The sequence below is a fragment of the Psychromonas arctica genome, assembly GCF_036697365.1.
In the GTDB taxonomy this organism is placed as follows: domain Bacteria; phylum Pseudomonadota; class Gammaproteobacteria; order Enterobacterales; family Psychromonadaceae; genus Psychromonas; species Psychromonas arctica_A.
Map to the genome: position 1 here is coordinate 230,687 of NZ_JBAHZA010000004.1, position 57,671 is coordinate 288,357.

A 57,671-nucleotide genomic window follows, 5' to 3' on the forward strand; every position below is an offset into this window, starting at 1 on the left:
GGGCCACAAAGAGATGTGGGAAGTAATGAATGAGCGTAACCGTATCTACTCTTTACCAGAAATGAGTGAAGAAGATGGTATGAAAGTAGCTGATTTAGAAACTGAGTTTGCAGAAATGGATGGCTACACAGCTGATTCACGCGCTGGAGAAATTCTATTAAGCGTTGGTATTCCATTAGAGCAACATTACGGCCCAATGTCTGAAGTTGCACCAGGTTGGAAACTACGTGTGTTACTAGCACAGGTACTTTTCTCAAACCCAGATATCATGCTTCTTGATGAGCCAACCAATAACTTGGATATCGATACTATCCGTTGGTTAGAAACTGAATTAAATGCACGTCAATGTACTATGGTTATCATCTCGCATGACCGTCATTTCTTAAACTCAGTATGTACACACATGGCTGATATCGATTACGGCGAATTACGCTTATACCCAGGTAACTACGATGAGTACATGACAGCAGCGACACAAGCTCGTGAACGTCTATTATCTGAAAATGCGAAGAAGAAAGCACAACTATCTGAATTACAAGAATTCGTAAGTCGTTTCTCTGCAAATGCATCAAAAGCAAAACAAGCAACATCTCGTGCGAAGCAAATGGATAAAATCCAGTTAGATGAAGTTAAAGCATCTAGCCGTGTTAACCCTTACATTGTGTTTAAACAAGAGAAGAAACTATTCCGTAACGCATTAGAAACCGTTGCGATGACCAAGAGCTTCGACAATACTTTATTTAAAGACTTAAACCTAATGATCGAAGTAGGTGAACGTGTAGCTATCATTGGTCAAAATGGTGTGGGTAAAACAACACTATTACGTACTTTAATGGGCGAAATTGAGCTAACTTCAGGAGAGTATAAATGGTCTGAAAACGCACAATTAGGTTACTATGCACAGGATCATTCATCTGACTTTGAAAAAGACCAAAATCTAATGGACTGGATGGGCCAATGGATGCAAGAAGGTGACGATGAGCAAGTAGTGCGTGGCACATTAGGCCGTTTATTATTTGGTGCGAATGACATCACTAAATCAGTTAAAATCATCTCAGGTGGTGAGCAAGGTCGTATGCTGTTTGGTAAGTTAATGATGAACAAACCAAATATCTTATTAATGGATGAACCAACCAATCACTTGGATATGGAATCTATTGAATCATTAAACTTAGCGTTAGAAAACTACGAAGGTACTTTATTATTCGTCAGTCATGACCGTGAGTTTGTATCTTCATTAGCAACACGTATTATCGAAATCAAAGAAAATGAAGTTGTTGATTTCCACGGTACTTATGAAGAGTACTTAAAAAGCCAAGGTGTTGGTGAATAACTCGATATTCTAGATAATTCATTAACCAACCTAACAATCCGATGTTTGTAAAAGCATCGGATTTTTTTATATCTATAAATACCCTAACAGTAAACCTATCGTGGCGAATAGAAGCACTAAATATACTATCGGTAACTTAACGCTTTTGTGTAGATAGACACCTACCAGTATCGCAGCCATATCCAGCCCATTAAATACCGCACTAACGAATACAGGTTGGTATAAAGCACTTATTAGCAATCCAACTACAGCTGCATTAATCCCACTAATGGCTGCATTAAGGCAAGGTATTTTGGCAAGGCGTTGCCAATTTTTCAAGCAGGCAAGCAACAACAAGAACCCCGGTAAAAAAACACCTAGCGTAGCAATTAAAGCACCTAATAAAGGAGTGTCGGGAAGTAAAAAGTAACCAATATAAGTCGCAAAGGTAAACATTGGGCCAGGCACTGCTTGTGCTATGGCGTAACCCGTTAAGAATTGATCTGCCGTTAACTGCTCAGCCACAATGTTCTGTAATAAAGGCAGTACAACGTGCCCACCACCGAACACTAAACTCCCCGCTTGGAAGAAGTCAGCAAACACTGAAAATAGTGGAGTAAAGCTAGCGAGAAATGAAGTAATGCACAACAGGATAATAAATAAAATTAAAGGCCGAAATTGCAATGAACGCAATGGATTAAGAATTAAGCAGTGTGTTTTTTTATCGTTAAACTCCTGCTCTTTCATTTTAAACAAAACCACGCCGATTAAAGCAGAAAATAGTAATACCAGCAGCTGTGAACTAACACTTGGAATAACTAATAAAACACAAGCACTAAATAAACATAGCGCGATATGTGCTTTATCTTTGCAAAATTGCTTGAACATCATCAAGACAGCATCCAACACCACCACTACGGCGAGCATTTTCAAACTATGAATGACTGAATGGAAGACACTATTATCAGTCAAGTGCCCAGCACTAACCGCCAATACCCCGACTAATAGGACAGAGGGTAAGGTAAACCCTAAAAAGGCACATATTGCACCTTTCAGCCCAGCTCTGTGGTAGCCAATAGCAAACCCTACTTGGCTGGAGCCTGGACCAGGAAGAAACTGACTTAAGGCTACAAACTCAGCATATTGGCGCTCACTTAACCAAGCTAAACGCTGCACAAAATTTTCCCTAAAATAAGCAATATGTGCAGCTGGACCACCAAAGCTATAGCAACCTAAGAGTAAGAAAACTTTAAATATATTCCACATTATCGACACTTCCATTGTCTTATGTATTGAGAGTAATTACGCGATCTACCTAATTGGTATAAATCCAATTTAGTTAATAATCAATTTTTTACAGGAGAAAACTTGATCATTTGTGAGCTAAAAAATTGATTTTGATGCTGGTAACAACTATCCCATTTAAATAAATCGAAAATACAGGAGTTAGATGACAGAAAAATGACAGATGCAATATTTCATACATAAATTAAAAGAAGAGACTAAAAAATATAATTCATTTATTGTAAGTAATATTATTTATCGGAAATAGTAGGTGACGCTAAAACAAGATGTAAATACTGTAAGTCGTTATCCCAAAGTGTTAAAAACTGGCGGTTTTTCTGCTTATTATTAAGACATTTGGCAAATAGAATTATCTTCGCCCCTTTTAAGTCCTCTGCCTGAGTAATATCAAATCGTGATAACAACTCATCCTTAAAGTGACTGATAGGGATAGAAAGTTGTTTGTTATCAGCGACGTTTAGCCACAGTAATTGCTTATCGCTATAACTGATGGTGCCCCAATACATTCTAGGTGCTACTTTTTCTAGCTGCTCTGCATCACTAAAATGTACAAATAAGTTTTTAGCTCGCCAACGGTGCTTTTCACTGGTGTGTACCCAGACATCAGAAGTCGCTAAAGAACTTTTCTTAAATAGACTTTTTAATAAAGCGTTTAATGTTTGTGTGACGGGTTTATCTGCTTGCTCACTTTGTTTAAGCACAGCGAGTTCAAACTCATTATGGTCGGGCTTCTCTGTTTTTATGTTATTTATTTTTTTGCTATCGCTAGAAGGCTTACGTTTTACAATACGCTTCGCAGTGAAGTCGATGGTAAATCCCTGCTCTTCTGACTTCCGTTCCTCTGACTTTGGACCTTTGGATTTTAGGCTTTCTAGGGACAGCTCAAAATCAACAGAATTTTCTGTTTTCACATCAAGTAGTTGTTGATCCTTTGATTGCAACTGCGCTTTTACTGGTTGTAAGTCTGCCGCTTCATTTATTGTGTTTGTATCACGGCGATGAGTATTCAACTCTGAGCAGCCTTCAAGGTGATAGCGAGAACCAAAGCAAGCTTGTTTACCATCTTTAGAAGCACGCCTAAAGTAAGCAACTTGTAAACATTCAGGGCAAAACAGTGAGTGCCTATATTGCTCAATCTTATCATTTGGCAATAATTTAAATTCAAAGATAGAAAAAATTGTTTGTGCTTTAACTTCCCCTTCAACCACTTGATATTGCTTAGTCGGTTGATGATCTTTAGATAAAATACAAATAGCATCTAACATTCAATACTCACTTTAATGGCTACTAGTAAAACACTTCATCGAAATACATGCAGAAATACACTTATCTGTTAATGAATAGGATAACCTAAAATAGTGCCTAATAAATAGGTTAATGTATTGCATCCTCATGATTAATATCCATAATGAAGATTCCATTCTAATATAATGATAAACATGGTTTTTTATGTCCTTTATTAATGAAAATAGATATACATTTTATGGTGTTTTTGCAATTTTACTGTGGAGCTCCGTCGCTGCTTTTATCAGGGATTTATCTGAGTTATTCAGCCCAATTGCAGCCGCTGCGATGATGTATAGCATTAGCGCTATTTTTTTGATGTGCGTAATGGGTGTTCCTAAAATTAAAGATTTCCCTATGCGTTATTTATTAATTGGTGGCTTTTTATTTGTTACTTATGAAATTTGCTTGGCGTTATCTTTAGGAATGGCCAACGATCGACATCAAGCCATGGAAATGTCCATTATCAACTATCTGTGGCCAGCATTAACTATCTTATTGAGTGTGTTAATTAGCCCTAAAAAAGTAAACATCTTAGTATATCCAAGTATTCTGATTGCCTTCGCAGGCGTGGGATGGTGTATTGCTGGCGATCAAGATATTTCAATCACTACATTAACAGCCAATATATCAGATAACCCAATCACCTATTTAATGGCTTTTTCAGCGGCTTTTATTTGGGCTATTTACTGTGTGATCACTAAGAAGATCAGCAATGGAAAAAATGCCATCGTATTATTCTTTGCCGCGACAGCCATCACTTTGTGGATCAAATACTTTTTCAGCAATGAGCCAAGTATTGATTTTACCCTACCGTCCACTTTGATCTTAGTGATTGCCGGTATCAGTATCGGCACAGGCTATGCTTTGTGGAACCAAGCTGTAATAGGCGGCAACATTATTTTATTAGGTACGCTTTCTTACTTTACACCTGTGTTCTCTACACTATTCGCTTCTGTTTATTTATCATTATCTTTATCAGGATCGTTTTGGCAAGGTGTCGCACTGGTCACTTTAGGCTCTTTAATCTGCTTTTTAGTGACTAGGCCAAAACCTTCAGTAAAGGAAGCTTGTGCATAACAGTTCATGCAGCTGCGTTTAGGTTTATAAAATAATTTCTACATAAAACTATTTAAGCCATTCTAACTTTAACCTTTATTTACCTCTCAACTACGCAGTATTGAGAGGTAAAAAAACAAGCAGTATCAAAACGATAAAAAATCTAAACAAGCAGGCTAAAGCCAGCTCCCCTAAAAGATGCTATGTAACTTTCATAAATAAACTAAATTTAATCGCTCTAACTATTGAGTAATAGCCTAGTGCAAGAGAATAATCCCAAAACAAGCAGGCTAAATCCAGCGCCCCTAAAAGATGTTACGTAACTTTCATAAATAAACTAAATTTAATCGCTCTAGCTATTGAGTAGTAGCGTAATGTAAGAGAATAATCCCAAACAAGCAGGTTAAAGCCAGCACCCCAAAGTGAAACATATTTCGTAATATTCATAGAAATTGATTAAATCCGATACCTTTTAAGCAAGTTTAATTTTGAGAGAAGAGTTTCGCTACAAGCAATAAAAAGCGAACCATAAGGTTCGCTTTTTATTGCTTATTTAAATGATTAAATTAAATAAATGATAAGAATAAACAAATAGTTAACCGATAACACTACCCAGTTGGAAAATAGGTAAGTACATTGCTACAATCAAACCACCAACGACAACACCTAATACAACCATAATCATAGGTTCTAATAGGCTGGTTAAGCTATCTACAGCATCATCTACTTGTTGCTCATAAATATCTGCGACTTTTGCTAACATACCATCTAAATCACCAGACTCTTCACCGATCATCACCATTTGCGACACCATATCCGGGAAAGCATCAGTGGTTTTCATTGCTACATTAATTTGCATGCCCGCCATTACTTCGGTACGCATTGCATGTACTGCACTTCTATAAACATAGTTACCAGAAGCACCTGCTGCTGAAAGTAAAGCATCAACTAGCGGAATACCAGCAGCAGAAGTAGTCGATAGAGTACGAGCAAAACGCGCTACTGCCGCTTTATCTAAAATAGTACTAATAACTGGGATTTTTAAGACAAACTTATCGGTATTATTACGAACTTTCTCACTGCCTCGATGCGCTCTTTTAAATAAAAAAATCGCTAACATAACGCCACCAATCACCACATACCAATAGTTTTGCACAATATTTGAAATAGCTAAAACAAATAGAGTAAAGGCAGGTAATTCCGCACCAAAACCAGAGAAGATATCTTGAAACTGTGGAATAACAAACAACAATAATAAAAGCGTCACTAGAAAAGCAACTGCAACCACCGCAGCAGGATAAAACATTGCTTTTTTAATTTTAGATTTTAAGGCTTCAGATTTCTCTTTATAGGTCGCAATTCGGTCGTAAATGGTATCTAAGGCACCAGACTGTTCACCGGCTTCGACTAAATCACAATACAAATCATCAAACTGTCTTGGGTATGAACGTAAGGTTTGAGATAAGGGCGTACCCGTCGCTACTTCATTACCTATCGAGGTCATTAACTTACGCAAAGATGGTTTTTCATTACTTTTAGCAATTAATTCCAAGCTTTGCACTAAGGGTACACCAGCATTTAACATGGTAGCAATTTGACGAGAAACAATGGCAATATCCATGGGTGTCACTTTATCGCCAAAGGAGAAAAGAGGTTTAGGTCTCTTTTTAATGCGAGTAACACTCACACCTTGCTTACGTAATTCTGCTTTTACTTCATTTTGGCTTTCACCTTGTAATTCACCTGAAACCTTAGATCCTTTGCGGTTTATACCGTTCCAACTAAAAGTATTTAATTCAATGATATTTTTATTATTAGCCATGAAACTCTCTTAATAAAGTTATTTTAATATAGTGAAGATCTGCTTATGCTGTTTCTCATTTTTATGTTTTTTTACTATACTTTTTCTACTTGATTAGTGCTTTGTCATTGCTTTTGCTTATGAGAACAATGAGAGGTATTTTTAAGCATTTAAGTAATACGAGTGACCTCATTAAGGCTGGTAACGCCGTTTAAGGCTTGTTTAATTGCGGATTGCCTTAAGGTATACATGCCTTCTTTTTCTGCAATATCTGCAATTTGCATGGCATTACCATCATTTAAAATAATATGACCTAATTGTTCAGACATCTCCATGACCTCATAAATACCGACACGGCCTTTATAACCATCAGTACATTTTGAACAACCGACAGGCTGATAGAGGTTATGTTTTTCGGCTAATTGTTCTTGAGTAAAACCAATATGCAATAATTCTGAGTCTGAAATTTCTAGTGGCGCTTTACATTCATTACATAAACGGCGGCCCAATCGCTGCGCGATAATTAACGACACTGAAGAAGCAATATTAAAGGCAGGTACGCCCATGTTTAATAAACGGGTTAGCGTTTCTGCAGCAGAGTTTGTGTGTAACGTAGATAACACTAAGTGACCGGTTTGCGCGGCTTTAATACCAATTTCAGCTGTTTCTAAATCACGAATCTCCCCGACCATCACAATATCCGGATCTTGACGTAAGAAAGAACGTAACGCAGAGGCAAAGTTCAACCCTGCTTTATTATTAATCTGAACTTGATTAATACCCGTTAAGTTTATCTCCACAGGATCTTCTGCTGTAGAAATATTTCGCTCAACAGTATTAAGAATATTTAATCCTGTATACAAAGAAACGGTTTTACCACTCCCCGTTGGGCCGGTAATTAATATCATACCTTGCGGTTTAGCTAACGCATTTAAATACTTTGCTTTTTGTTCGTCTGTATAACCCAATTTATCGATATCAAGATTGGCAGCAGAAGAGTCTAAGATACGCATTACGATTTTTTCGCCCCACATAGTGGGTAGCGTGCTTACACGTAAATCTATATTACGTTTATTAGAAATTTTAAGCTTGATACGACCATCTTGCGGTAAGCGACGCTCTGCAATATCTAATTTAGACATAACCTTTAAACGCGCTGAAAAACGATTGGCTAGATTAACCGGTGGAGAGGCAAACTCATGTAAAATACCATCAACACGAAAACGAATGCGATATTTTTTCTCGTAGGGTTCAAAATGTAAATCGGATGCACCTTTACGAACAGCGTCCAATAACACGCCATTAATATATTTAACGATTGGCGCATCGTCATCAACGGCTTGCGCTTCATCTAAACGAGATTCTGACTCATCAACTTCAATATCATCGATGCTACCCATATCATCAAGGGAACTAGTACCATCATCTAAAATGGCATCAATTGCTTCGGAAAGTTTGGTTTCTTCGATCAATAAGGCTTCCGTATGCATACCAAAGCTAAAACCAAAGTCTTCTAATGCTGATACATTAGTCGGGTCAGCCATGGCGATGTACAAGGTTTTTTGCTGTACATACACAGGTAACGCATGATGCTTCTCTATTAGTTTAGGGTGAATAAACTTTTCAGGGATCTCTTCAAGATTCACCGAGTCACTATCCAATAGAGGAATACCATATTCTGCTTCACAGAATTCAGCTAATGCTAAACTATCAATAAAGTTATTTTCAACGAGGTAAGAAGTTAAGGGTTTCTGCTCAGAAACAGAGGAAGTGGTAATTTGTTGTAATTTATCTGGATTAAGTAAACCACGAGCGGCTAAGCTAGATGCTAAGCCGCTAATATCAGAAATTGCCATGAAAGATTGACTTAACAGATACTATTATCGAAACATGTACCAGTTTCAGCCCAAGTAACTTGTCCTGAAGAAGCTTTTGTGCCTGTTAAAATATAAGTCTCACCACTTAAACCTTCAGTATTTGTAGCAGTTGCTGTTATCTCTGTTGATGCAGCAGCACTGTCCGTTATTTGAAGAGTACTTACATAATCACCACCAGCAGAACCTTCTGCTGCTTCTACGGCTTCAGAACAACCTATAAATGTACTGTCTATTTGAGCACATACTTCCATAGCTTGCTTAACTGAACTAGTAGCAATAACCACTTCAGAGAATTTAGCCTTGGCAGTATAAGTCTGATAAGCAGGCAATGCCACTGCTGCAAGAATACCGATAATCGCGATAACGATTAACAATTCAATTAATGTAAAACCCTGTTGTATTTTTTTCATTTTATATCCTTAAAATTTGTTTAGTACTGTTTAAGTGTAATACCAAACAATAATTGATTTTTAACTTATACTTCTAATCGCTCAGTAATTATTAATGAAAATAGTTGATGAGTAATTAAAAATAATCCTGTTAATTTACTGTACTAAGTAACTAAAAAGTAACTATTAAAGCAACTTTGCAACATTCCTTTGCTACAATTTACATTGTTCACAAAGTGATAATTGTACCGTCATTTTATGGTGACTTCATTTAAAATAGTTTTAAATTTCAAAAAAACCAGTCTAAACATCACATAATATGAACTTATACAAAAAATTACGCATTACTATTCTAATTTTATTGTCAATAATTGTTATTAACGAGTTCATGTTAATAACAATTAAGCAAGTAGTACCCTTCCCCACTATTTGCCGATTATTTATACCAAATAATGAATGGTTAAGTAAAGTTTAATTACGGCAGATTAATGATAACAAACTAAATTATTTAGCTTTTATCTTAAATATTAGCCAAGCACTCATTATTTGACTTTACATTAAATAAACAGTCTATAAATAAAGTTAGAAAAAGTAATTTATAGCGGAAAGATGCTGCTTTATGAAAAAACTAAAATCAGCCAACCTCCTCTAAGTAGGTATAGCTGATTTTTTTATGTATTACCAGTTTTATTGTAAAGGTTTAATACCAATAGTTTTAAAAGTAATCAATGTCTTCATTTAGAAATAAACTGCATTAAACCAAAGGTGTACGAAGATACTTGCTATATAACCTAATGCAATAACTGGCGTCCATTTTAAATGTGCACCGAAAGTATAAATCCCGCGAGCTTGTCCCATTAGTGCAACCCCTGCTGCACTACCGATAGATAACATGCTACCACCTACACCTGCCGTTAAAGTAACTAGTAACCATTGCCCTTGACTCATTACAGGTTCCATACTTAACACTGCAAACATTACTGGAATATTATCGACTATCGCAGACAATATACCGACAGTAATATTGGCATACGTTGCATCCCAATTACTGTACATCGCTTCAGAGATCATACCTAAATAGCCAATAAAGCCTAAACCACCGACACACAACACAACCCCGTAGAAGAATAATAAAGTATCCCACTCTGCTCTTGCTACTTTATTGAAGATATCAAAAGGAGCACCATCACCTAAACCACGAAGGCGTTCGTGCTCTTTTTTATCAACCGTATGCGCCATCGCATATTGATAATGATGCTTTTGTGTTTTACGTAGAAAGAAAGCAAAGAATTGTAGAATACCTAAACCTGTCATCATGCCTAATACCGGAGGCATACCTAAGAATGAATGGCCAGCTACAGCAAAGAAAATAGTTAATAAAAATAAACCAACGATACGTTTAGCACCGCGCTTCATGACTACAACTTCCCCATCCCCTTTAGCTTGTTCTGTTGAGATAAAGAAGCTCATGATGATAGCGGGTACTAGGTAGTTAACCGCTGAAGGAACAAATAGCGCGAAGAAGGTCGTGAATTCGACCATACCTTTTTGCCATACCATCAAGGTGGTGATATCACCAAATGGGCTGAATGCACCGCCAGCATTTGCAGCGACTACGATATTGATACAGGCAATAGAGATGAATTTTTTATTACTCCCCCCAACTTTCATTACGATCGCACACATCAATAGTGCAGTGGTTAGGTTATCGGCAATTGGCGAAATGAAAAATGCTAACACACCGGTTAGCCAGAAAATCAAACGTAGTGTAAAGCCTTTGTTGACCATCCAAGCCCGCAATGCATCAAACAATTGACGCTCTTCCATAGCGTTAATATAAGTCATTGCCACTAACAGGAAGAAAAACAGCTCTGCATATTCTAATAGGTTATGACGAAACGCTGCTTCTGCATCATGGCTCATACCATGCTGAGAATAATAATAGCCGATCATGCCCCAAATAATTCCGGCAGCTACCAACACAGGTTTTGATTTACGAAGGTGTATAACATCCTCCAACATCACTAAACAGTAAGCAATGGCAAAAAACAAAATAGCCGCATAGCCGATGCCATGTGAGGTTAAATCAATTGTTTCTCCGGTACTAGCTATCAAACTAGAAGAGAAGAACACGGTAAAAAATGTCAATATGAGACCGAGTCGCGTGGGCAGCTTTAACATTACGTTTTCCTTAAAGTAAATAAATTGAAGCATTAAATTTCGCCAGATTCTAGCATAAGCAGGAACGTGCAATGTACGTTAACAAAGTGCTAAATATGAAAACTTTGAAGCTAGGTATGTAATACCAATCCCAATAAATAACTTATCTATGTTACTTGCTAAAATAGCTCACTTTTTCGTTGTAAATTTCGTAAAAGGAATAACTTCATACGTCAATTTACGCCTTTAATTCAACTATTTTTCCAGCACTAAATTTAGATAAGACATTCAATGTAATCGGTATAACACGACATCAAAGATTCAAAAATAATAAATTTAATCAAAGAGATAAGGCTTATTATTTCACTTTTTTCGAGCAATAATTTAAGCAGTTGCTAAAGATATTAGCGCTTAACAAATAAAGAAAAGATAGTGTAGATCAATAAACACACCGTTAATGTCATAAAATATGATTAATAGCCGTGCATTGCGATAATTGATTCTGTTGAGAGACAACACGCAATGTTGAGACGCTTAATTTATCAATTTTTAAAGTTAAAGCATGATCTAACGGGATTTTTAAGAAGTGACTAAGAATAGAGCGAATAACACCTGCATGGGTCATCAATACAATATTTTGAGTTTGCTTAGCTAAACAGAGAGTTTCATTGAGTTGAAGCCAGGCAGTGATTACCCGTTGATCAAACTGTCTTGCACTTTCACCATTAATAAATTGATAATCGAGCAGGTCAGCACTCCAATCTTCAATGGCTTGTTTACCGATAGACTGCCAGGTTTCGCCTTCCCAATCACCAAAATTAATTTCTTGAAAGGCATTCTCTGTTTTTAAGGGAATAAAGGCAGGTTGAAGATGCTGTTGTAACCCCTTTGCTAAGTCTAAGCAACGAATTAAAGGACTACTAATAATTTGCATATGCTCCGTTGCTGATGGCTTAGATTGAAAGTAATCAACTAATGATTGTATGTCTTGTGCGTAACTTTCTGTGAGTTCACAATCTAATTGCCCATAACAAATGTCAGAAGCTAAATTGACAGCACCATGGCGTACTAAATAGATATTGTGTGCGATTGGAAAATGATTGTTAGTTTCAGACATATTGACTCATTACTTAGCTAATGGCTGCGAGGCAAATTAGTGCGATTAATAGTTCATTTAATTGCTGTAGCAAACCTAAACAATCTCCAGTATAACCATCAATACTATTATTAAAGTAACGTTGCCAGAAAAGCGTATTGGCAATCAACATACCTAACACAATCACAGCAGTAGCGATCGGTAGTAATAACAACACTAATAGACTTAAAGCGATTGCACCCAAAAAGTAGTGATGAGGTAAAGATTGTGAGGATTGTGTGGACTTACTTGTTTGCTCTTGCCTTGCATATTGGCTGTACTGCATTAATAGCAAGGTACTTGTTCGGCTTAATACTGAGGCAACAATAAAGGTGGTCACTAGAAGCCAGCTACTTAGTTCAGCTAACTGCACGAAAGTAAGCAACTTCAATGCGACCAGCATTATTAGTGCAATCACCCCGTAAGCACCAATTTGGCTATCTTTCATAATCGCTAAACGTTGTTGCTTATCATATCCTCCACCAAATCCATCGGCGCTATCAGCTAATCCGTCTTCATGTAAAGCGCCAGTAAATAACAGCCCAACGATTAACATCAGCAATACACTAAGACTTTCGTTAAAAAATAGGTGAACAAATGAATAAGCTAAAAGACACACAAATGCATACAGCAAACCAACAAAAGGAAAATAGGCATTCCCTAGATGAAAAGGGTAAGCTTTAAAATTCGTTGATGCAGGGACAGGTACACGTGAGAAAAAGGACAATGCATAGCAGCATAACGTCCATTGTTTAGTGATTGCCTGCCTCATTTATATTTAAACCTTATTAATTGCTGCTATTAACTGTTAGTAAGTATTTACTGACTACTATCCGAAACACCTGCATCATTAAAAGATGCCATCTCATTTAAAAAAGCTAACGCAGACACTAATAAAGGATAGGCAACCGCAACACCAGAACCTTCACCCAAACGCATCCCTAAATTTAATAGTGGTGTTGCTTGCATATTAGTTAATAGTAATTTATGTGCTTGTTCATCAGATTGGTGACAGAACTGAGTGTATTGTAGAAAGTTTTCATTTATTTCACTGGCAACAAGTGCCGCACTTGAAGCGATAAAACCATCAACTAATACTAGCATTGATAATTCAGCAGCTTTTAACATCGCACCGACCATCATGGCTATTTCTAACCCACCAACCTTTTGTAAAACGGTTAATGCATTAGCATCATGTAATTGATATTTTTGTATTGCTTGATCGATGACTTGCGCTTTTAGCAACACAGTTTGGTCAGTGATACCTGTGCCTTTACCTGCGCATTGCTGACCTGATAAAGATAATAGTGCCGACATGATAGCAGCTGCCGACGTCGTGTTAGCAATCCCCATTTCGCCAAACCCAATGACATTACAACCCGCTTTATGTTGTTGTAAAACAACTTCAGCACCTTGTGCAATTGCCGCCTCACATTGTTGATCAGTCATCGCTGCATGCTGTGCAAAATTTTCTGTGCCTAAGGTAATAGGTTGATTAATAAAGTTATCGGCTTGAATATGCTCGAAGTTAGCCTTAACACCAGCATTAACTATTTTTAAGTCAATATTGTGCTGTTTAGAAAAGCAGTTAATGGCAGCGCCACCTTGCAGAAAATTGAGTACCATCTGCTCAGTCACCACTTGCGGGAATAAACTAACCCCCTCTTCTGCAACACCATGGTCCGCAGCAAAAATAACAACGCTCGGATGATTAAAGTTAGGAGTTAATGTTTGCTGTAATAGTCCCACTTTAAACGCCACAGACTCTAATAAGCCTAAACTACCCTGCGGCTTGGTTTTAAGGTCGATTTTTTCTTGTAAAGCATCAACAAATTCTTGGCTGACTTTATCTAGTGGGGCAACAATATCAAACACACAACTTCCTTACTCGAGGTTACTTAAATCAATTAACTCATTGAATACACGTTTATTATATCTAAGTTCACATTATATGAGGTAAATACAAGATTTTATCTTATGGTAAATCAATTTTATAACAATCCAAGCCTTTCCTAGGAATAAATACGTTAATTAGTAGACAATTCCCCCCTAAACACAATCTTTGCTTTATAATGTGCTTTTTGTTTTATTGTATTGGAAAATCTCATGTCATTTGCATCGCTTGATCTTGATCAGCATTTATTAAACGCCGTTGCTAAAATGGGCCACACACGCCCTACAAGTATTCAAAACCTAGTGATCCCACCCGCAATGGATGAACGAGATATCATGGCCAGCGCGCCAACAGGTACAGGTAAAACCTTAGCTTTCTTGCTACCTGCGGTACAACGCCTAATTGATTACCCTCGTCGTAAAGGTGGTTCGGCACGTATTTTAGTATTAACTCCAACTCGTGAGTTAGCTGTACAAATTAGTGAAGTCGCAGAACAACTAGTCGAAGGTACAAAATTAGTTGTCGGTAATATTATTGGCGGTATCTCATATCAAGAACAAGAAGATACTATCATGGGCTCAGTTGATATTGTGATCGCGACACCAGGTCGTTTGATGGAATATATTGATGCCGAAGCCTTTGACTGTCGTGAAGTTGAATGTTTAGTACTTGATGAAGCAGATCGTATGTTAGATATGGGATTCATCGCAGAGATGGATCGTATTGCTGGTGAAGCTCGCTGGCGTAAAATGACCGCACTTTTCTCAGCAACGTTGGAAGGTAAAGGTTTACGTGAATTTGCGCGTGACGTATTAAAAGACCCAGTTAAATTAGATGCAGAAGTAACACGCAGAGAAAGCGGTAAAATTTTACAATACGTTCATTTAGCTGATAACCCGGATCACAAACTAAAACTATTAGCTGCAATCCTAGAACAAGAGCCAGAACATGAACAAGTTCATAAAATGATTGTGTTTGTAAAAACACGTGATCGTCTTGCTCAACTGGTAGCCCAACTCGCTGAATTAAATATTCGTTGTAACTACTTACGTGGGGAAATGGATCAAGAAAAACGTAATTTATCATTACGTCAATTTAAAGAAGGCACAACCAATATTCTAATTGCTACCGATGTGGCAGCTCGTGGTATTGATGTACCTGATATTACTCATGTCATTAACTATGATATGCCACGTAGTGCAGATGTTTATGTACACCGTATTGGTCGTACTGCCCGTGGTGGTAAAAAAGGTACTGCGATTTCAATTATTGAAGCACATGATATTGATATCTTAGCTAAAGTTGAACGTTATACGGACCAAGTTTTAAAACGCCGTGTAATTAAAGGTTTACGCCCAGCACATAAAGAAGCTAAAACAAGTTTACGCAAAACGAAAAAGCCTTTAACGAAAAAAGGTAAAGCACGTGAAGAAGAAGTAAAACGCCTGCAAAAAGAGAAGCGTCAAAAGAAAAAGCAGGATATGGGTAAACAGCGTCATCGAGCAATAAAAGCCAAGGGCAAACCAAACTGGGCAGGTAAAAACAAAAATCAAGAGGAAAACGTTGATAAATAATTAATTTTATCAAGCAATGTTTGTCAAAACAGTTAACTTCTCTTAGAATTGAGAAGTTAACTATCTGAGCTTACAGACAATTATTTTCAGACTGTTATATTAATAATACAGGTTTTTATTTTCTCAGCTGAAACGGTCTAAAGGTCAATTATGCGTCTATCTTACCCACTGTTAATTTCAACGTCGTTAATCACCCTATTATCAGCCTGTACTTCTACTCCTCCGGCAACAAATACAGAGACAGTAAGTGTCATTTCAACACCTCCTCCAGCTACTCCTTTTTCTCACATAATAGGGACTAGTTTTAGAGGGCAGCTCAGTTATAAAAATAACCAAGCTTATTTTAAACCTTGTGATGATTCTGAGCAGTATCCAATACAAACAGAAGAGCCTTTAACTGATATTTATCAGCAAATAGGTAATAGTAAATCAGAGCCAGTATATATAGAATTCGCTGGTGAAATTAGCTTTACAGATGAGAAATCAAGGTCCTCAGTTGTTACTCGCATTGATAAAGTACATCACATGGCAGCAGCTAAGTCTTCGCTTCAATGTGCTAAAGCTACAGATAACTTTAGTTTTAAAGCCACTGGAGATGCGCCCTACTGGCGTATTAACATTCACGAAAATCAACTCTATTTTGCCGCCAAAACAAGCAATCAGTCTTACACTATAACTAACTCCAAAATAGAAAGTGATAAGCAGCATCTTTTACATGCTACTAATGAAGATGGCCAACGACTTACTCTAAAAATTGAACCGGGACAATGCTACCTTTCAGACCATAAAGAATATTGGGGTTACACCACCAAAGTAGAGAGCGTAGATGGTCAATTTTTTGGTTGTGGTGAACTAGGTGAGCTAGCTAACGATCAATCTTACACCGGTGAGTATTTCAGCCAAACGATACAACAACAAGATATCAACTTGTCATTAAATGACAATCATACCGTTGTATTCCAACAAGGTGAGTTATCAGAGCAAAATATTAAAACAGGTTTTTGGAAAAGTAACACTCCTGATTCAGTAGTGATTATGTTAACTAAAGAAGGTGGTAAAAATATTCGTGAAGAGCTGGTGTTTAAACGACAAGGGCTCAGCTTAATTTGTACTGAAATCAACAATAATAATGTCTTAACATCACTAGACCACCCAATTACCTTTGACAAAATGAATGCAAAACACGGTGAAGTTAACGATGGCAGAACTCAAGTAAAGCGTCAGTTTTCTCCACAACAACTGGATGCACCAAACCAAATCGATATCGAAGTACAAAGTGCGGTCCGCCAATATTTTAAAATACATAGAACTGATCCTAAAAATACACGATTTAACTCTGTTCGCTTTGATTTGAATGGCGATGGTAAAAAAGAAGCGATTGTATTACTAGATTGGTGTTCAAGTAATGGTTGTGAAATGTTGGTGTTTGAAGAAAAAGACAAAGGTTTAGTATTTTCAAGCCGAGTATCACGTATCCAGGCCCCTATTGAAGTGGCACACACTCAGCATTTTTCATGGCAAGACTTATTAGTTAAAAAAAATAACCAGTGGCTACAATTAGAGTCCGATGGTTTGAGTTACCCACTTAAAGTGAGTGATGCGAAAACGGTTGATGCACCATTACAATCAACGGGTGTATTACTATTTTCTCAAGGACGCCCTACTACTTGGTTTTCTATTAAATAACGATAAATTAGCCATTAATAAAAAGGGGCATTATCTGACTTGGTAAATTCAAGTTTGATAGCGCCCTTTTTTTAATGACTTCTTTGGGTATTATTTAGGTCTTATTGAGGTGTTGTATCTTCATAAATATGCTTAAAGAAAGCTTTTTCAAATAGATAAACTGAAGCTTTTTCAACACGAGGTATCACTGCGCGAGTCACACTATTTCCTCGGTTATAGCCATTGATCATTAAAACAAATAGTTTATCACCCGTAGGGCTTTTCACTATGCCTGCTAAGTTGGCAACACCTTTTAATGAACCGGTCTTAGCAATGATATTACCCTTCAATGATTTAGCGTTTACGCCCTTATGGTATTTCAAGGTACCGTCTACACCTGCAACGGAAAAACTATCTAGTAAACCCAATTTTTTATCTTGCTGATACACAAACTTCACAACAGACATAAATAACTCAGCGCTCATTAAATTATGACGAGATAAACCAGAGCCATCAGCAATATAAGCATTCTCTAAATCTACGCCCTGCCCTTTTAAAATAGCTTTCATCGCTTTAGCGCCGTTACGGAAATTACCCGACTGCTTAAAATAATGTGCCCCAACGGTTTTAAATAAACTATCAGCGATCAGGTTATCCGAATGCTTCATCATTTTTTTCAATAACGTCGTTAAGTTGGGAGAAAGATGCGACGCTAAAATAGAAGAGGAAGCAATATTCTGCTGATAATCTAAGGTAGCGACTTTAACATCCCCCATTAGATTAATACCGACCTGTTTTATTTCTGCTTCAATGATTTTCTGCGCATAGGTATTAGGATCATTAACTGCAAAAGCTAATGGAAAAGCACGCTTTCGTGGCACCATACAGCCCCATAAATGGTATTTGTTATGGCTTTCACGAGTTAATTCTAAATCGCAAAATAGCGTATCACGTTGCTCTTTTGTCACTACATCAACATTTGCAGTGATATCTACCGGCTCATAATCAGGAATGAATAGTCTTGCCTTTTCAGCATCCTCACTGGAAACGCTTAAATTTCCTTGAACGCAATTTCGATTGACAATAATCGAACTGGTAGGAGACGTATAACAAACCCCTAAATCATTCCAAGCTTGTCCATTACTCCATTGGTAACCATTAAAAGCACTGTTATCTAATAACAAGTCACCTTCTATCTTATTTACTCCAGAACGTTTTAATGCTTGTAATAACTGCTTAATATGCTGGCGAGTTAACATTGGGTCGCCACTAAAATGTAGACTTAAATCACCTTTATAAATACCTGCCTTTAATGCATTTTTATCACCTTGAATAGCCGTTTGATAGCGAAAGTCATCGCCTAAATATAACTTCGCTACGGTCGCAGTTAATAACTTTTGAACACTAGCGGGAGTTTTTAACGTTTCCTCTTGAAAACTTGTAATGGTTTTCTGACTATTAGCGTCTAGCACTAAATAAGAAACTTGCGTGCCTTTAGGCAGTAGAGATTGTAACGATTGCCATTGTTGCGCTAAAGCAGAGCTACTTATAACACTGACACTAAAAATACTAATAATAAACCAACACACTTTTAACATATAAAATCACTTAAACGAGAAACCAATTTTGAGGATAACCTTTATCCCAATACCATGCGATGAAAATTTAAAGGATTAATAACAACAAAAGCAATTGATAGTGATATAATTTTGCGCGTTATCTGCTTCACTTATCCCAGAACTTGGCCAGACAATATGAGTGTAAAAAAATGAATAATCCGCTGTACCAGAAAAATATAATCTCCATCGCCGATCTATCTCGTCCCGATTTAGAATTAATTTTAGAAACTGCCCACTCTTTAAAACAACATCCCCAACCAACGCTATTAAATAACAAAGTTATCGCAAGCTGTTTCTTTGAAGCATCAACCCGTACTCGGTTATCCTTTGAAACAGCGGTACAACGATTGGGTGGAAGTGTAATCGGCTTTGATAGTGGTGGTAATACTTCACTGGCGCAAAAAGGTGAAACGTTGGCGGATTCAGTGAAAGTAATTTCATCTTACGCAGATGCTTTCTTTATGCGTCACCCACAAGAAGGTGCTGCACGTTTAGCCTCTGAATTTACCTCGGTTCCTGTGATCAACGGTGGCGATGGTTCAAATCAACATCCAACACAAACCTTACTAGATCTATTCACTATTTATGAAACACAAGCAACATTAGATAACCTTAATATCGCTTTTGTTGGTGACTTAAAATATGGCAGAACAGTGCATTCTTTAGCGCAAGCTTTATCGCTATTTAACTGTAACTTCTACTTTATTTCACCGGAAGCGTTAGCAATGCCGGATTACATTATTGAAGAGTTAACAGAACGAAATATTAAATTTTCTTTGCATACCAGTATTGAAGAAGTAGTTGATGAATTGGACGTGTTGTACATGACACGTGTGCAAAAAGAACGCTTTGATGAAACAGAATACCAACATATGAAATCTGCCTTTTTATTAAATGCAGGCATGTTGAAAAACGTAAAAGACAATCTGAAAGTTCTACATCCATTACCGCGTATTGATGAAATCAATCAAGATGTTGATAGCACGCCTTATGCTTATTACTTTCAACAAGCACAAAATGGCGTATTCGCCCGTCAAGCATTGCTGGCTTTATTATTAACGAACCATTTTCAAGCAAAGTCTTAGGAGTTGATCATGCAAAAGAAATTACAAGTAGAAGCGATTGAACAAGGTTCAGTAATTGATCATATTCCTGCACATCAAGGTGTAAAAATTCTCAAGTTCTTTAAGTTTACCCAAACTAACGAGAAGATCACTATTGGCCTTAATTTGGCAACTCAAAGTGGTGAAAGCAAAGACTTAATCAAAATTGAAAACACTTTCTTTAATGACAAACAAGCGAATCAATTGGCATTGTTTGCCCCTAATGCAACAATTAACCAAATTAAAGATTTTAAAGTGGTTAATAAGTTTAAAGTGCAATTACCAAGTTCGTTTATTGACGTTTTGTCGTGTCCTAACAGCAATTGCATTAGCCATAATGAACCTGTTCAAAGCCGTTTTTATGTCAAACAGAAACAAACTTTAAAGTTAAAATGCCACTACTGTGAAAAATCTTTCAATCGTGCGACTTTTGATGAACTAGACTAGTTCACTTTAATACTGGAATAAGAAAAGCGAGTCATGTTGCTATTTATAAGGGTTATTGCGTTAAATTATTTATTAATAATCAGTGATTGCTTGAACAATTTGCGCTGAACTACTTACGACTAGCGGTATTATCGACTAAATCTTCTAACTGTCTGATTTTATATAATCTTTATCCCCTTTTAACCAGAACTAGGCTTAGTTAGTTCTGGTTAAAAAATATTCAATAAATATCCGAGAATAATATTGAATTAGAGTGCGTTACGTTTATACTGATTACAAACTTCATCATTAAAAGTGAGCATTTATATGCAATACAATACTTCTGTTTTATGTGATATCTACGCCGATACGATTGATGTAGCTGAACCGCTATTAACCAATTTTGGTGGACGCAACTCTTTTGCGGGAGAAGTCGTCACCGTGAAGTGTTTTGAGTCAGTAGGGCTAATCTATAAGGTATTAGAAGAAAATGGTGCAGGTAAAGTGTTATTAATTGACGGAGGTGGTTCGTTACGCCGTGCTTTAATTAATGCACATATTGCAGACCTTGCCGTTGAAAACGATTGGGAAGGTATTGTAGTCAATGGCTGTGTACGCGAAGTGGACTCGCTAGAAGAGATGGATATTGGCATTCAAGCGATTACAGCAATGCCAGTGGGCGCAGATGACGATGAGATTGGTGAGATCAATTCACCGGTTAACTTTGCTGGTGTGACCTTCTTACCAGAAGATTTCCTGTATGCCGATAGTACAGGGATTGTTATTTCTCCTGAACCATTAGTGTTAGATGACGAAGACGCCGATGAAGAGGATGTTTTCTAGTCCTGTAAATCTATATAATAAACAGACATAAAAAAACCAACATCGCTGTTGGTTTTTTTATTTACAGTACCGAATAGATTAATCTACGTTAGATTCTGCTTGGTCAATTTTTCCAACTAATGCGCTCAGGCGATCTTGCCATTGCTGATGTTCAGTGTTTAAACGATCATTATCAGATTGTAGTTGCTCAGCTTTACCGGCTAGGCTCGCTTTATCTTCTTTAAGCTCTTCAATTTCCATTTGCAGCAATGCAATAGTCTCTACAGCTTGGTTAATTTTATTTTCTAATTTTTCTAATAGCTCGAATGTCATTTAAAGACCCTTAATACAAAGTAAATGGTTAACTGGAATTCAACGAGAATAAGCATTCCACGGCGCTTATTCAACCTTTGTTTTAATTTTTATGGAAAAAAGATGCAAATCGTCTTTAAAGTCTCACTATGTTAACCTTATCACTGCAATTTGGAATTATTTGAGAGGAAAAATGTCAGCAAAATTAACCATAGGTAAATACCAACATTACAAAGGTAACTTTTACCAAGTAGAAGATATTGCCATTCATAGTGAAACCGACGAAGAGATGGTGGTATATCGTCCTTTGTATGGTGAAGGACGATTATGGGTTAGGCCATTAAGTATGTTCTTGGAAGATGTTGAAGTTGACGGTAAGCGCCAACCTCGTTTTGCCTTGGTAAACGAAGATTAACCGTTAAATCGACCACTGCCATTTACCCTGTCACAGACACTGTTCCATAGACAGGGAAGGCATATCGCAAGAAGGTTTTCCAACCACTTTCGCCGGGACACCAGCAACGGTTGTATGTGCTGGTACCGCTTCTAATACCACGCTACCCGCGCCAATTTTGGCACCCATTCCAATTTCAATATTACCAAGTACTTTCGCACCAGCACCGATCATCACACCTTGACGAATTTTAGGATGACGATCACCACTCTCTTTACCTGTTCCACCTAAAGTGACACCTTGTAAAATAGATACATTATCTTCAATGACAGCGGTTTCTCCAACCACCACGCCTGTTGCGTGATCAAACATAATTCCTTTGCCGATAGTTGCAGCAGGATGTACATCTACACCAAAAATCACCGAGCTTCGATTTTGCAAATAAAATGCTAAAGCAATACGTTTTTGTTGCCATAACCAGTGTGCAACACGATGAATCTGGATAGCATGAAAACCTTTTAAGTATAAAAGTGGAATCGAGTACTCTTCTACAGCGGGATCTCGGTCTTGTATTGCTAAAATATCTGCCATTGCACTTTCAATTAAACTTGGATCGCTATTAAAGGCATCATCAATCACTTCTCTGACCAAGATGCCTGGCATAGTGCGGCTGTCTAAACGATTAGCTAATTGATAGCTTAATGCCGATGCTAAATCTTTGTGATTCAAAATAGTTGAATGGAAAAAACTAGCCAAAATAGGTTCATTTGCAGAACTATCCCAAGCCTCTTGTCTAATTTTATCCCAAAGGTTTTTTACGTTACATTGCATTATTTTTCCTTAAACTATTTTGTATCGTTATTTTGTTGATGCTTGAGCTTGAATTTCATCAATAGAGTTCCTTTCAGGTACTACTGAAATAGGGTCAAGGTGGATCAAAATATCTGCCCCAGGGAAGTCAGTTTCTAAAATTAATTCAAGATCATCTGCTTTCTGATGCGCATCAAATAGACTTTGTTCATCATCTAACTCTAAATGTAACTGTATAAATTTAATATAACCTGAATAACGTGTTCTTAAATCATGTACGCCACGCACACCTTTTACACTGTATGCACGTTTAATAATTAATTCTTGGTCTTCTTGAGGGAGCTGTTTATCCATTAATGCATCAATCGATTGAACACCAATCTCCCATGCGCCATACAAAATAAATAAGCTGACAGCAATAGCAAATACACCATCTGCCCAATGCCAACCATAGCTGGCTAAGATGATTGCAAGTAACACAGAGCCATTTAGCATGATGTCGGTACGATAATGTAAAGCATCTGCTTTAATCGCCATACTGTTAGTTTTTCGTACGACATAACCTTGAAATAAAACTAATGCTAAAGTAACTAGTAACGAGAAGATCATTACAGATATACCTATGCTACTAGCATGAATTGGCTGATTATTAACTAAAGCAGAAACGCCATTAATCATCAAAAAGATTGAAGATCCGGAAATAAAAGCGGCTTGAGCTAATCCCGCTAGGCTTTCAGCTTTACCATGTCCAAAACGATGCTCTTTATCAGCAGGCTGTAACGCAATTTTAATCGCAAATAGATTAATAACCGACGTGGTAACGTCCATTAATGAATCGGTTAAAGCCGCTAAGATACTTGACGATCCAGTCATAAACCAAGCAACTAACTTTACAATAATTAACAGTGAAGCAGCGATAATTGCCGCATGTCCTGCACGGTTAATGAGATAAGCATATTCTTGCGGGTGCGATGATTGGCTCACGGTATTACCACTTTGAAAACTATCGGGCGGCTATTATACCCATTATCATTTCAGATACAAAACAGCACCGCTAATACATATCAATAAACTATATTGCTACAAATTGCATCACTTAATTGGCGCTCAGCATTTAATAAACATAAGTATATATTCTATTTATTTTGTTACTAATCAATCAATTAAATACAATTTATAAAACATAAATGTAATTTAATATGAATATAGAATATCAGCTCATAATCCAATAACTGTTTCATTGCTTTTATTTTCCCTAAAACCACCATAAAATAAGTCTTTGCCGCATTTAAACTTATAAAAACAAGAGTAAACAGATGATTGAAGTTGCATTATACGAACCTGAAATCCCACCAAATACCGGAAATATTATCCGCCTGTGCGCTAATACAGGCTGTGTATTGCATTTAATTGAACCTCTTGGTTTTGATTTAGATGAGAAAAAAGTAAGACGTGCTGGACTTGATTATCATGAAATGATCAACGTTCATATCCATAAAGATTACGATACTTTCTTGCAAGCCGTTGAAGGTAAGCGTTTACTAGCTTGTACTACTAAAACCACTACTTACCATCATAATGCGAACTTTCAAGATGGTGACGTATTATTATTTGGCCCAGAAACTCGCGGTTTACCAGCAAGCATATTAGATGCATTACCATCACAACAAAAATTACGTATCCCAATGCGCGCGGATAGTCGTTCTATGAACCTATCTAATGCGGTATCTGTATTTGTTTATGAAGCTTGGCGTCAACTAGATTTTCCAGGAGCGGTCTAAGCTTACGCCTCAAAGAAAGTAAGCAAGTACTTACCTTCTTTAGATTATCTAGGCTCTAATAACTGCACTAATAATTGTGCAGTTCTCTGTCCCCTAAATTCATTAACATCTAAACTATAGACACAAAATACTTTTTTGACTGAAAGATTCGGCCACACCTCTGGGTCAATATTAAAAGCAATCGCATCAATTAACTTTCCTTCATGCTCTAACATCATTTTAAGATGCTTTTGACCCACAATACGCTGTTGTTTTAGCTCAAATACTCCGTCAAATACAGGTGCAGGAAAACCTTGCCCCCAAGGGCCAGCATCACGTAACTCTTGCGCAATGCATAGATCTAATTGATCTGGCGTTAATTGCCCATCAGATAAAATGACATTCTGTAGTAAGTGGTCTTCGACTTGCTCAGCTAATACCGTATTTAAGGTGTCATTAAACAAAGTAAAGTCTTTCTCTAATAAGCTTAAACCGGCTGCCATGGCATGCCCACCAAACTTTAAAATAACACCAGGAATCGTTTTATCGACCACATCTAACATGTCGCGAATATGTACACCAGGAATAGAACGGGCTGATCCTTTAATTTCACCATCATTTGCACGAGCAAAAGCAAACGTTGGGCGGTAATACCTTTCTTTAATACGCGATGCCACCAGCCCTATTACACCTTGATGCCAATCTGCTTCAAATAGGCATAAGGCTAGGGGCAAATTATCTTGGTCAATGGATAGCTTTTGTAAGTTAGTCAGTGCTTCTTGTTGCATACTTTGCTCTATTTCACGCCTAGAGACATTTAAGCCATCCAATTCTGTTGCTAAAGTATTTGCATGTAATGGATCATCACATAATAATAATTCCACACCATGACTCATTTCATCTAAGCGCCCTGCAGCATTTAATCTTGGTCCCAGTGAAAAACCTAAATCGCTTGCGACCAATTGCTGTTGGTTACGTTTTGCAACCTGAATCAAAGCACTTATACCTGGACGGCAATATCCTGCTCTAATACGCGCTAAACCTTGGTGCACTAAAGTGCGATTATTACCATCTAATTTAACCACATCGGCGACAGTGCCCAATGCCACAATATCTAAGAAATTTGCCAAATTAGGTGCGGGGAATTGAGAGAAACAGCCTTTTTCTTGCATTAGCGATCGCAGTGCTAACATTACATAAAATGCTACACCAACACCGGCTAAGTTTTTACTAGGAAAGTCACAGCCAATTTGGTTGGGATTAACAATCGCATCAGCAATCGGAGTTTCCTCACCAGGCAAATGGTGATCCGTAACTAACACTTTTAATCCACACTGTTTAGCATGAGCGACACCGCTGATACTAGAAATTCCGTTATCCACTGTCATTAACAATTCAGCACCCTGCTGCACAGCTAAATCAACGATTTCAGGACTTAAGCCATAACCGTAATCAAAGCGATTAGGTACAAGGTAATCTACTTGCTGGAAACCTAACGCACGTAAAGACAGCACACTTAATGCAGTGCTGGTTGCTCCATCGGCATCAAAGTCACCGACAATAATTATTTTTTGCTGTGTGACATAAGCCTCGTATAACAAATTACACGCGTCACTCATCCCTTTTAATTGACTGGCATGAATTAAGGTTTTAGTGCTGTTATCTAATTCAGTATTATCGGTAATACCACGACTTGCATAAAGCTTAGTTAATAGAGGTGAGCAAGATAATGACAATATACTATCGTCACATTGAAGTGGGCGTTGTTGAACTTGTGTTTTATTGATTTCTAGAGACATAAAAACTGCACGATAAGGAATTATCCATGCAGTTTACAAATAGCCGCAGTACTAGTCTATTTTTTTTGCTCTAATACTTGTAGTAAACGTTCTGGCGGTAAGTAACCAGGCATTGCAGTGCCATCTTCTAAGAATAAAGTTGGCGTTCCTGTAATACCTAAAGCAACACCTAACTCATATTGTTCTTTCACCGTATTGTCACAGGTAGCTGATTCAATCTTACGACGTTTTTTAGCATCATCCATCGCACCTTTAGGATCATCTGAACACCATACAGATACCATAGTGTGATAAGCATTTGAGCTTATGCCACCTCGAGGGAAAGCAAGGTATCGAATGGTAATACCTAATTTATTATATTCAGGAATTTCAGCTTGAAGTTTTTGACAATAAGGGCAACTCGTATCGGTAAATGCAGTGATGACATACTTCTCATCTTCAGCTTTATAAACGATCATGTCCTTTTCAAAATCTTTAAGTTTTGCAAAGTGTTCTGCAGTACTTGCTTTACGCACTTCAGCAACTTTCGCACTAGTTAAGTTATTCATGCCATTATCTAAATCATAGATATCGCCATTTAATAAAAATTTCCCATCTTCACTAATGTAATAGATGGCACCTTGGCTAAGAATTTCATATAAGCCTTTAACAGGGGACTCATCGATAGAGTCCACTTCTACTTTTAATGATTGTAACTTTTTAGTAAGTAGTTCATTCACTTCTGGTGAAATAGCCGCAAAGCTATTAGCGCTAAGCAGCGCACCAGTAAGTAATGCTCCAACGCTTCTTTTAACGTTCAATATGGACATTATGACCCCTGAAAAATTAAATTAATGACGATTGATTATGCCTATCTTGCAGACTAATGTGAATGCCTTTATATCTCATATTAGCCTCTGTGATAAATCACATCTACACCAGGTTGGTATAAAAGTAGTGTTAATTAAGCCCGCGGGTGATGTTCTTCATGTAATAGTTTCAACCTATCTTTTGCAATATGTGTATAAATTTGTGTTGTGGACAAATCACTATGTCCCAATAGCATTTGTACGACCCTGAGATCAGCGCCATAGTTCAACAGGTGTGTTGCAAAAGCATGGCGTAATACATGCGGAGATAAAGCTTCCTTGTCGATACCAGCTAATTGCGCATAATGTTTGATACGGTGCCAAAAGGTTTGCCTTACCATTTGTGTACCACGACGACTTGGAAATAACACATCGCTGCTCTGCCCTGACAATAATGCAGAACGCATCTCTTCGATATAACGCTCTAACCAATACACAGACTCTTCACCCAATGGCACTAAACGGGTTTTGTTGCCCTTACCGGTAATTCTAATAACACCTTGTTGTAAGTTAATTTCTTCCATGGTCAAACCAACTAACTCAGTAACACGCAAACCTGTGGCATATAACACCTCCAACATCGCTTTATCCCTAAATTGAATAGGATCATCCAATTCTGGGGCGGCAAGTAATGCATCGACTTCAGATTCAGATAATGATTTAGGTAAAGGTTTTACTATTTTAGGGCTTTCTAACTTAGCACTTGGATCATCTTCACGTATTTTTTCGCGGCATAAATACTGATAATAACGACGAACAGCGCTCATCAAACGGGCTGTAGAGGTACTTTTATAATCAATCTCACCTTTCAATCTATTTTCAAAGTAATCGCTAAGTTGGCGTGCACTTGCATCACTCAAAGTGGCATTGTGTTTAGCTAAATATAATTCAACCAAAGAGAGATCATGACGATATGAATCCAGTGTATTTTTAGATAATCCACGCTCTAACCAAAGAGAATCTAAAAATTGTTCGATGCTTAATACTTCCATTCCTACTGCCTTAACGGTAAATTAGCGCCTCTTTCATTTTTCTTCAAAAGGTCGCATATGAAAATCGGTTTATTTTATGGCTCTAGCACTTGTTACACAGAAATCGCTGCAGAAAAGATTCAAGCAGAGCTAGGCGAATCATTAGTGGACCTATTTAACATAAAAGATGAGGGATTAAGCAAGATAAATGATTACGATATTGTCATTTTAGGTATTTCCACTTGGGATTTTGGTGAACTCCAAGAAGATTGGGGTAAGTTATGGGATCAAATTGATGGTTTAACCGTCAATGGTAAAATTGTCGCAATTTTTGGTTTAGGCGATCAAGATGGTTACAGTGAATGGTTTGTTGATGCGGTAGGTATGCTACATGATAAATTATTACCACAACAACCTAAGTTTATCGGTTACTGGCCAGTTGAAAGTTATCAGTTTGATGCGTCTAAAGCACTCACCGAAGACGGCCAATATTTTGTTGGTTTAGCGTTAGATGAAGATACACAATACGAACTAAGCGACGAGCGTATTAGTGAATGGTGTTTACAGATTCTAGAAGAAATGCAAAGCCTACTTTAAAAATTAAAAGACTAAGGTTTGCTACGGCTTAGCAAACCTTAAGCAATCTTTTATGCCTATTTTACCTTTCAACTTTCTCACTTATATTTTTCATAAAAATAGAAATGTAATTTTATTACAAGTCTACATACAAGTTGATGTGAATCAATTTTTCAAAACGCCCCTTTGCTAAACTAGTTACTAATCCATCACGGGGTAACTTCTAAGATGCAAAGAAACAACAGAACAGACAAGCTTATCGCTTATCAACATACTAGCCAATTCAGCAAAATAGCTGTCCAAACATGCAAGCGTTTTTTATCTGACTCTTATCTTGCGCCCATGCTAAAACAGCATAATGTTCTGTCATTCTTGTTTATTTGCATTGCCCTAGGACAAACAAATTCTAACTATTTTTTTAATCACTAACGGTAAAGGTAAAGCTTTATGACTAAATTAAACGAAGCATTTGAATCAGCATGGGAAGGTTTTGCAGGCGAAGCTTGGAAAACAGAAGTGAATGTGCGTGATTTTATCCAACAAAACTACACACCATTTGAAGGTGATGAAAGTTTCTTAGCAGATGCAACTAAAGCCACAGATGAGCTTTGGGAAAATGTAATGGTGGGCATTAAACAGGAAAACGCAACGCATGCACCTGTTGATTTCGATACTGACGTTGTTTCTACTATTACTGCACACGACGCGGGTTACATTAATAAAGACCTAGAAACCATTGTTGGCCTACAAACAGAAAAACCATTAAAACGTGCGCTTATCCCAAATGGCGGTATTCGTATGATCGATGGCTCTTGTAAAGTATACGGTAAAGAGCTAGATGACGGTATTCGTACTATCTACTCTGAATACCGCAAAACACATAACCAAGGTGTATTTGATGTTTACACTGGCGATATCCTTAAGTGTCGTAAATCAGGCGTATTAACAGGTTTACCTGACGCTTACGGCCGTGGTCGAATCATTGGTGATTATCGTCGTGTTGCGTTATACGGTATCGACTTCCTAATGGCAGAAAAAGCGGCACAACATAAAAGCTTAGAAGCAGAACTAATCGCAGGTACTTCATTAGAAGATACAATGAAATTGCGTGAAGAAATTTTTGAGCAATACCGTGCACTTGACCAAATGAAAGTAATGGCTGCTAAATACGGCGCTGATATTTCAGGTCCAGCAACAAGTGCTAAAGAAGCGATTCAATGGACTTACTTTGGTTACCTAGCTGCAATCAAATCACAAAATGGCGCAGCAATGTCATTTGGTCGTACCGCTTCATTCTTAGATATTTTCATTGAGAAAGATTTACAAGCAGGTGTGATCACTGAAACAGATGCTCAAGAGCTAATCGATCACTTAGTAATGAAGCTACGTATGGTACGTTTCCTACGTACACCTGAATACGATGACCTATTCTCTGGTGACCCAATTTGGGCAACAGAATCAATCGGTGGTATGGGTGTTGATGGTCGTACATTAGTAACTAAAAACAGTTTCCGTTTCTTACACACTCAATACACTATGGGCCCATCTCCTGAGCCAAACATTACTGTACTATGGTCAGAAGACTTACCAATTAACTTCAAAAAATACTGTGCAAAAGTATCTATCGATACTTCATCTATCCAGTATGAAAACGATGACTTAATGCGCACTGACTTCGATAACGATGATTATGCAATTGCTTGTTGTGTATCACCAATGATTGTTGGTAAACAGATGCAATTCTTCGGTGCGCGTGCCAACTTAGCAAAAACACTTCTGTACGCAATTAACGGCGGTGTTGATGAAAAATCAAAAGCACAGGTTGGTCCAAAAACGTTACCAGCTATCACTTCAGAAATATTAGATTACGATGAAGTTTACTCAAACCTTGATCACTTCATGGACTGGTTAGCAGAGCAATACGTGACAGCACTAAACTGTATTCACTATATGCACGACAAATACAGCTACGAAGCATCATTAATGGCTCTACATGACCGTGACGTTTCTCGTACTATGGCTTGTGGTATTGCAGGTCTATCAATTGCAGCCGATTCACTAGCAGCAATTAAATACGCAAAAGTACGTCCTATTCGTGATGAAGATGGTATTGCAACTGACTTTGATATTGAAGGTGATTACCCTAAATTTGGTAACAACGACCCACGTGTTGATGATATAGCATGTGAACTAGTTGAAACCTTTATGAAGAAAATCAAATCACGTCCAATGTACCGTAATGCACGTGCTACACAGTCTATTCTTACTATTACATCTAATGTTGTATACGGTAAGAAAACAGGTAACACCCCAGACGGTCGCCGTGCAGGTATGCCATTTGCTCCAGGTGCAAATCCAATGCACGGACGTGATGAAAAAGGTGCCGTTGCATCATTAACATCAGTCTCTAAACTACCGTTTTCTTACGCACAGGATGGTATCTCTTACACATTCTCTATCGTACCAAACGCACTAGGTAAAACTGATGATTCACAAAAATCAAACCTAGCAGGTTTAATGGATGGTTACTTTAAACACACACCAGAGATTGAGGGTGGTCAACACTTAAATGTTAACGTGATGAACCGTGATATGTTGTTAGATGCGATGGAAAATCCAGATAAATACCCACAATTAACAATTCGTGTATCTGGTTATGCAGTTCGCTTTAACTCATTAACTGCAGAGCAAAAACAGGACGTTATTACACGTACCTTTACTGCTAGCCTGTAACTCTCAATTTGTGGAGAGAAAAATAACAGGTTAACGTTTCAAAGGTTTCACCTTAACGGGTGAAGCCTTTATTTTTATCACCAAACAATTAATTATTTACCTGTTCTTTTAACTAATACCCTTTATATTAAAAAACCAAATGTATATTAAAAAGTAAAATGGGTTAGTTAATAAAAGTACATATAAATAATTTATTTTCAGAGGTAACTTTATGCCAGTGACTGGTCGAGTACATTCAATTGAAACCTGCGGCACCGTTGACGGCCCAGGCATTCGCTTTATCATCTTTTTGCAAGGCTGCTTAATGCGTTGTCAATATTGTCATAACCGTGATACGTGGGATACCGAAGGCGGAAAAGAGATGACCGTCGATGAATTAATGAAAGAGCTATTGCAGTACCGCCACTTTATGAATGCATCGGGCGGTGGTATCACTATTTCCGGTGGTGAAGCTATGCTACAACCTGAATTTGTACAAGCTATGTTTGAAGCTTGCCGCTTAGAAGGCATTCACACCTGTTTAGACACCAATGGTTTTGTCCGTAAAATTGATGATAGAACCAAAAAAATCTTAGACAGCACTGACCTAGTACTGTTAGATATAAAACAGATGGATAACAAAAAGCATATCGACCTCACTCATGTTAGTAATAAATATACCTTAGAGTTTGCTGAATATTTAGCAGACCATGATCAAGCTGTGTATTTACGTTATGTGGTTGTGCCTGGTATTACCGATAGCCTTGAGGATGCGCATGCATTAGGTAAATTCATTCAACCTATGAAAAACATAGAGAAGATCGAAATGTTACCTTATCACGAACTAGGTCGACATAAATGGATTGAAATGGGTGAAATATATCCGCTAGAAGGTGTTCAACCACCAACAAAAGAGGTAATGACAGCAGTACAACAAGTCCTATTGGAATATCACCCTAGTGTCATTTTTTAAAAAATAGCCGTCAATAGGAATCCCCTACTTTTATCTCACTTGTTAAGGCAGTTTATACTGCCTTTATGTTAAGCTTAGCTTTTTTGATTGAGCAGTAACATTATGACCTCTTTTATTTGCCCGCTTTGCCAAACGCCCTTTACACAAACCAATAACACACAGGTTTGTGAAAATAACCATCATTTTGATATTGCTAAAGAAGGTTATTTAAATCTACTGCCAGTGCAATCTAAAAGCTCTAAAAACCCTGGCGACAATCAAGAGATGATGATGGCAAGACGCGCATTTCTGAATACCGACGGCTACTTGCCTTTAGCAAATAAAGTCGCTGAGATCAGTAAACATTATTTAGCGAATAGTGAACAAGCTCGTATTTTAGACCTTGGTTGTGGAGAAGGTTATTACACTGATATTATCAAACAAAATCTGCCAAATTATAGCGTTTGTGGGGTGGATATCTCAAAAGTAGCGGTTCGTTATGCGGCAAAACGTTACAAAAATATCGATTTTTGCGTCGCCAGTGCTTATCAAATACCACTTGAAAATGACTCATTAGACCTAATGATCCGCATTTATGCACCTTCAAAAGCAGAAGAATTACAGCGATTAATCAAGAAAAACTGTTATTTAATTACAGTAACACCTGCGCCACGTCACTTATATCAGCTAAGGGAAGCCATTTATGAAAAAATAAATGAGCATCCTGAAGAAAATGAAGCGGTTAATGGTTTTACCAAAATAGAAAAAATAGACTTAAATTACATGCTAGAAATAGAAAATGCGCAGCAATTAAAAGATTTAATCAACATGACTCCCTTTGCTTGGAAGTTCACAAAAGAAAAATTAGATAACCTACTAAACCAACCAAAATGGAAAATTGAATGTGACTTCAATATTGAAGTATTTAAAAAAGATTAAATCAACTCATTATTGTAGAGAAAATTATCTCCACCTTTTTTGAAACCTCTATTTAGTAATTTTGCTAGGTCAATAAATCGAGGTTTATCAACCATCACTTGTTGACCAGATTGTTTACCATTAACAACTTCGACAATTTCCACATACCAAGCAAACAGTGATGGTGAAAGGGTTTGCTGGGATCTTTTACCAAGCCATAATAAACAATGAATAGGTAAACCAATCAAAAACAGAATAAAAGTGGCAGTACTCGGCCAAGAAAAATAAGCAGGTAAAAGAATATAAAGTGAAGCAACTAACACAATAAAAATAGGGAATATTTTAATTAATAGCTGCGTATAACAAACCATTTTACTATCAATAAATAATGAATATAGGCAACTTTGTTTAGGCCAAGTCTTTAAATATTGATCACCTTTTTTTACTAAATCAAAAAATAAAAACAATGCAACTCTCCTTAAAAAAGATCAGACCTTTATCCCATAAATAACATTCCGCTTAATTGAACAAAAAATATTCTAATTTTAATTGATTTGGAATAATTTTTAGCAAATTGTTATTTGTAATTTTATTACATACGGGTAAAATTACCAATATAACTTAATGTGAGCAAGGTCGACGAATACTGAGTACTAATTAAGTTGTACCTAATCATTATATACTAGCTTAATATCGGACTTTGGTTTGGTATTTTTTGTTAATTCTTTACTGAATGGAATTTTTTCATGAGCAATAAATTAGTCCTTGTACTTAACTGTGGTAGTTCTTCGCTTAAATTTGCTGTTATTAACGCAAACAATGGTGATGAAGTCATCAGTGGCTTAGCAGAATGTTTTAACCTTCCTGATGCGCGCATCAAATGGAAATTTGATGGTAAGAAGGAGTCAGCTAAACTTCCTGAGAACAGTGCTCACTCTGCAGCGATTAGCTTTATCGTTGAAGAAGTCGTCAACAAAGTTGAAGGCCTTGCAGAGCAATTTATTGCTGTTGGCCATCGTATCGTTCACGGCGGTGAAAAATTCACTAAATCTGTGATTATCGATGACGCTGTATTAGAAGGTATTGAAGAGTGCGCATCACTTGCGCCTTTACATAACCCAGCTCACATTCTAGGTATTAAAGCAGCACAAGAAGCCTTCCCTTCTTTACAACAAGTTGCTGTATTCGATACTGCATTCCATCAATCAATGCCAGCTAAAGCATTCTTATACGCTTTACCTTACAACCTATACAAAGAAGCAAACATTCGTCGTTACGGTATGCACGGTACTAGCCACTTATTCGTCACTGGCGAAGCAGCTAAAGTATTAAACAAACCTGTTTCTGAAACTAACATTATCTCTGCTCATTTAGGTAATGGCGCATCTGTTGCGGCTATCAAAAATGGTAAATCAGTTGATACAAGCATGGGATTAACGCCGCTTGCTGGTTTAGTAATGGGTACACGTTGTGGTGATATCGACCCGAGTATTATTGAACACTTAGTTGAACGTAAAGGTTACAGCCTGAAAGGTGTAATGGATATGTTACAAAAACAAAGTGGTTTACTAGGTATTTCTGGTCTGTCTAGTGACTGTCGTGATATCGAAGATAACTACAAAGAAGGTCATGAAGGCGCAACGTTAGCTATTGAAATGTTCTGCTACCGTTTAGCTAAATACATCGCTTCTTACGCTGTACCACTAGGCCGTATTGATGCAATCGTATTCACTGGTGGTATCGGTGAGAACTCTGACATCATTCGTGAAAAAGTATTAGAGCTACTGACTATCTTTGGTTACAAAGTAGATGCAGAGAAAAATAAAATTGCATTATTCGGTACTCAAGGCGTTATTACCGCTGAAGGTTCACCTGTTGCAATGGTTATCCCAACCAATGAAGAGTGGGTTATCGCACAAGATTCTGCTGCATTAGTATCAGCATAATTACGACTAATTTTTAAAGGGAGTCTATACTCCCTTTTTTTGATCTTATAAAAGGAAAACTCATGGCACGTACAATAATGCTTATCCCAATCGGGGCTGGTGTTGGTGTTACTTCAGTTAGTCTTGGTATGGTCCGCGCAATGGAACGCCAAGGTGTTGCAGTTAACTTCTTCAAACCAATTGCTCAACCTCGTCAAGGTGACCACGGAACAGAACGTTCAACCACGACTCTACGTAACTCATGCAACATCCTCCCTCCTGAACCTTTTGCAATGAAATACGCTGAAAACCTTATTTCTTCAGGCCGCACTTCTGAGTTGCTTGAGAATATTGTTGAACGTTTCCGTGAAGGCACTAAAGATAGTGACGTAATTATCGTTGAAGGTTTAGTACCGACTGACAAACATCAGTTTGCTAACAGTGTTAACTACAGTATTGCTAAAGCACTAGGCGCAGAGATGGTATTTGTTACTCATCCAAGTAACGACACTTCACAACAATTGAAAGAGCGCATGGAAATTGCAGTTTCTTCATTTGGCGGTAAAAACAATGAGCGTATTGCTGGTTGTATCATTAATAAAGTTGGTGCGCCAATTGATGAAAATGATAAAACGGGTATGGATATCACAGAGATGTTTGACATCCCTGAAGCAAGCATTAATAACAATCTTGAAGTGTTACAAATGTTTAGCAAAAGCCCATTACCAATCTTAGGTTGTATTCCATGGAGTGCAGACCTAATTGCTCCTCGTGTTAAAGATTTAGCCGTTCACTTAGAAGCTAAAATCTTAAATGCAGGCGATTTAGAAAACCGTCGTTTACACTCTGTTACTTTCTGCGCACGCTCTATTCCAAACATGGTTGAGCACTTTAAAGCAGGTTCAATGCTAGTGACTTCTGGCGACCGAAGTGATGTAATTATTGCAGCTTGTTTAGCGGTGATGAATGGCATGAAGATCGGTTGTTTATTATTGACGGGTGATTACACACCTGAAGAAGAAGTAATTAAACTATGTCAAAGTGCAATGGATGCGGGTTTACCAATTCTATTGATCAAAAGTAATACGTGGCAAACAGCTCAACGTTTACAGAACTTCAACATGGAAATACCAGTTGACGATCTAGAGCGTATCGAGAAAGTACAAGAGTACATTGCAAGCCATATTGATAAGCATTGGTTAAACACGTTAACTGAAGATTCTTCATTATCGCGTCGTTTATCACCACCAGCATTCCGTTACCATTTAACAGAGTTAGCACGTAAAGCAAACCAACGCATCGTGTTACCTGAAGGTGAAGAGCCACGTACTATCCAAGCAGCTGTTATCTGTGCGCAACGTGGTATCGCTAAACCAGTATTACTAGGTAACCCTGAAGAGATCCACCGCATCGCAACACAACAAGGTATTGTTGTGACTGATGAAGTTGAAATCGTAAACCCGGTTGATGTGATTGAGCAATACGTAGCGCCTATGGTTGAACTTCGTAAAGGCAAAGGCTTAACAGAAGTAGTCGCACGTGAACAACTGCAAGACACAGTAGTACTAGGTACTATGATGTTAGCGGAAAATGAAGTAGCAGGTCTAGTATCTGGTGCAGTTCATACTACAGCAAACACAATCCGCCCTGCTTTACAGTTAATCAAAACTGCACCAGGTGCAAGTTTAGTATCTTCAATCTTCTTCATGCTATTGCCTGATCAAGTATTGGTATACGGTGACTGTGCAATCAACCCAGATCCAACTGCTGACCAACTAGCTGATATCGCAATTCAATCAGCTGATTCAGCGATTGCCTTTGGTATTGACCCTAAAGTAGCAATGATCAGTTACTCTACAGGTAACTCAGGTGCAGGCTCAGATGTAGAGAAAGTACGTGAAGCAACTAAGATTGCACAAGAGCGTCGTCCAGACTTATTAATCGATGGACCTCTACAATACGATGCAGCTGTGATGGAAAATGTAGCGAAGAGCAAAGCACCAGATTCTAAAGTAGCTGGTCAAGCAACCGTATTCATCTTCCCTGACTTGAATACAGGTAATACAACATACAAAGCCGTACAACGTAGTGCTAACTTAATCAGTATTGGTCCAATGCTGCAAGGTATGCGCAAACCTGTTAATGACTTGTCTCGTGGTGCTTTAGTAGATGATATTGTTTACACCATCGCACTTACAGCAATTCAAGCAACACAAGCTAGTGAAAAGGCGGCATTAATCGAAGGTTAGTACTTTACGCTACGATTCGTATTAAACCTCTTTAAGCCCACAATGAATTCATATGAAATCATTGTGGGCTTTTTTAATTATGCTCCCCTCACCTTTCTATGATAATTTAAATATTTATTTTTAAAATTATCATAAACAGCAGCACTAAAATGACTACTTATTTCTATGGAGAGATGTAATGAAGTACCTTCTACTAACAGGGTTACTATTAATCAGCAGTTTTACACAAGCTAAACAAGCTACTAGCGACTTGGGTTACAGTATTGAAATTCCTGACAGCTGGTTGCCGCTAACGGGTCCAGAAATTAAAGCAAACCCTGACCTGTTTAATTTTGAGCAAGTAGATGGCCTCTCACCAGCACTATTGGAGCAGATTGTGCCAGTGATCCAGTCGGGCAATATGGATATTTATTTTATACCTCACAGCACTGATAATACTGCGAATAATTTTACTGATAACATTAATGTTATGAAACAAATCGGCAGTGTACCTAATAACCTCGATGAGCTTACTCAGGTCTGTGCAGCTGCAAAATCAGAATTAAATAATTTATTTCAACGTGATATTAAGATGTATGAATGTAAGCAAACTGACGTAAAAGGTAAAAATGCTTTATATACTAAATTTGATGGCGCTTTAGCTGGTACTATTTCAGCTCAATACCACATTGCTTTATCTGAAAATGTCTTCTTGATGTTTACTGTAACAGCGAAGTCAGACACTTATGAAACCATAGAAAAACCTTTTCGAGATGTAATTAACACACTCAATATTAGATAACAGCTAAATGTGTACAGACTTGCTTAACAAAGTAAAAAGGAGCGATACTCGCTCCTTTTCTAAACAATTTCATAGCTCACAACTATTCGCTTTTTAAAGCAACTAGCACGCACTTTAAGCCTTTATCAGGCTCAATATTAGCAAACTCATTCGGTGGTTTGATAATGTCAACAACCTTAGCTTCCGGGCAATGCTCAGCCAGTGAATCAGTAATAAATTGGAAATCCAAATCCGGGCTATTTAAACATAATAGCGCTTGCCCACCTTCGTTTAATAGCTCTGGTAAACGACGCATGATTTTAGGGTAATCTCGTTTAATATTGACACTCCCTTTTTGTAAAGAAGGCGGATCAGCCACAATAATATCGTAAGCGCCCAACCGTTTAACTTTCCCCCATGACTTGAACAAATCATGGCCTAGGTACTTAACCTTATCTAAATCATGGTCATTCAAACGGTGATTATCACGGCCTACTGCCAATGCCGCTTTACTCATATCTAAATTCACAACTTGCTCTGCACCACCTGCAATCGCTGCAACTGAAAAAGCACAAGTATAAGAAAATAAATTAAGTATTCGTTTACCTTCGCTATTTTCTTTTAACCACGTTCTGCCATTCTTCATATCCAAAAAGATACCGTAATTTTGGTTTTTACCTAGGTTGATTTTATACGATAAGCCATTTTCATCGGCAGCAAAATCAGTGATTTCTTCGCCGTATAAAACGAACGTAGGTGCAAGATCACGACAACGAAACTGCACCTGAATACTTTCTACAGTAAAGCCTCTGCTATTTAACTCTGCTAACAGACTCTCACTCAAATTCGCTAACCATTGGTCACTTTCCTCTTTATAAAGCATGATCAACACAACAGGCGATAGCCAATCAATATTAAAGTGTTGGTATTCAGGGTAATTAAACCCGCGACCATGGAACAAACGCGCCATCTCTTTCTCATGTCCGACTTTGACTTCAGGGAAGTGCATTTTTTCTAGCAAGGGTGCAAACATATTATTTTTCTTCTTTATTAGTAAGATTAACTAGACTCTCTGATACTGTATTTTGAGACTCTGCATCAATATTTTCTTCTTCGATATTTTTCAACACATCAATTTCTTCATCAGAGCTCAGTAAAATAGCAAACCAGCGCCCTCCTTCACTATTCTCTAGAGCAATTTTTAAAATCATGGTTAACGGTACAGATAAAAGCATTCCTACCATTCCCAATAACCATCCCCAAAAAATTAACGATAGAAAAACCACTAGAGTGGATAACCCTAAACTGCGCCCCATAAAACGTGGTTCAACCACATTCCCCATGATCATATTCACGCTAACAAACAAACCAACAACGATAGAAGCATAGCCAGCACCAAGCTGCAAAAATGTGAGTATGACGGCAGGCACTGCAGCGATGATCGACCCAATATTGGGAATGTAATTAAGTAAGAATGCAAGCAATGCCCACAACACATAAAATTGCACACCAATTGCCCATAACACAGTCCCGATCACTAACCCAGTAGCTAAACTCACTAAGGTCTTAATCGCCATATATTGATTAACCATTTTTAAAAAATGATCTAACTTCTTATCTGTTTCAGCTGAATCGTTAAATGCTAAATGCAGTTTTTGAGTGAAGACCTTACCCTCGGCCAACATAAACACCACGGTTAATAACAACAGAAAAATATTGCCCAACACACTACTAAAGCCACTTAACGTTGAAGTCACCATATTCATTACTTTACTTGGGTCAAAATAGTTACCAACCTCATCTAAAGATAAAGCGATGTCATGGCCAGCTAACCAATCTACCAGCCAATTTATCTCCTCTGAAAGTTGTGCCTCGTATGTCGGTATTGCCTTCCTAAAATCATTAACAGCAGCGCCAATTACCCCACCCAAAACAATAAACAAAGAAAAAATAGTCACAATGACCAAAGTAATTGCTATCCCTCTTGGAAGTTTTTTGGATTCAAGAAAATTAATCGCCGGATTACAAATAATCGCTACAAATAGAGACAACAAAAAGGGAACGACAATCGGAGCTGCGACTTTTATCCCAGCTAAAGAGATAACAACAGCAGAAAAATAGAGAGCGGTCCTGACTGCAGTGGAGGACTTAACCATATTGTATTTTCCTTAATTAATTATGTGCAGAATACACCATGAGGTGAAGTATAAAGGATAAAAAAGTAATTATAAAAATAACTTGTTATAAGTATTTAAACAATTGAAATTAAACATATTATAATACTAATATGACTGTTTTTAGATTATTTTTGTATATTAATTTCAATCTAAAAGTTCACTTCGGAATAAGTGACCTAGATCACTTTAAAAATAATTAAAATCCGAACATTAAAGTGATCCTGATCAATATCGAAACCGCCAACCTTCTTATAATAAATTTAAAAGTTATTTACTAAGTCTGTTTTTACCAAATCATCTTAATAAAGCACTTTTAAAGATTTTAAATTTATTAAACTTTGGAGAAATATATGACTGTAAGCAATGTCACTGAACTAAATGCAATGGTTGCCCGAGTGAAAGCAGCACAAAAAGAATTTGCAAGCTACTCACAGGAGCAAGTTGATAAAATTTTCCGCGCCGCTTCATTAGCCGCATCAACAGCACGTATCGAACTTGCTAAAATGGCAGCGACTGAATCAGGTATGGGTATTATGGAAGATAAAGTGATCAAAAACCACTTTGCTTCTGAATTCATTTATAACAAATACAAAGACGAACTAACTTGCGGAGTAATTGACCGTAACGAAGAAGGCGGAACTATCACTATCGCTGAGCCTGTAGGTATCGTATGTGCAATCGTACCAACTACTAACCCGACATCTACCGCTATTTTTAAAGCATTAATTTGTCTTAAAACTCGTAACGGTTGTATCTTTTCACCGCATCCACGCGCAAAAAATGCAACAAACTATGCAGCTAAATTAGTCTTAGAAGCCGCTATTGCAGCAGGTGCACCGAAAGATATCATCGGTTGGATTGATGTACCGTCAGTAGAACTTTCAAACAAATTAATGAAGCATGACGATATCAACCTAATCTTGGCAACAGGTGGTCCAGGCATGGTTAAAGCAGCTTACTCTTCAGGTAAACCAGCTATCGGTGTAGGCGCAGGTAATACGCCTGTCGTTATCGATGAAACGGCTGATATCAAACGTGCTGTTTCTTCTATCTTAATGTCTAAAACATTCGATAACGGCGTTATCTGTGCTTCTGAGCAAGCAGCGATTGTGGTTGAATCAATTTACGACGAAGTAAAAGCACGTTTCGCTAAATACGGCGCAGCAGTTTTAAACAAAGCTGATGCAGAGAAAGTACGTAAAGTGTTAATCATCGACGGTGCACTAAACGCTAAAATCGTAGGCCAACCAGCATACAAAATTGCAGCATTAGCCGGTGTTAAAGTACCAACGTCGACTAAAATCTTAATCGGTGAAGGCTTAGAAGCTTCATGGGATGATGAATTCGCACACGAAAAACTATCTCCAACATTAGGTCTATTTAAAGCAAAAGACTTTGAAGATGCAGTTCGTCAAGCTGGTGTAGTTTTAGATATAGGCGGTGTTGGTCATACTTCAGTAATCTACACAGACCAAGATGCAAACGCAGATCGCATCGCTTACTTTGGCGATAAAATGAAAACAGCACGTATCTTAGTGAATACACCTTCTTCTCACGGTGGTATTGGCGACCTTTACAACTTCGAATTAGCACCTTCTTTAACACTAGGTTGTGGTTCATGGGGGGGTAATGCCATTTCTGAAAACGTAGGTCCAAAACACCTTATCAATAAGAAAATTGTTGCGAAGAGAGCTGAAAATATGTTGTGGCATAAACTACCAAAATCTATCTACTTCCGTCGCGGCTGTTTACCAGTTGCAATGACTGACCTTGAAGGCAAAAAACGTGCATTAATCGTAACAGACCGCTTCCTATTCAATAACGGTTACATTGACGACTTACGTAGCATCTTAAAAGAAAATGGCATGGAAGTTGAAGTGTTCCATGAAGTAGAAGCAGACCCAACATTAGCAGTAGTTAAAGCGGGTGCAGCGGCATGTTTAAGCTACCAACCAGATGTAATTTTAGCAGTCGGTGGTGGTTCACCAATGGACGCAGCAAAAATAATGTGGGTAATGTACGAGCACCCAGAAACTGACTTTGAAGATTTATCAATGCGCTTTATGGATATCCGCAAACGTATTTACAAATTCCCTAAAATGGGCTCAAAAGCAGAGTTAGTATGTATCACTACTACTTCAGGTACTGGTTCAGAAGTGACACCATTTGCAGTTGTTACTGATGAACAAACTGGTCAAAAATACCCATTAGCGGATTACGAGCTAACACCAAACATGGCGATTGTTGATGCTAACTTAGTAATGGATATGCCTAAATCTTTATGTGCATTCGGTGGTTACGATGCAGTAACTCACGCAATGGAAGCTTACGTATCAGTACTAGCAAACGAATACTCTGACGGCCATGCTTTACAAGCACTTAAAATGTTAAAAGAGTACTTACCAAGCTCTTACAAAAACGGCAAAAAAGATCCAATTGCACGTGAGAAAGTACATAACGCAGCAACTATCGCTGGTATGTCATTTGCCAATGCATTCCTAGGTGTTTGTCACTCAATGGCGCACAAACTAGGTGCTGAGTTCCACATTCCACACGGATTAGCGAATGCGTTATTAATCTCGAATACAATTCGTTACAACGCAACAAATAACCCGACTAAACAAACTGCATTTTCACAGTACGATCGCCCTAAAGCACGTGCTCGTTATGCAGAAGTAGCTGCACACTTAGGCTTCATTGAAGGAAATACTGAAGATAAACTAAACGCTCTATTAAACTGGTTAGAAGAGTTAAAAGTAGCGTTAGATATTCCACTATCAATCCAAGCAGCTGGCGTAAAAGAAGCTGAGTTCATGGCAAAAGTGGATGAGTTAGCAGAACATGCATTCGATGACCAATGTACAGGCGCAAATCCTCGCTACCCATTAATTGCTGAGCTAAAAGAAGTACTTATCGCTTCTTACTACGGTAAAGCTTATGCAGACGTTGTTGATGCTCCAGAAGTGGAAGTTGAAGTTGAAGTAAAAGTAGAGAAAAAAGTAGCTAAGAAAGTTAAAGAATTAGTTAGTTAATCAACTCTCTTTAAATAACAATATTAAGCCTGCTAAATGCAGGCTTTTTTGTACTTGGAATTTATATTGAGAAAGGCCTATTAACAAATCATTTTGTAATAAGCATGATAATAACAATAAGTTACTTTTTAATTGCAAGTTTCGAGGTTAAAAAATAAATAATGGCACTCTGTAAGAGTAAAGAGAAGGTCATTGATACAGTATACCAATCGTTGTAAAACACAGTAGGATTCTTATCTAATAAACCAGTTAACTCAATAAGTTGAAGCGGCCAAATACAATAGAAATTTGATAATTGACTATCCAAAATGGTCAATATAAATAAGGTTCCCACTGAAAAAACAAATGAGATAGTAAATAATTTCACAGGAAACTCCTCATAATTATTTAAATAAATAGTGCTCAATCCAAAGACAAAACTTAAAATAAGTAACATGAGCTAGAAAAACAACTACTTTCCATTTAACAAGCTAATTCTGCAATAAGGCTCACTAAAGCAACAACAATCCTTCCTCAGTCCTTTTTATTTGCTTGCTTTATCTGTTGTATCCTCTTGCTGAGCTCTTTTTCGAGGATATTTATTTTATACGGCGTCATTGATTTCCACTTTTCACATTCTTTTCTGGTTCTACCGCACCCTAGACACCAACCTTTAGAGCCTGAAAAATCACATTGATCAATACAAGGACTTTTTCTTTTCTTCATTTTGCGATCTCACTTTATTGCACTTCGAGTAACACTTGCTCAATGCTCTCTTCTAATACTCGAAGACGATTAAACTCTTCGAATATACGTTGTTCTAAATTTTTAAAATTAAGCGGTAATGTACGTTGGCAAATACCGTAACTGCTATCGAGTTTTTTATAGCCGTTCCAGCTTTTTATGCGCTTTTCTTCCAATACCATAAATCGACGAATAAACTCAGGTTGAGAAGGACAGTCTTCTTCTACGTGCATACAGATAGGAAAGGACTTTTGTTTAATTTGTGGCGCTTCGATAAAGGTTTCAAAATGAATACCGCTTTGATTTTGATTAAACCAATTATCTTTAGAGAGCTGTAAATAATTACCACGATTATAAATTTCCCAGCCATCATCAAACCAACTTGCTCTGTGAAGCATTTTTTCAAGATTACGAAATACGCTTTTTATATCTTTCATTAAGCTTATACCTGTCTAAATATATCTAAACAATCCAGTTGAGGGGCCCTGCATGAAAAATGGTGCTATCGATAAAGCACCATTATTAATAAGCTATTGAATACTTAAGCGTTAAAATTGATAGTTAAAGTACTTAATATCTTCTTTATACAATTCAGCAACTCTCTCTTTCGTTTCGATTGAATAATAATCTTCGTAGGCTTTCCTAACACTTTTGTTGTGATGGGGAAGTACTTCAGTATCAATACCTAAAGACGATGACAACTGAGGCATTTCAGTATTTAAATTTTCAAGCTTGAATACGTCATTAACTAATAGCTCGCCATTGTCATCTGTAATAAAATCGATCTGCTTTTTCCACTGAACATGCTCTTTCTTTTGAATAAGATCTAAATATTTCTCAAAGGAAGTCGACTTCTTCATTCCGACAAACTCTCTGAGATCTTTCCTTCTTTGCATGTAAGAAAACTGTGAAATAATCTTATCCCATGGATTTCTAACAATTGTAAATTTGTAATAAGCCTCGAAAACCTCTGCACCTACCTCTTCTCGAACTTGTTTCGCGAGCAGATGTTGTAAGCCACCTGTTTGATATTTATTGTAATTAGGTTTAACAAACCCCATCCAGAGCGACTCCGGCCCTCTTGAATCAACATCTGGCCATAAAAGGTTTTCAATGCTAGTTCCACCAGCTTTGGGAATATGGATAAAAATAGAGTTATGTTTATGGAATATCATAGTGCCTCATTATTATTATTATTATTATTATTATTATTATTATTATTATTATTATTATTATTATTATTATTATTATTATTTTTAGCGTTAGATTATTAGAAGAATTATCTAGTCATTTATATCACACTGCTAGGATTATTTTTTAAAGGACAAGTTCAAACTAGACAGTAATAGAGTAATGCTAAGGTGAATTAAGCGATAAAGCATTAATAAGATTGTTGAAAATGATCTATAGACTTGTTTATTTCATGACAGAGGTTTTACTCCATTCAGTCTGTTTTGCGACCTTCCATTAGTTAAACCTTTACATCGCCCCCAATGCAGTCGCTAAACGTATCAAACAAATAAACATTCAAGATAAAAGCGAAGCAATTACCCCCTATAAACTACAACAATGGGCTAAACAGGTACAAGACACCTTCTAATATACGTTTAAAGAAAGGGCGTTTTTGCCACTTCTCTAAGGTTAGCTGATTAGAGGCCAACGTATAATGCATCTGAGCAGTGAGTAGATCTCCGGCAAACTTCGGATTATCAATTAACATAGTCATTTCAAAATTTAACCAGAAACTACGTAGATCTAAATTAACTGTCCCCACCAGCGCTAATTTTTCATCAATCACAATACTTTTACTGTGTAATAAACCGCCATAAAACTGGTGAATTTCTACACCAGCTTTTAATAAGTCCTCAAAAAAAGCGCGAGATGCATATTTAACCATTAGGGAATCATTCTTAGCAGGTAATATAATTTTCACGTCTACACCTCGCATTGATGCAACCTGTAAAGCTGTTAATAGGCTTTCATCTGGCACGAAATAAGGAGAAGTTAATACCAAACTATATTTAGCCTCATAGATCGCCGTTAACAACACTTGGTGAATACCTACTTTTCCGAACTCTGGACCCGATGGAATGAGCTGCGAGTTTTCATCGCCTACTAAGGGAAATAAGGAGCGATTCGCAGGCGGCAAATCAAGGTGCTGTGCGGTTTCTAAACTCCAATCCCAAATAAACAAACCTTCCATGTGTTGTACGATTGGGCCTTCACAGCGCACCATTAAATCAATCCACTCACCAATCCCCTTCTCTACTTTGAAATAAGCAGGATCAACCAAATTCATACTACCGGTATATGCAATATGGTCATCAATACAGACGAGCTTGCGATGTAAGCGTAAATCCTGACGCTGGAAGAGTAACCGGAATGCACCAACAGGTAAGCCTTCCACAACTTCAACACCAGCTTTGCGTAATTGTGCGGGTAAAACTGATTTAAAAAAATCACTACTGCCTACAGAATCTAACAATAATTTACAGGTTACACCGCGTTGTGCAGCTGCTTTTAACTCTTCTAATAATTGGTCAACTAATCCACCATGATTACAGATATAAAACATTAAATAACAATGCTTTTTAGCCTCTCGAATCTCTTTGGTTAGCTCTAATAAAATATCGTCCGTAGTGGTTAATAAAGTATGTTTATTACCCTTTACCATGGGCATATTAGTATAGGATTCAACAAATGATTGCATGGCATGTGCATTCTCACTAATTAATGCTTTATCTTGTTTATAAGTATTCGCTTGCTCTTCTATCCACTTTAAAAAAGCACCTGAAAGTAGCTTTCGACGTTTACTGCGTTTTGCTCCTAGATTTAGCTCACCAAAAATTAAATAGCCGATCATTCCGGCTAATGGAACAGCAAAAATTAAAAACAACCAAGCAAGTGAAACACCAATCGGCTTTCGCTTAATGATGACACGTAACGAGATAAGTGTTAAAAAACTAAAATACAAGGTCGCTGAAAAGACGAGATACACCTCGCTTTCTAACCAGTTCATATTTATGCCTAGGTTTGCCATTATAGTCCTATCAGTCAGAGAAAATAGAGCAGTGCTGCTTAATCAGAGAGTATTATTAATAATGCGGATGGTAGCAAAAATGCCACGATAGGATAGTTATTTTTAGCTATCCTATCGTGGCATGTTGGTAGGTAGTTATTTTCGCTTATGGCATCTTAGGTAAAAAGTGGCCTCCGAGGAACTCATTGCTTCTTTGGTAGGCTGGTTTTTACCTGCAATAAATTGGTGATCATTAATAAGCTGCTCTCTTGGATCATTATCAATAGTGTCACCCACTACATCAATACCTAAAGAGTTAGCTAATACAAATACCGATTTTAACATTGCCTCACCAGCTAAATACCCAGGAACACCTTGAATAAAGTGTTTGGATATTTTGAATTTATCAATATTCAGTTTATCAATAGAATATAATACAGAGCGCTCAGCACCAAAGCCATCTACAGTGAAAGAGATCCCCAAACGACTCAAGTTAAGTAAGTTTTCTTGTATGGTGTAAAGATCATTACTGAATAAGCTTTCATCAATTGCTAGCTCAAACCAACTCGCTCTAGCCCCTGTATCCAAAAATATTTTCTGAATCGATGCTATTAATGAAAGCTGTGATAACTCCGCTTTTGATATGCTAAATGCAACGCGACCAAAATTAATCCCAGCATTATGCCACTTCACTGCTTGATGAGCAGCTTTAGTAAACATTTTCATGCTTAATTCAACCATCACCCCTGACTGCTCAGCCAACATCAAGAAGCGTTCTGGTAACAAAGTACCATGCTCAGGATGATGCCATCTAAGCACACTCTCAACGGCAACAATCTGACGCTTATTTAAGTCATACTGGGGTTGATAATAAACATCAAATTGATTTTCATTTAATGCCACTTTTAACTCATTTTCTAATGCAAGTTGATTGGTCGAGTTAATAGTTAATTCGTTTGTGTAGAAATGGTAAGCACTACTTTTATCATTTTTGCTGCGGTACATAGCATTTTCTGCATTAGACAAAACACTATCGACATCCGCCCCGTCATCTGGGCATATGCTGATCCCAATAGACGTAACTAAATTAACAGCAATGCCTTCCATAGTGACAGTGCCAGAAAATTGTTGGGCAATTTGTCGTGCAATTAACGCTACGACTTGCTCATTTTCTAACTCTTCAATGACTAAAGCAAATTGGTCATCACTGATACGGGCGATAATATCTTTATCTGAAGCAAGCTCTTTAAGGCGTTTAGCGATGCCTCTAAAGATAACATCACCTTTATTATGTCCATATCGCTCATTAACAGCTTTAATGCCTTTAATCTCGATATGTAGCACACCAATTGCCGTCTGTTTGTGGTTAGCTCTGGCGATTGCTTTTTCTAAATGGGTGAACAGCGCTATACGGTTATTTAATCCCGTCAATGAATCATGCTTAGACAGGTATTGAATCTTCGCTTCATAATCTTTATTTTGAGTTAAATCAGTAAACACAAACACTCGATTATTCATGTTGTCGCTGCCGTGTTTAACTTCATTCACTTCTAACCAGAAGTACCCTAGGTAACCCATTTTAGTGTAGAAACGAACATTCCCCTGCCATTTCCCTTCTTTTGCAATACCCACTTCAATATCATCAAATAAGGTACAAGAGTCAAAACCATCAGCAAAAGAGGTAATGTTAACGTTAATCAACTCTTCTTTAGAATAACCAGAAACACTGAAACAGGCATCATTTGCAGTGATCACAACTCCTGTATTATCAGTCACTAAAATACCATCACGGCTATTTTCAAATACCACATTAGCAAGTCTTAATTGCTTTTCTATAATGCTTTGCTCTGTAATATCTCGACCAATTGCAAAGAGTCCTTGCACTTCACCATCTTTATCTCGAAGGGGAACTTTCTGCATGAAAATAAAGTGCTTTTCCCCATTGTTATAAGTGAGGTATTCATTATTTGCATAACTCTCGTTATTGCTCATTACTTGTACGTCTTGGGCCTGACACATTCTTGCTTGATTTATTTCAAACAATTCATCATCAGACTTACCAATTATCTCAGCCTCAGAGCATCCAACAAACTTTTCAAATTGCTTATTACAACCAATAAAGCGGCTATCTAGATCTTTAAAGAAAATTAAATCCTCAGATAAGTCTGTCGTAGCGCGAAGCATGACTCGTTCTTTCTCGATAGCGGCTTTAACTGAGTTCATTTCTGAAATATCAAAAAGCATCCCGACGCGCATATTGCAGCCGACATCGACTTCTTCACGTAATAAGAATTCACGCTTACCTCCACAGCACTCTTTAATATTGCATTCCAACATTAAAGGTTGAGTCAATTCAACGGAATCGTTATTAGTTGCCAGTAATTCCGAGGTAGCTTCATTAGGTAAAAGTGAAGCCAGCGTTTTACCAACTAATGCATCAGGAGAATAACCAAAAATATTAGAGAAATAAGAATTACAGGCGATGATTAAACCATCATTACTTTTATAGTAAATGGGGATACTTATACAATTAAGCGTTGATTTAATCTCATCTGAAATACAATCTTTTACTTTAGATTCAGTAATACATTCAGATTTATCTGAGCCTTCTTTTTCGCTTGATAAATAAGTACAGTTTAATGTCGGATACTGCTGTGTTAAGCGTTCTTTTAACACCTCAGAAATAGGTTCTTCACAAATAAAATAATCAAAATGTTGTGCTTGCAACATTTCCTCAAGACCATTCACACAATGACAGTGAGTAAGATTTGATGCATTGGATGCTGCATTGATGGGTAATAAGGCTTTAACTAATTGTACATTATTGCCTATGTATAAAACCTTACTGACTTGACTAGACAACCGAATAGCCCTCCATGACGAAAACAATAATATTAACACAGTGCACTATTACAATGCATTGAGTTAATACCATTGATATAAAAACAATCGTGCATTAAAACACAAAAAGGGAGCATTATGCTCCCTTTTATTAACTAAACTATGCTTAACCTAACTGTTTGCGTACATTTCTGAACATACGCATCCATGGGCTATCTTCTTTCCACTCATCTGGATGCCAAGAGTTAGCCACTGTTCTAAATACACGCTCAGGGTGAGGCATCATAATAGTGACACGACCATCCTTAGACGTTAAACCAGTAATACCGTTTGGCGAACCATTTGGATTTGATGGATAAGATTCAGTGTTATTACCGTAGTTATCGATAAAGCGTAATGCAACTGACCCACTTGCTTCAATAGCAGCAAGGTGTGAGCTGTCTTTCACTTCCACACGACCTTCACCATGAGAAACGGCAATAGGCATTTGTGAGCCGACCATGTCGTTTAAGAATAACGAGTTAGATTTTTGTACTTCTACTAAGCTGAAACGTGCTTCAAAACGCTCAGAGTTGTTACGTACAAAACGCGGCCATAAATCAGAACCAGGAATTAACTCATTTAGGTTCGATAACATCTGACAACCGTTACACACACCTAATGCAAATGAGTTTTCACGCTCAAAGAAAGTTTGGAACTGGTTACGCGCTTGTTCGTTGAACAAGATAGACTTAGCCCAACCTTCACCAGCACCTAGTACGTCACCGTAAGAGAAACCCCCACAAGCCACTAAGCCAGCAAAGTTATCTAATTGAACATTACCCGATAAGATATCGCTCATGTGTACATCAATCGCAGAGAAACCTGCGCGGTTAAACGCTGCTGCCATCTCTTGTTGTGAGTTAACACCTTGCTCACGTAAGATAGCCATACGTGGTTTAACGCCTTTAGCAATATAAGGTGCAGCAACATCTTCATTGATATCAAATGTTAATTTAGCTGATAGACCAGGATCTTTATCATCTAATTTAAGATCAAACTCTTGTTGTGCACATTCAGAGTTATCACGTAATGATTGCATTTTCAGTGTTGTTTCAGCCCAAATACCACGGAACTCAGCACGTTTAGCCGTTAATACTTCAACACCATCACGTAGGAATTCAATTTGGTCTGTGTTATTGATTGAACCAATCACTAACGAGTTAGACGATAAACCATGTCCAGCTAAGGTGTTCAGGACAGCCTCTTTGTCTTCACGCTTAACTTGAATAACAGCACCTAGCTCTTCTGAGTACAATGCAGAGAAGTCATCGTTACCAACTTGGTCAAGTTTAACAGTTACACCACAGTGTCCAGCAAAGGCCATTTCTGTAATAGTTGAGAATAAACCGCCATCACTTCTGTCGTGATAAGCTAATAATTTCTTATCAGCTAATAAGCTTTGCACTGAGTTAAAGAAGCCTTTTAATAATTCAGGGCTATCTAAATCAGGCGTTGTTTCACCTAACTGCTTATATACTTGCGCTAGTGATGAACCACCTAAACGGTTTTTACCATTACCTAAATCGATTAGGATCAGGTCAGTTTCACCTTGGTCTGTGCGTAATTGCGGTGTCACCGTATTACGGATATCACGTACTGCACCAAATGCAGTGATGATCAATGATAATGGTGAAGTCACCTCTTTATCACTGCCATCTTCTTCCTGCCAACGAGTCTTCATTGACATTGAATCTTTACCTACAGGAATAGTTAATTCCAACTCAGGACATAACTCTTCGCCAACCGCTTTAACTGCTTCATATAAACCAGCATCTTCACCAGGGTGACCCGTTGCTGACATCCAGTTAGCAGATAGTTTAATACGTTTGAAATCACCAATATCAGAACAAGCGATATTAGTAATTGATTCCGCCACTGCTAAGCGAGCAGATGCACCAAAGTTAAGTAATGCCACAGGTGTACGTTCACCTAGCGCCATTGATTCACCAAAGTAAGTATCGTAACTTGCAGCTGTTACTGCACAATCGGCAACAGGTACCTGCCAAGGACCAACCATTTGGTCACGAGCAACTAAGCCAGTTACCGTACGGTCACCAATTGTGATTAAGAAGGTTTTTTCTGCGATTGAAGGTAAACGTAACAAACGTTCTGCCGCTTCTTTCACACTTGCACCAGAGAAGTCTAACGCTTTACCTTTAGCAGTTTGTGATTGAACATCACGGTGCATTTTAGGTGCTTTACCTAGTAACACTTCTAGTGGCATATCGATTGGTTTGTTATCAAACTCAGGATCGTTAAGCGTTAAATGTAGCTCTTCAGTGGCAGTACCTATTACTGCATATTGTGCACGTTCACGCTTACAAATCGCTTCAAAAGTCGCTAGGTTTTCAGGCTTAACTGCCATTACATAACGTTCTTGAGATTCATTACACCAGATTTCATGCGGTGCCATGCTCTTTTCATCATTTGGAATAGCACGTAAATCGAACACACCACCTCGACCGCCATCGTCCACTAATTCAGGCATAGCGTTAGATAAACCACCAGCACCTACATCGTGAATAAATTGGATTGGGTTGTTTTCACCCATTTGCCAACAACGATCGATTACTTCCTGACAACGACGTTCCATTTCTGGATTCTCGCGCTGTACTGAAGCAAAATCTAAGTTTTCAGAAGAAGCACCCGAATCCATTGAAGAAGCAGCACCGCCACCTAAACCAATGTTCATAGCAGGACCACCTAACACGATTAATTTCGCGCCAACTGGGATATCTTTTTTCTGTACGTGTTCACGGCGGATATTACCTAAACCACCCGCTAGCATGATAGGTTTGTGGTAACCACGGATCTCGCTACCGTTATGGCTATCTACTTTTTCTTCATAAGTACGGAAATAACCTAAAATGTTAGGGCGACCAAACTCATTATTAAATGCAGCACCACCTAAAGGTGCTTCCAACATAATATCTAACGCAGAAACGATACGGCTTGGTTTACCGAAGTCTGTTTCCCATGCTTGTTCAAAACTTGGAATACGTAAGTTAGATACAGAGAAACCCACTAAACCCGCTTTAGGTTTTGAACCAATACCTGTTGCGCCTTCATCTCGAATTTCACCGCCAGAACCAGTTGCAGCACCAGGGAATGGCGAGATAGCAGTTGGGTGGTTATGTGTTTCAACCTTCATTAAGATATCGATATCTTCATGATGGTAACCAAACTCGCGGTCATCAACACTTGGGAAGAAACGACCTGCTTGGTAGCCTTCCATTACCGCTGCATTATCTTTATAAGCAGACAATACATATTCAGGATGTAATTCGTGAGTATTACGAATCATTTTAAATAATGATTTAGGCTGTTTTTGACCATCGATGGTCCAATCAGCATTAAATATTTTATGACGACAATGTTCTGAGTTTGCCTGGGCAAACATCATTAATTCGATATCATTAGGATTACGTTCCAACTTAATAAAGTTTTCAACTAAGTAATCAATTTCATCATCAGCAAGTGCTAAACCTAAGTTCACGTTGGCAACTTCTAATGCGCTACGGCCTTCGCCTAGTACATCAACACTGGTCATCTCGCCCGGCGTACCTTGTACAAATAAGGTCGCAGCTTCTTCCAACGACGTTAATACGACTTCCATCATGCGATCATGCAATAAGCCAGTTAACGCTTGAATTTGTTGTTCATTTAACTCTGTTTTAGTTTCAACGTAATAAGCAATACCTCGCTCTAAACGCTTCACTTTAGTAAGACCACAATTTTTAGCAATGTCCGTTGCTTTTGAAGACCAAGGCGAAATAGTGCCTGGGCGTGGTGTAACAAATAACAGAGTCCCTACTGGGTCATGCTCTGCAATCTTAGGTCCGTAAGTTAATAGCTTTTGTAGAACAGCTAACTCTTGGTCATTTAAAGAATCAGAAAGATCTGCAGCATGCATAAATTCAGCATAAATGCCTGTTACAGGTAGATCTAACACTTCACAGTTTTTCAACAACTGGTTAACACGAAATGTCGATAAGGCAGGTGCCCCACGCAAAATTTCCATAGGTTATTACTCTCGTTGGATAAATAAATGAACTTGGGTTTAGCTCAATATTATAAAAGAAAAGCATTTTTTATTAAATAGAAACACTCTATAGTCTGTCATAAATAAACCTGATAATTGGTAAATAAATAGATATTTAAATCGTTTATTAGATAATCTACCAATTCGACTCATTGGATCGGCAAAATTTTTATGAATAAACCTGTTTTTCTTACCTCTATGACGATTAAGTTTAAGTTGCTCTTGGGCGCCATTTTTATACTTTCATTAACAGCCTGTAATCCAATAACGCCAACAACAGATCTTGAAGAAATGCAGGCACGTCAGACATTAATTATGGGCACCATGAATAGCGCGCTGACCTACAGCTTTGACGGTGATAATTACAGTGGTTTAGATTACGAGCTAGGTAAAAAATTTGCTAAGTATCTCAACCTAAAACTAATCATTAAAGAATATGATGATCTAGACTCATTATTTTTAGCTTTAGAGGATAATGAAATAGATTTTGCAGGGGCAGGTTTAACCTTAACGCCTAAACGAGCTGAGAAATACCGCAGTTCTCCACCTTATTATTATCTTTCGCAAACCTTGGTTTATCACAAAGGAACTTATCGCCCTCGCGATATTGCAGATATAGATGCTCCGGTTAATGTACTCAAGGGGAGTAGCCATGAAGAGAACATAAAAGCTTCGTTAATTGACCATCCAAGTCTAGAAATCAATGTATTAGAAAATGAAGATCAAGAATCTTTATTACAAAAAGTTGCCCAAAAAGAGATTCGCTATGCGATTGTGGACAGCACTACTTTGGCACAAAAACAACGCTACTACCCTTCCCTTGCTGAAGCTTTTACTATTTATGAAAAACAGCCCGTCGCTTGGCTAATTCGTAAAGCTCAAGATGATTCTTTTTATTCGGCGATGATTGAGTTCATGGGTAACCAATATAATTCAGGGACCATTGCGAAGGTTGAAGAAAAATATTTCGGCCATATCGGTGACTTTGATTATGTCGACACACGCATTTTTTTAAAACGTATTGAAAGTCGTTTACCTAAATATGAAGCGCTATTTAAGCAATACTCTACACCTGAAGTACCCTGGTTATTATTAGCATCAGTAAGTTATCAAGAATCGCACTGGAACCCTAAGGCCACCTCCCCAACCGGTGTACGAGGAATGATGATGTTAACTCGAGATACTGCAAAATTTGTGGGGATCAAAAACCGTCTTAACGCCGAACAAAGTATCCAAGGTGGAGCAAAATACCTAACGCAACTGATCAAACGGTTGCCTGAAAGTATTCCTGAAGATGAACGAATTTGGTTTGCATTAGCTTCTTATAATATCGGTTTAGGTCACCTATTGGACGTTCGAAGAATTACTAAAATGCGCGAACAAAATCCAGATTCATGGGCAGATGTAAAAGAAAATTTACCGCTATTACATGAAAGAAAATGGTACACAAAAACACGTTATGGTTATGCTCGTGGACGTGAAGCTAAGCATTATGTAGATAATATTCGAGAATACTTAGAAACCTTAACTTGGCATGCACAAGAACAAGAAAAAGCGCTTAAATTAGCTGAAGAAGAAAAAGCGGAAGAAGAAAGATTAGCAGCGATTAAAAAGGCGGAAGAAGAAAGATTAGCGGCTATTGAGCTAGAAAAACAAAAGAAACTTGAAGAAGAGAAAATAGCCGAAGCACAACGTCAAGCAGCAATTGAAGCTGAAAATCAGGCTAGAAAAGCAGCTGACAAGCAAGCAGAAGAAGCCAAAAAAGCCGCAATAGAGGCAGAAAAACAAGCCGTATTAGCAGCTGAAAAAGCTAAGCAAGCTGCATTAAAAGCTGCTGAAAAAATTGAAGCAGAGACAGCTGCTAAGTTAGCAGAGCAACAAAAAGTACAAGCTGAAGCGGCTGCGAAACTCGCGGCGGATCAAAAAGCACAAGCAGAGGCCGCGGCTAAATTAGAAGAAGAACAGAAATCTATCATAGACAAAGAGGCAGCAAATCCTTAATAATACCAATCACACTAATTAACTGATCTATTTTACTTGTTAAAATAACTTATTTCTTCGTTGTAATTTTCGGAAGTAGAACAACTACTTAATTTAAATTACGCCTTGAACTCAGTCATTTTTCCTGCGTAAAATTTAGATCACTTATTTAATATAATTGGTATAAATACATAACATTATTAATAAGAGGCTAATTAAACTAAGACGAGTTAATAGTTATATGACTCAGATTAATTAGCCGCTCACCACAGTACGCTTATCTAATAAAAACATAAAAACCTATCAATTCAATACAAACAATCGATTTAGACAATACTAAAACTTCATTTATGATTATCAATATCAACTTATAACAATTATAAAGGTCTTAAAATGAGCACAAAAACAGTTAGTCAAATAATGAACAACAACCCGATCACATTACAGTGTCACACATCACTAACTGATATAGTAAAAACATTAATTAGTAGTCAACAATCACAATTACCAGTGATTAATAAACAGAAAAAGCTATTAGGAATGGTATCGCTCGTGGGTTGCCAAAAAGCATTATTAAGCAGTGCTTACCATTGTGACAAGCCAGTACAGGTTGATAACGTAATGACGACAAGCTTTAGTGCATTTAATGCAGATGAAGATCTATCTGAAGTGGCTATCAAAACGCAGCATTTATCAGATAATATCTTTCCAGTAGTCAAAGAAGATAAGTTAATTGGTATTATGAAACGAACAGATCTACTGACTCACCTACAGAACAACTTATCTTTATGTTCACAAAAGCAATAGTCTTTCTCATAAATTAAATTAACAATAAAAAATGCACAATGATCAGTAAATTTAAAAAAATAATAAAGGTTGGTTTGTAAACAACAGATCAACCACTTAGCATGCCCTACCTTGATTTAACTCAACCTAAACCACGATACAAAAATAGTTTTCTGTACAAATGCATTAAAAATAGGCAGAGTGCTCCCCCTTTTTATTTTAAGAGCAACATGAATGAACGTAATATTGGCAATGATCGCTGCATTTTTTTGGGGTACAACCTATGCAGTCACACAATACACATTAAGCGGATGGCCTCCTCTACTGTTAGGCGCATTGCGAGCATTGCCAGCAGGTTTACTGCTACTTGCCTTTAAACCAAATTTACCAAAAGCAGATGAATGGCCTGTATTAATTCGATTAGGTTCAATTAATATTGCCTTGTTTTTTGGCTTATTGTTTATTATGGCGCAAACACTACCTTCTGCCATATCAGGAGTGGGTATGGTTTCATTACCAGTATTTGCGATGTTCTATTATTGGATTGTTCATAAGAGCACACCAACGAAAGTACAACTGATTTCTGGTGGCACTTTAATCACACTTGCTTGGTTCTTA

The 57,671-nt window shown here is 37.6% G+C and carries 46 protein-coding genes (2 of these 46 running past the window's edge); 20 read left to right on the forward strand and 26 right to left on the reverse strand.

What is annotated here, in order from left to right:
• Window positions 1-1,333, forward strand: the 3' portion of a protein-coding gene (locus V5290_RS06505; RefSeq protein ID WP_333383029.1) for an ABC-F family ATPase. It extends 260 nt beyond the left edge of the window; the window shows 1,333 of its 1,593 coding nt (coding positions 261-1,593); its start codon lies off the left edge, out of view; its stop codon occupies window positions 1,331-1,333.
• Between the two features lie 72 nt (window positions 1,334-1,405).
• Here V5290_RS06505 and chrA read toward each other — a convergent pair whose 3' ends face one another.
• Together chrA and V5290_RS06515 are read right to left on the reverse strand one after the other, a co-directional pair.
• The gene (gene chrA, locus V5290_RS06510; RefSeq protein WP_333383031.1) at window positions 1,406-2,578 is read right to left on the reverse strand and encodes a chromate efflux transporter; all 1,173 of its coding nucleotides are present in this window, start codon (window positions 2,576-2,578) and stop codon (window positions 1,406-1,408) included.
• A 269-nt stretch (window positions 2,579-2,847) separates the two neighbouring features.
• A complete protein-coding gene (locus V5290_RS06515; protein ID WP_333383033.1) occupies window positions 2,848-3,882 on the reverse strand; it encodes a hypothetical protein in 1,035 nt (344 codons plus the stop codon).
• 184 nt (window positions 3,883-4,066) lie between these two features.
• Here V5290_RS06515 and yddG point away from each other — a divergent pair, with 184 nt between their 5' ends.
• Complete coding sequence (yddG, locus tag V5290_RS06520) at window positions 4,067-4,981, forward strand: aromatic amino acid DMT transporter YddG (RefSeq protein WP_333383035.1); 915 nt, start codon at window positions 4,067-4,069, stop codon at window positions 4,979-4,981.
• Between the two features lie 574 nt (window positions 4,982-5,555).
• On the opposite strand, the gene V5290_RS06525 is transcribed toward yddG, so the two are convergent.
• The 7 genes from V5290_RS06525 to cobT form a co-directional block, all read right to left on the reverse strand.
• Window positions 5,556-6,782, reverse strand: coding sequence for a type II secretion system F family protein (locus tag V5290_RS06525; protein WP_333383037.1), 1,227 nt, complete (start codon window positions 6,780-6,782; stop codon window positions 5,556-5,558).
• A gap of 149 nt (window positions 6,783-6,931) precedes the next feature.
• Window positions 6,932-8,617: a type IV-A pilus assembly ATPase PilB gene (pilB, locus tag V5290_RS06530; RefSeq protein ID WP_333383039.1), complete on the reverse strand. Its 1,686-nt coding sequence runs from the start codon at window positions 8,615-8,617 to the stop codon at window positions 6,932-6,934.
• Window positions 8,618-8,628: 11 nt separating this feature from the next.
• Window positions 8,629-9,048, reverse strand: coding sequence for a pilin (locus tag V5290_RS06535; protein WP_333383040.1), 420 nt, complete (start codon window positions 9,046-9,048; stop codon window positions 8,629-8,631).
• A gap of 717 nt (window positions 9,049-9,765) precedes the next feature.
• The gene (nhaD, locus tag V5290_RS06540; protein ID WP_333383042.1) at window positions 9,766-11,208 is read right to left on the reverse strand and encodes a sodium:proton antiporter NhaD; all 1,443 of its coding nucleotides are present in this window, start codon (window positions 11,206-11,208) and stop codon (window positions 9,766-9,768) included.
• A gap of 439 nt (window positions 11,209-11,647) precedes the next feature.
• Window positions 11,648-12,304, reverse strand: coding sequence for an alpha-ribazole phosphatase family protein (gene cobC / locus V5290_RS06545; protein WP_333383044.1), 657 nt, complete (start codon window positions 12,302-12,304; stop codon window positions 11,648-11,650).
• A gap of 13 nt (window positions 12,305-12,317) precedes the next feature.
• Window positions 12,318-13,094, reverse strand: coding sequence for an adenosylcobinamide-GDP ribazoletransferase (locus tag V5290_RS06550; RefSeq protein ID WP_333383046.1), 777 nt, complete (start codon window positions 13,092-13,094; stop codon window positions 12,318-12,320).
• 47 nt (window positions 13,095-13,141) lie between these two features.
• Window positions 13,142-14,197, reverse strand: coding sequence for a nicotinate-nucleotide--dimethylbenzimidazole phosphoribosyltransferase (cobT, locus tag V5290_RS06555; protein WP_333383048.1), 1,056 nt, complete (start codon window positions 14,195-14,197; stop codon window positions 13,142-13,144).
• A gap of 231 nt (window positions 14,198-14,428) precedes the next feature.
• Here cobT and srmB point away from each other — a divergent pair, with 231 nt between their 5' ends.
• Together srmB and V5290_RS06565 are read left to right on the forward strand one after the other, a co-directional pair.
• Window positions 14,429-15,790: an ATP-dependent RNA helicase SrmB gene (srmB, locus tag V5290_RS06560; protein ID WP_333383050.1), complete on the forward strand. Its 1,362-nt coding sequence runs from the start codon at window positions 14,429-14,431 to the stop codon at window positions 15,788-15,790.
• Window positions 15,791-15,940: 150 nt separating this feature from the next.
• Window positions 15,941-17,476 carry a hypothetical protein gene (locus tag V5290_RS06565; protein ID WP_333383052.1) on the forward strand — a complete coding sequence of 512 codons (1,536 nt, stop codon included), beginning with the start codon at window positions 15,941-15,943 and terminating at the stop codon, window positions 17,474-17,476.
• 101 nt (window positions 17,477-17,577) lie between these two features.
• Here the strand turns inward: V5290_RS06565 and dacB are convergent, their stop codons facing one another.
• Window positions 17,578-19,053: a D-alanyl-D-alanine carboxypeptidase/D-alanyl-D-alanine endopeptidase gene (gene dacB, locus V5290_RS06570; protein WP_333383054.1), complete on the reverse strand. Its 1,476-nt coding sequence runs from the start codon at window positions 19,051-19,053 to the stop codon at window positions 17,578-17,580.
• 170 nt (window positions 19,054-19,223) lie between these two features.
• On the opposite strand from dacB, the gene pyrB reads away from it, so the two are divergent.
• The 3 genes from pyrB to rraA all read left to right on the forward strand — a co-directional run bounded on the left by pyrB (window position 19,224) and on the right by rraA (window position 21,446).
• Window positions 19,224-20,159 (forward strand): aspartate carbamoyltransferase, encoded by a 936-nt coding sequence (gene pyrB, locus V5290_RS06575; protein ID WP_333383056.1) that lies wholly within the window; start codon window positions 19,224-19,226, stop codon window positions 20,157-20,159.
• 9 nt (window positions 20,160-20,168) lie between these two features.
• Window positions 20,169-20,624: an aspartate carbamoyltransferase regulatory subunit gene (gene pyrI, locus V5290_RS06580; RefSeq protein ID WP_333383058.1), complete on the forward strand. Its 456-nt coding sequence runs from the start codon at window positions 20,169-20,171 to the stop codon at window positions 20,622-20,624.
• Window positions 20,625-20,930: 306 nt separating this feature from the next.
• Complete coding sequence (gene rraA / locus V5290_RS06585; protein WP_333383060.1) at window positions 20,931-21,446, forward strand: ribonuclease E activity regulator RraA; 516 nt, start codon at window positions 20,931-20,933, stop codon at window positions 21,444-21,446.
• 78 nt (window positions 21,447-21,524) lie between these two features.
• Here rraA and V5290_RS06590 read toward each other — a convergent pair whose 3' ends face one another.
• A complete protein-coding gene (locus V5290_RS06590) occupies window positions 21,525-21,758 on the reverse strand; it encodes a cell division protein ZapB (RefSeq protein ID WP_333383062.1) in 234 nt (77 codons plus the stop codon).
• A gap of 172 nt (window positions 21,759-21,930) precedes the next feature.
• Here V5290_RS06590 and V5290_RS06595 point away from each other — a divergent pair, with 172 nt between their 5' ends.
• Window positions 21,931-22,152 (forward strand): DUF1653 domain-containing protein, encoded by a 222-nt coding sequence (locus V5290_RS06595; RefSeq protein WP_333383064.1) that lies wholly within the window; start codon window positions 21,931-21,933, stop codon window positions 22,150-22,152.
• A gap of 30 nt (window positions 22,153-22,182) precedes the next feature.
• Here V5290_RS06595 and cysE read toward each other — a convergent pair whose 3' ends face one another.
• Together cysE and V5290_RS06605 are read right to left on the reverse strand one after the other, a co-directional pair.
• The gene (gene cysE, locus V5290_RS06600) at window positions 22,183-22,962 is read right to left on the reverse strand and encodes a serine O-acetyltransferase (RefSeq protein ID WP_333383066.1); all 780 of its coding nucleotides are present in this window, start codon (window positions 22,960-22,962) and stop codon (window positions 22,183-22,185) included.
• A gap of 27 nt (window positions 22,963-22,989) precedes the next feature.
• Window positions 22,990-23,925 (reverse strand): cation diffusion facilitator family transporter, encoded by a 936-nt coding sequence (locus tag V5290_RS06605; RefSeq protein ID WP_333383068.1) that lies wholly within the window; start codon window positions 23,923-23,925, stop codon window positions 22,990-22,992.
• 332 nt (window positions 23,926-24,257) lie between these two features.
• On the opposite strand from V5290_RS06605, the gene trmL reads away from it, so the two are divergent.
• Complete coding sequence (gene trmL / locus V5290_RS06610; protein WP_333383070.1) at window positions 24,258-24,722, forward strand: tRNA (uridine(34)/cytosine(34)/5-carboxymethylaminomethyluridine(34)-2'-O)-methyltransferase TrmL; 465 nt, start codon at window positions 24,258-24,260, stop codon at window positions 24,720-24,722.
• A 44-nt stretch (window positions 24,723-24,766) separates the two neighbouring features.
• Here trmL and recJ read toward each other — a convergent pair whose 3' ends face one another.
• The 3 genes from recJ to xerD all read right to left on the reverse strand — a co-directional run bounded on the left by recJ (window position 24,767) and on the right by xerD (window position 28,340).
• Window positions 24,767-26,500 carry a single-stranded-DNA-specific exonuclease RecJ gene (recJ, locus tag V5290_RS06615; RefSeq protein ID WP_333383072.1) on the reverse strand — a complete coding sequence of 578 codons (1,734 nt, stop codon included), beginning with the start codon at window positions 26,498-26,500 and terminating at the stop codon, window positions 24,767-24,769.
• Window positions 26,501-26,556: 56 nt separating this feature from the next.
• A complete protein-coding gene (gene dsbC / locus V5290_RS06620) occupies window positions 26,557-27,309 on the reverse strand; it encodes a bifunctional protein-disulfide isomerase/oxidoreductase DsbC (RefSeq protein ID WP_333383074.1) in 753 nt (250 codons plus the stop codon).
• Window positions 27,310-27,443: 134 nt separating this feature from the next.
• Entirely contained in the window at window positions 27,444-28,340 is an 897-nt protein-coding gene (gene xerD, locus V5290_RS06625; RefSeq protein ID WP_333383075.1) for a site-specific tyrosine recombinase XerD, read from the reverse strand.
• Between the two features lie 57 nt (window positions 28,341-28,397).
• Here xerD and fldB point away from each other — a divergent pair, with 57 nt between their 5' ends.
• The 4 genes from fldB to rlmA all read left to right on the forward strand — a co-directional run bounded on the left by fldB (window position 28,398) and on the right by rlmA (window position 33,498).
• Window positions 28,398-28,916, forward strand: coding sequence for a flavodoxin FldB (gene fldB / locus V5290_RS06630; RefSeq protein WP_333383078.1), 519 nt, complete (start codon window positions 28,398-28,400; stop codon window positions 28,914-28,916).
• Between the two features lie 426 nt (window positions 28,917-29,342).
• On the forward strand, window positions 29,343-31,628 hold the full coding sequence (gene pflB / locus V5290_RS06635) for a formate C-acetyltransferase (RefSeq protein WP_333383081.1): 2,286 nt from the start codon (window positions 29,343-29,345) through the stop codon (window positions 31,626-31,628).
• A gap of 211 nt (window positions 31,629-31,839) precedes the next feature.
• Entirely contained in the window at window positions 31,840-32,580 is a 741-nt protein-coding gene (gene pflA, locus V5290_RS06640) for a pyruvate formate lyase 1-activating protein (RefSeq protein ID WP_333383083.1), read from the forward strand.
• A gap of 102 nt (window positions 32,581-32,682) precedes the next feature.
• A complete protein-coding gene (rlmA, locus tag V5290_RS06645) occupies window positions 32,683-33,498 on the forward strand; it encodes a 23S rRNA (guanine(745)-N(1))-methyltransferase (RefSeq protein WP_333383086.1) in 816 nt (271 codons plus the stop codon).
• Here rlmA and yfbV read toward each other — a convergent pair.
• Window positions 33,495-33,944, reverse strand: a complete 450-nt coding sequence (gene yfbV, locus V5290_RS06650) for a terminus macrodomain insulation protein YfbV (protein ID WP_333383089.1) — start codon at window positions 33,942-33,944, stop codon at window positions 33,495-33,497. The two genes, rlmA and yfbV, sit on opposite strands and share 4 nt — an antisense overlap.
• A gap of 279 nt (window positions 33,945-34,223) precedes the next feature.
• On the opposite strand from yfbV, the gene V5290_RS06655 reads away from it, so the two are divergent.
• The 3 genes from V5290_RS06655 (at window position 34,224) to V5290_RS06665 (ending at window position 38,432) form a co-directional block, all read left to right on the forward strand.
• Entirely contained in the window at window positions 34,224-35,423 is a 1,200-nt protein-coding gene (locus tag V5290_RS06655) for an acetate kinase (protein WP_333383091.1), read from the forward strand.
• Between the two features lie 62 nt (window positions 35,424-35,485).
• Window positions 35,486-37,651, forward strand: coding sequence for a phosphate acetyltransferase (pta, locus tag V5290_RS06660; protein ID WP_333383093.1), 2,166 nt, complete (start codon window positions 35,486-35,488; stop codon window positions 37,649-37,651).
• A gap of 178 nt (window positions 37,652-37,829) precedes the next feature.
• On the forward strand, window positions 37,830-38,432 hold the full coding sequence (locus tag V5290_RS06665; protein WP_333383096.1) for a hypothetical protein: 603 nt from the start codon (window positions 37,830-37,832) through the stop codon (window positions 38,430-38,432).
• An 82-nt stretch (window positions 38,433-38,514) separates the two neighbouring features.
• Here the strand turns inward: V5290_RS06665 and V5290_RS06670 are convergent, their stop codons facing one another.
• Entirely contained in the window at window positions 38,515-39,444 is a 930-nt protein-coding gene (locus V5290_RS06670) for a class I SAM-dependent methyltransferase (RefSeq protein ID WP_333383098.1), read from the reverse strand.
• 1 nt (window position 39,445) lies between these two features.
• On the reverse strand, window positions 39,446-40,567 hold the full coding sequence (locus tag V5290_RS06675) for an AI-2E family transporter (RefSeq protein ID WP_333383099.1): 1,122 nt from the start codon (window positions 40,565-40,567) through the stop codon (window positions 39,446-39,448).
• 371 nt (window positions 40,568-40,938) lie between these two features.
• Here V5290_RS06675 and adhE point away from each other — a divergent pair, with 371 nt between their 5' ends.
• Window positions 40,939-43,620, forward strand: a complete 2,682-nt coding sequence (gene adhE, locus V5290_RS06680) for a bifunctional acetaldehyde-CoA/alcohol dehydrogenase (RefSeq protein WP_333383101.1) — start codon at window positions 40,939-40,941, stop codon at window positions 43,618-43,620.
• 121 nt (window positions 43,621-43,741) lie between these two features.
• Here adhE and V5290_RS06685 read toward each other — a convergent pair whose 3' ends face one another.
• The 7 genes from V5290_RS06685 to purL form a co-directional block, all read right to left on the reverse strand.
• Window positions 43,742-43,987, reverse strand: coding sequence for a hypothetical protein (locus V5290_RS06685; RefSeq protein WP_333383103.1), 246 nt, complete (start codon window positions 43,985-43,987; stop codon window positions 43,742-43,744).
• Between the two features lie 146 nt (window positions 43,988-44,133).
• Window positions 44,134-44,325: a DUF1289 domain-containing protein gene (locus V5290_RS06690; RefSeq protein WP_333383105.1), complete on the reverse strand. Its 192-nt coding sequence runs from the start codon at window positions 44,323-44,325 to the stop codon at window positions 44,134-44,136.
• A 14-nt stretch (window positions 44,326-44,339) separates the two neighbouring features.
• Window positions 44,340-44,780, reverse strand: a complete 441-nt coding sequence (locus V5290_RS06695) for a hypothetical protein (protein ID WP_333383108.1) — start codon at window positions 44,778-44,780, stop codon at window positions 44,340-44,342.
• Window positions 44,781-44,891: 111 nt separating this feature from the next.
• Entirely contained in the window at window positions 44,892-45,518 is a 627-nt protein-coding gene (locus tag V5290_RS06700) for a sulfotransferase family 2 domain-containing protein (protein WP_333383111.1), read from the reverse strand.
• 386 nt (window positions 45,519-45,904) lie between these two features.
• Window positions 45,905-47,362: a cardiolipin synthase gene (cls, locus tag V5290_RS06705; protein ID WP_333383113.1), complete on the reverse strand. Its 1,458-nt coding sequence runs from the start codon at window positions 47,360-47,362 to the stop codon at window positions 45,905-45,907.
• Window positions 47,363-47,518: 156 nt separating this feature from the next.
• Window positions 47,519-50,224: a sensor domain-containing protein gene (locus tag V5290_RS06710; RefSeq protein WP_333383115.1), complete on the reverse strand. Its 2,706-nt coding sequence runs from the start codon at window positions 50,222-50,224 to the stop codon at window positions 47,519-47,521.
• 145 nt (window positions 50,225-50,369) lie between these two features.
• Window positions 50,370-54,266, reverse strand: coding sequence for a phosphoribosylformylglycinamidine synthase (gene purL, locus V5290_RS06715; RefSeq protein ID WP_333383118.1), 3,897 nt, complete (start codon window positions 54,264-54,266; stop codon window positions 50,370-50,372).
• A 192-nt stretch (window positions 54,267-54,458) separates the two neighbouring features.
• On the opposite strand from purL, the gene mltF reads away from it, so the two are divergent.
• The 3 genes from mltF to V5290_RS06730 all read left to right on the forward strand — a co-directional run.
• A complete protein-coding gene (mltF, locus tag V5290_RS06720; protein WP_333383120.1) occupies window positions 54,459-56,288 on the forward strand; it encodes a membrane-bound lytic murein transglycosylase MltF in 1,830 nt (609 codons plus the stop codon).
• 372 nt (window positions 56,289-56,660) lie between these two features.
• On the forward strand, window positions 56,661-57,074 hold the full coding sequence (locus V5290_RS06725) for a CBS domain-containing protein (protein WP_333383123.1): 414 nt from the start codon (window positions 56,661-56,663) through the stop codon (window positions 57,072-57,074).
• Between the two features lie 213 nt (window positions 57,075-57,287).
• Window positions 57,288-57,671: the 5' portion of a DMT family transporter gene (locus V5290_RS06730; protein WP_333383126.1), read on the forward strand. It continues 558 nt past the right edge of the window; the window shows 384 of its 942 coding nt (coding positions 1-384); the start codon lies at window positions 57,288-57,290; its stop codon lies off the right edge, out of view.

Excerpts from the sequence above, each read along its gene's own strand:
- chrA (WP_333383031.1), bottom strand. The coding sequence starts at position 2,578 with ATGTGGAATATATTTAAAGTTTTCTTACTCTTAGGTTGCTATAGCTTT.
- V5290_RS06515 (WP_333383033.1), bottom strand. The coding sequence starts at position 3,882 with ATGTTAGATGCTATTTGTATTTTATCTAAAGATCATCAACCGACTAAG.
- yddG (WP_333383035.1), top strand. The coding sequence starts at position 4,067 with ATGTCCTTTATTAATGAAAATAGATATACATTTTATGGTGTTTTTGCA.
- V5290_RS06525 (WP_333383037.1), bottom strand. The coding sequence starts at position 6,782 with ATGGCTAATAATAAAAATATCATTGAATTAAATACTTTTAGTTGGAAC.
- pilB (WP_333383039.1), bottom strand. The coding sequence starts at position 8,617 with ATGGCAATTTCTGATATTAGCGGCTTAGCATCTAGCTTAGCCGCTCGT.
- V5290_RS06535 (WP_333383040.1), bottom strand. The coding sequence starts at position 9,048 with ATGAAAAAAATACAACAGGGTTTTACATTAATTGAATTGTTAATCGTT.
- nhaD (WP_333383042.1), bottom strand. The coding sequence starts at position 11,208 with ATGTTAAAGCTGCCCACGCGACTCGGTCTCATATTGACATTTTTTACC.
- cobC (WP_333383044.1), bottom strand. The coding sequence starts at position 12,304 with ATGTCTGAAACTAACAATCATTTTCCAATCGCACACAATATCTATTTA.
- V5290_RS06550 (WP_333383046.1), bottom strand. The coding sequence starts at position 13,094 with ATGAGGCAGGCAATCACTAAACAATGGACGTTATGCTGCTATGCATTG.
- srmB (WP_333383050.1), top strand. The coding sequence starts at position 14,429 with ATGTCATTTGCATCGCTTGATCTTGATCAGCATTTATTAAACGCCGTT.
- V5290_RS06565 (WP_333383052.1), top strand. The coding sequence starts at position 15,941 with ATGCGTCTATCTTACCCACTGTTAATTTCAACGTCGTTAATCACCCTA.
- dacB (WP_333383054.1), bottom strand. The coding sequence starts at position 19,053 with ATGTTAAAAGTGTGTTGGTTTATTATTAGTATTTTTAGTGTCAGTGTT.
- pyrB (WP_333383056.1), top strand. The coding sequence starts at position 19,224 with ATGAATAATCCGCTGTACCAGAAAAATATAATCTCCATCGCCGATCTA.
- pyrI (WP_333383058.1), top strand. The coding sequence starts at position 20,169 with ATGCAAAAGAAATTACAAGTAGAAGCGATTGAACAAGGTTCAGTAATT.
- rraA (WP_333383060.1), top strand. The coding sequence starts at position 20,931 with ATGCAATACAATACTTCTGTTTTATGTGATATCTACGCCGATACGATT.
- V5290_RS06590 (WP_333383062.1), bottom strand. The coding sequence starts at position 21,758 with ATGACATTCGAGCTATTAGAAAAATTAGAAAATAAAATTAACCAAGCT.
- V5290_RS06595 (WP_333383064.1), top strand. The coding sequence starts at position 21,931 with ATGTCAGCAAAATTAACCATAGGTAAATACCAACATTACAAAGGTAAC.
- cysE (WP_333383066.1), bottom strand. The coding sequence starts at position 22,962 with ATGCAATGTAACGTAAAAAACCTTTGGGATAAAATTAGACAAGAGGCT.
- trmL (WP_333383070.1), top strand. The coding sequence starts at position 24,258 with ATGATTGAAGTTGCATTATACGAACCTGAAATCCCACCAAATACCGGA.
- recJ (WP_333383072.1), bottom strand. The coding sequence starts at position 26,500 with ATGTCTCTAGAAATCAATAAAACACAAGTTCAACAACGCCCACTTCAA.
- dsbC (WP_333383074.1), bottom strand. The coding sequence starts at position 27,309 with ATGTCCATATTGAACGTTAAAAGAAGCGTTGGAGCATTACTTACTGGT.
- xerD (WP_333383075.1), bottom strand. The coding sequence starts at position 28,340 with ATGGAAGTATTAAGCATCGAACAATTTTTAGATTCTCTTTGGTTAGAG.
- fldB (WP_333383078.1), top strand. The coding sequence starts at position 28,398 with ATGAAAATCGGTTTATTTTATGGCTCTAGCACTTGTTACACAGAAATC.
- pflB (WP_333383081.1), top strand. The coding sequence starts at position 29,343 with ATGACTAAATTAAACGAAGCATTTGAATCAGCATGGGAAGGTTTTGCA.
- pflA (WP_333383083.1), top strand. The coding sequence starts at position 31,840 with ATGCCAGTGACTGGTCGAGTACATTCAATTGAAACCTGCGGCACCGTT.
- rlmA (WP_333383086.1), top strand. The coding sequence starts at position 32,683 with ATGACCTCTTTTATTTGCCCGCTTTGCCAAACGCCCTTTACACAAACC.
- V5290_RS06655 (WP_333383091.1), top strand. The coding sequence starts at position 34,224 with ATGAGCAATAAATTAGTCCTTGTACTTAACTGTGGTAGTTCTTCGCTT.
- pta (WP_333383093.1), top strand. The coding sequence starts at position 35,486 with ATGGCACGTACAATAATGCTTATCCCAATCGGGGCTGGTGTTGGTGTT.
- V5290_RS06665 (WP_333383096.1), top strand. The coding sequence starts at position 37,830 with ATGAAGTACCTTCTACTAACAGGGTTACTATTAATCAGCAGTTTTACA.
- V5290_RS06670 (WP_333383098.1), bottom strand. The coding sequence starts at position 39,444 with ATGTTTGCACCCTTGCTAGAAAAAATGCACTTCCCTGAAGTCAAAGTC.
- V5290_RS06675 (WP_333383099.1), bottom strand. The coding sequence starts at position 40,567 with ATGGTTAAGTCCTCCACTGCAGTCAGGACCGCTCTCTATTTTTCTGCT.
- adhE (WP_333383101.1), top strand. The coding sequence starts at position 40,939 with ATGACTGTAAGCAATGTCACTGAACTAAATGCAATGGTTGCCCGAGTG.
- V5290_RS06690 (WP_333383105.1), bottom strand. The coding sequence starts at position 44,325 with ATGAAGAAAAGAAAAAGTCCTTGTATTGATCAATGTGATTTTTCAGGC.
- V5290_RS06695 (WP_333383108.1), bottom strand. The coding sequence starts at position 44,780 with ATGAAAGATATAAAAAGCGTATTTCGTAATCTTGAAAAAATGCTTCAC.
- V5290_RS06700 (WP_333383111.1), bottom strand. The coding sequence starts at position 45,518 with ATGATATTCCATAAACATAACTCTATTTTTATCCATATTCCCAAAGCT.
- cls (WP_333383113.1), bottom strand. The coding sequence starts at position 47,362 with ATGAACTGGTTAGAAAGCGAGGTGTATCTCGTCTTTTCAGCGACCTTG.
- purL (WP_333383118.1), bottom strand. The coding sequence starts at position 54,266 with ATGGAAATTTTGCGTGGGGCACCTGCCTTATCGACATTTCGTGTTAAC.
- mltF (WP_333383120.1), top strand. The coding sequence starts at position 54,459 with ATGAATAAACCTGTTTTTCTTACCTCTATGACGATTAAGTTTAAGTTG.
- V5290_RS06725 (WP_333383123.1), top strand. The coding sequence starts at position 56,661 with ATGAGCACAAAAACAGTTAGTCAAATAATGAACAACAACCCGATCACA.